The organism is Pseudomonas sp. Pseusp18, from assembly GCF_059506005.1.
In genome coordinates, this window is sequence record NZ_CP169240.1 from 5,503,653 (window position 1) to 5,561,323 (window position 57,671).

Genomic DNA, 57,671 nt, shown 5'->3' on the forward strand with positions numbered 1-57,671 from the left:
GCTACTTCAAGTACGCCAACTTCGGCGTGGAGAGCATCAACGCGATGATGACCTCGGTCGGTCTGTCGCCGTTCATCCTGACCCACGTGCTGTTGCCGATCGGGATCTCGTTCTACATCTTCGAGTCCATCAGCTACATCATCGACGTCTACCGCGGCGATACCCCGGCCACCCGCAACCTGATCGACTTTGCCGCATTCGTAGCGATCTTCCCGCACTTGATCGCGGGCCCCGTGCTGCGTTTCCGCGACCTGGCCGACCAGTTCAACAACCGCACCCACACCCTCGACAAGTTCTCCGAAGGTGCCACGCGGTTCATGCAGGGTTTCATCAAGAAGGTGTTCATCGCCGACACCCTGGCTGTGGTCGCCGACCATTGCTTCGCCTTGCAGAACCCGACCACGGGCGATGCCTGGCTCGGCGCCCTGGCCTACACCGCACAGCTGTACTTCGACTTCTCCGGCTACAGCGACATGGCGATTGGCCTGGGCTTGATGATGGGTTTCCGCTTCATGGAAAACTTCAAACAGCCGTACGTCAGCCAGTCGATCACCGAGTTCTGGCGGCGCTGGCACATCAGCCTCTCCACCTGGCTGCGTGACTACCTGTACATCACCCTCGGCGGTAACCGTAAAGGCACGCTGATGACCTATCGCAACCTGTTCCTGACCATGCTGCTCGGTGGTCTGTGGCACGGCGCGAACATCACCTACATCGTCTGGGGCGCCTGGCACGGCATGTGGCTGGCAATCGAAAAAGCCATCGGCCTGAACACCTCGCCGCGCAGCTTCAACCCGATCCGCTGGGTCCTGACCTTCCTGCTGGTGGTGATGGGCTGGGTGATCTTCCGCGCCGAGAACCTGCACGTCGCCGGTCGCATGTACGGCGCAATGTTCAGCTTCGGCGAATGGTCGCTGTCGGAACTCAACCAGGCCAGCCTCACCGGTCTGCAAGTGGCAACCCTGGTGGTGGCTTACGTGACCCTGGCGTTCTTCGGCCTGCGTGATTTCTACACCAACCAGCCGCCAGTCAAGACCAAGCCTGCGGTGAACATCGAAACCGACGGCCCGGCCGCGGCGACACCTGGAATGATCAAAGCCGTACCGGGTGACAACCCGGCCAGCATCCACGAGCCGGGTTACACCGTCGGCGTTGAAGCGACTGTGCAACCGGCCTATTGGACCGCCGACTGGTCCCGTTACGTGATGCGCGCCCTGGTACTGCTGCTGTTCATTGCCTCGATTCTCAAACTCTCGGCGCAAAGCTTTTCGCCGTTCCTTTACTTCCAGTTCTGAGGGATCTGACCATGACCCGCTCATTACGCATCTTCTACATCGCGCTGTTCCTGGTGACCTTGCTGGTCCTGGGCGTGTGGTCGGTACGCAGCTTCTTCGGCTTCAGTACCAACGCCGATGCCACCGTGCTCAACGGGCGCTGGACCAAAGCCGTCGAGACGCACTATGACGACGAGTTCCCGATCAAGCGCCTGGGCACCAACCTTTGGGCCGCGCTGGATTTCAAACTGTTCAACGAAGGTCGTCCGGGCGTGGTGCTCGGTCGCGATCAGTGGCTCTACAGCGATGAAGAGTTCCACCCGATCGTCAACGAAGAGTTGAACCTGCAAGGCAACTACGCGCTGGTCGAAGGCGTGCGCCAGGAACTGAAAAAGCGAGGCGTGCAACTGGTGATGGCGATTGTTCCGGCCAAGACGCGTCTGTACCCGGAACACCTGGGTGAAGTGAAGCCGGCGAGTATCCACGCCAATCTGTACAAGGACTTCCACGCTCGCGTGGCGGCCGACAAGATCCTCGCCCCTGACCTGCTCGGCCCGCTGCAACAAGCCAAGCACGACGGTCAGCAAGTGTTCCTGCGCACCGACACCCACTGGACCCCGGAAGGCGCACAAGTCGCTGCCCAGACCCTGGCCAAAACCATTGCCGACAAGGCTCCGCTCAGCGGCGAACCGCAAAACTTCGTCACTGAACCGGCGGAGAAGGTGACGCACAAGGGCGACCTGCGGTTGTTCCTGCCGCTGGACCCGCTGTTCGAGAACATGATGCCGGCGCCAGAACCTTTGCAGAAGCGCAACACCGTGGCAGCCCAGGATCAACCTGCCGGTGATGATGCGTTGTTTGCCAACACGGAAGTGCCGGTGGCCCTGATCGGCACCAGCTACAGCGCCAACCCAAACTGGAACTTCGTCGGTGCGCTGAAAGAAGCGCTGCACAGCGACGTGGTCAATTACGCCGAAGACGGCCACGGCCCGATTCTGCCGATGCTCAGCTACCTGAAAAGCGATGCCTTCAAGAACAGCCCGCCACAAGTGCTGATCTGGGAATTCCCTGAACGATATCTGCCTGTGAACAACGAAATCGGTGACGCCGACCCGCAGTGGGTCGCAGAGCTTAAACAAGCCGGCGCGCGCCAACAAAACGTAGCTGTAAACACCAAATCCGAGACGCCCGACCGGGCGCAAAACTGAAAGAGAGGTACACCCATGACTTTCACTACTACTCCTCGCCGTCTCGCCGCTCGCTCCTTAAAAGCAGTCGCCCTCGTCGCCGGCATGAGCGTGCTCTCGATGCAGGCCTTCGCCGCGGGTGACGCCGCCCTCTACGGCCCTGTCGCGCCAAAAGGCTCCAGCTTCGTGCGGGTCTACAACGCCGGTAACGCTGAAGTCAGCGCCACAGTCGGCACCACCAACCTGAACGAAGTCGCGCCGCTGTCCAGCACTGACTTCAGCTTCATGCCGGGCGGCGACTACAGCGCCAAGATCGGCAGCCAGACCCTGCCGGTGAAACTGGCCGGTGATCACTATTACACCCTGGTCAACAACGCCAGCGGCGCACCGCAACTGATCGAAGAGCCGCCGTTCAAGAACAAGCAGAAATCCCTGGTGCGCGTGCAGAACCTCAGCGACAAGGCCCTGACCCTGAAAACCGCCGACGGCAAGACCGATGTGGTGCCGAACGTGGCCGCCAAGGGCCGTGGCGAGCGTGAAATCAACCCGGTGAAAGTCAGCCTGGCGCTGTACGAAGGCGACAAGAAAGTCGGCGACGTGAAGCCGGTTGCCCTGGAGCGCGGTGAAGCGGCGGTGCTGTACGTCACCGGCAACGGCAGCAACCTGTCGCCAGTCTGGGTCAAGCGCCCGGTGTCGACGCGCTGATTAATTCATCAGGACGGTGATCACCCTGTAGCAGCTGGCGAAGCCTGCGTCCGACTGCGAAGCAGTCGCAATCCAAGCAACTCGGTCTTTCTGAATGACCGCATTGACGGGATTCACGACGACTACGTCGCCGAACGCAGCCTCGCAGGCTCGGCAGCTGCTACAGAATCGGTGAGCCGATCTGATTACGGAACAAAAACAAGAGTGAAACGACAGAACGTTCGTGGCTCTAACCAATCGATTTTAAAGGAGTAACAACATGATTCCGGTGATCTTGTCAGGTGGTAGCGGCTCACGTCTTTGGCCGCTTTCGCGTAAGCAATTCCCCAAGCAATTCCTCGCCCTGACCGGCGAACACACGCTGTTCCAGCAAACCCTGGAACGCCTGGTGTTCGAAGGCATGGACACTCCGATCGTGGTCTGCAACAAGGAACACCGTTTCATCGTCAACGAGCAGTTGAACGCCCGCAACCTGGATGTGCAGCGCGTGCTGATGGAGCCCTTCGGCCGCAACACCTCGCCAGCCGTGGCCCTGACCGCGATGATGCTGGTCAATGAAGGTCGCGACGAGTTGATGCTGGTGCTGCCGGCCGACCACGTGCTGGAAGACCAGAAAGCCCTGCAACGCGCCCTGGCCCTGGCCACCGTGGCGGCCGAGCGTGGCGAGATGGTGCTGTTCGGCGTGCCGGCGACCAAACCGGAAACCGGTTACGGCTACATCAAGTCCACCAACGATGCCCTGCTGCCGGAAGGCGTCAGCCGTGTCTCGCACTTCGTCGAAAAACCCGACGTGAAACGCGCCACCGAGTTCGTCCAGTCCGGCGGTTATTTCTGGAACAGCGGTATGTTCCTGTTCCGCGCCAGCCGCTTCCTTGAAGAGCTTAAAAAACATGATCCGGACATCTACGACACCTGCGTACTGACGCTGGAACGTAGCGCGCAGGATGCCGACACCGTCGATATCGACCCTGCTACCTTCGCCTGCTGCCCGGACAATTCCATCGACTATTCGGTGATGGAGAAGACCCAGCGCGCCTGCGTCGTGCCTCTGACCGCGGGCTGGAGCGATGTCGGTTGCTGGTCGTCGCTGTGGGAAGTCAATGAAAAAGACGCCAACGGCAACGTCACCAAAGGCGACGTGGTCATCCAGGACAGCAAAAACTGCATGATCCATGGCAACGGCAAACTGGTGTCGGTGATCGGCCTGGAAAACATCGTGGTGGTCGAAACCAAGGACGCCATGATGATTGTCCACAAGGACAAGGTCCAAGGCGTCAAACAGATGGTCAACACCCTTAACGAACAGGGCCGCAGCGAAACCCAGACCCACTGCGAAGTCTATCGTCCGTGGGGCTCCTACGACTCGGTGGACATGGGCGGTCGTTTCCAGGTCAAGCGCATCTCGGTCAAACCGGGTGCGTGCCTGTCGTTGCAGATGCACCACCACCGCGCCGAACACTGGATCGTGGTCAGCGGCACCGCTGAAGTGACCTGCGACGAAAACGTGTTCCTGCTCACTGAAAACCAGTCGACCTACATCCCGATCGCCTCGGTTCACCGTCTGCGCAACCCAGGCAAGATTCCACTCGAGATCATCGAAGTGCAATCGGGCAGCTACCTGGGCGAAGACGATATCGAGCGGTTTGAAGATATCTACGGTCGCTCCACCCCGATCGAGCGCGGCGTGTCGGTGAAAACCATCGCGCAGTGATTGACCGGTAAAACAAAAAGCCCCCGTCCAGCCCGCTGCGTTCCCTATCCGCAGTGGGTTGGGTGGGGGCTTTTCTTTTGTGTCAGTGGAATGCTCCTTGCCGAGCGGGAGCTGACCTGGACGTCCCATTGAGTGATTGTCGTCTTCCGGCGTAAGGCTTGGGCGCGACAAGTTCAATGAAGTCCTGGTTTCGGTTCAGCACCTGAACCACTTCCTGCGTCTGCATCGAGAGCTCAGCGATTGTTTCGAAGGTTTGCGGATCCGAACTACCGGAGTCCGCGAATTCATTTTTGATCGCCTGCATCCTGAACTCCAGCATATCGATCACTGCCGGCGTCACCTCATAAGTCTCACTCAACGATGACGCGTTCACCCCCTTCGATGCCTGGTAAAACTCCTCGCCTGTCTTGATCAGCCCTGGGGCTTGCGATCCCAGCTTCTCACCGACCATTTCGACAATCTTGTCTGTCACCGCGGTGCGAATTTTTTTCCCCAGTCGCGCTCGTCCTTCACTCGTACGCGGATCATTTGCCGCCAGCTCAAGCTTTACCATTGCAAGGCTGAGTTGTTTTTTCGGCTCAACGCTCTCAATCAGCGCCTTGGGGTTCATTTCATTGCCCTTGAAGTTGATCGGGCGATCCAGCTCAAAGGTGTCCACCATTTTGGAAATCAACGCATCCGCAGCCTTCGCGCCGGCTTTCGCTCCTAGCTGGCCTCCCAACGCTGAACCTCCCGGCCCAAGCAACCCACCCAAGGCGGAGCCCCCCGCAGCGCCCACTGCCTGTGCGCCAGCGCTGACAGCATTGCTGCCAAGCTGAGTGACTACCCGCCTGCCCAGGGCTTGAAACCGATGCCGCGCATAAACGTGGTTAAGCATCGAATTTCTGAGATCGGAAGTCGTCGTCGCCACCGATGTCAATAAGGCTCGTTGTTTTTCCAGGCTGCTGTTCAACCCTGCCGCTTCAGTCTTGCCTCCTCCGTCATTGTCGACATATGTCATGGGTGAGTTACCGACCATGCAGTACAGATTCGGTCCGTCGATGAAGCCCTTGGGATCCGGATTCAACCAACGTTGTAACCACGGGATGTAATAGCGATAACCGAAGTAACACAGTCCGGTCGCATCCCGTTCCTTGCCCGAGTAACGAATGGTTTTATAACTGACCTCGATCACATCATCCCCAGCCAGGCAGGCCGTCTCGCCGAACGGGTAAAAGGTTTCCCGGCTGATGATGCGTGCATCAGCAGCCAGCTCCAGGCTGGTCGAGCCCAAATGATCGGTAAAGCCATATCGATACTGGTTGTTTGTTCCCGAAGGCGGGGGGCTCTCCCAGTGCAATACCCGAACGCTGTTGAGTCCGGCCTGGGCAATGATGACCTGCAAGATCTCTCCCGTGCCGTTATCGGTGCGCAGCTCCAGCCCCCGCAAGTAACGCACTTGCGCGACAACGGTCCGCACGCTGGTCTGCAACGAGCGGACTTTACGTACGCGCTGGCCACCGCCATCGCAGTGATACGACTCCCGGTCATGGCGTCCGGAGACGCGCGCCACCGGGCTGACCGATTGCAGCTGGTTGCGCAGATCCCACGTCAGAAAGCGCCCCTGATCCAGTTCCAGCAAATTGCCGCTGGCATCAAATGCAGCGGCGATTTCTCCTTCGGTCGGCGGCACGTCGTTGCGCCAGGGCAAGCAGCGATTGCTGTACCGCGCGGCTTTCAGCTCGCGTCCGTGGTTTTGCGCGCCGACGTGGGTCAGCGTCAGTAGATTGCCGCCCGCGTCATGGCAATAGCTCTGATGGTAATTGCTGACCGCTGCCGGATCAGTACGACCGACTGAATCCGGCCCCTGAGTAGGGCCGCCCGCCTCCCAGCCAAAGGCTTCGATCAACTGGTACAGGCTGTCGTAGATGAAGCGATTGATCGGGTCGATGCGTTGATTGGCGAAGTAGCGCACCGGCAGGGCCTTGTCTTCGATACTCAGCACATTGCCCATTCGGTCATAGATATAGAGCAGGTGTTGCAGCAAACCGACTCGCTCACTGTACGCCCGTCGCTCCATCAGCCGACCATCCTCGGGGCAATACGTGAGCGTTGTTTGCACTGCGTTACCCGCCACTTCTCGTACGGTCTGACCCTCGGCGTTGTAATCGATTTCGCCGACCAGCGTTTGCCATGAGGATTGCCCCGCCAGCTTAAGGGCACTGTGGCGTAACCGGCCATCAAGCGTGAGACTAAAGCTCTGGCAGTTCTGCCTGGCATCGACCGTTTCCAGCACATCCCCCAGCGCCCCGTAACGCCCCGTCGAAACGGCGCCCTCGCCCGGTTCGAGCAGTTTTTGTCGATCGGCTATCGGCTCAGGCCAATTCGGTGCAACGGCTTCCAGCGTGAACTGCTGAACGTGCCTTGTGCAGTGGCCCGTGATTGCAAACGCCGCAAACAACACTGTGCCTCCGGGGCTATCCTGGCGAATCAACCGCCCGCATTGGTTGCGATCCCGATTGCCGTGATCGGCACGACCATATTCCATACGCTCGGCACAATGTGGTGGCTGCGTGGCGAGATGCTCAAACACCGCCACGGGACGAAGCAGGTCGTCGTAATCAACCTCGCGTCGTACAGCGCGACTGTCCCAGCCTTGCAGCATTTCATTGGCCAGACCAAGAAGACTGATCTGTGAGCCGGCATCGACACTGACCGTAAATACCGGATTACCGGACAGAGAATGTACCGCCGTGAGATTGGCAGGGGTCGAAGAGTCGTCCTTTTGCAACGCCCATAGCCGCGGGTCCCACTGTTCTACCGCAAAACCCGCGGCATCGTGGAAGGTGCGATTGATGCGCGCCAGCGCAGTGGCGCTTTCGTCTGTGCGCCAATAATCAACCGAACAAATCGGCAGCCCCCGCGGGTCAATGACGGACAATCGTGGGGTTTTATAGTGCCGTCCCATTGTCGAAGCCTGCATCCGGTTCGTCCCTGTTCGCCTGTGGTTATCTAACCGCTCGTGGTCAGGGCTGGCTACTGTCAGAAATTACAGTACCGACCAGCGGTACAACCCCTTGCTCACCGAATATCCATTCTCGTGTCCCTTCGGTAGGATGGTGGTTATCCGTTCAAGGAGCGTTCAAACATGTTCATCGGCGTCCTGCTGGTCATCACCTGGCTGATCCTGCTGCTGCGCTACCCGGCCAAGGCCGTGCCGGTTTCCGTGGCGGCCGCTGTCGGATTGGGTCTGGTGGCGACATGGGTGTTCTGGATGGACAATCGCGAGATCAAGCAACTGGCACGCCTTGAGCTACGCATCACTTACGCACCCGAGCACTGTCCCGCAGACCGGCCGTTGAAGTTGACGATGAACAACGGTAACGACGTGCCACTGACCGAGTTGCGCTGGCGCATCGCGGCGTATGCGCCGGGCGATACGGTGAACCTGGCCGACAATCAATACGCCGCACCACGTTATCGCGGCCCCGGTGAATTGCAGGCCGGCGGCAATTGGGAAGACTGCTTGCCACTACCGCCCCTGCGCCCCGGTTACCGCCCGCAAACCCTGGAGTTTCGCGCCGAACGGTTGCAGGGTAGTTTCTCCGACTGATCCCCCTTTTTCTTTTGCACAAGGACCGCGCCATGCCTGTTGCGTTGATTACCGGTTGTTCCAGCGGCATTGGCCGTGCCCTCGCCGATGCCTTCAAAAGTGCCGGTTACAAAGTCTGGGCCAGCGCTCGCAAGGCTGAAGACGTGGCGGCGCTGACAGCCGCCGGTTTCACCGCCGTGCAACTGGATGTCAACGATGGCCCGGCACTCGAACAGTTGAGCGAACGAATCAACCAGCAGCATGGCGGCCTCGATGTGCTGATCAACAATGCCGGTTACGGCGCCATGGGGCCACTGCTCGATGGCGGCGTGCCGGCCATGCAGCGCCAGTTCGAAACCAACGTGTTTGCGATTGTCGGCGTCACTCGCGCGATGTTCCCGGTACTGCGTCGCGCCCGGGGGCTGGTGGTAAATATCGGCAGCGTTTCCGGGGTTCTGGTCACGCCGTTTGCCGGTGCCTACTGCGCCTCGAAAGCCGCCGTGCATGCCTTGAGCGATGCGTTACGCATGGAGCTGGCGCCGTTTGGTGTACGAGTCATGGAAGTCCAACCGGGCGCCATCCAATCCAGCTTCGCGAAGAATGCCGGCCACGAAGCCGAGCAACTGATCACCGAACAATCACCGTGGTTTCCACTGCGTGAAGGTATTCGTGCACGGGCCAAGGCCTCTCAAGACAAGCCGACACCGGCCAGTGAATTTGCCGCCGGTTTGCTCAAGGCTGTGCAGCAAAGCAAACCACCGCGTCTGGTGCGTTTGGGTAACGGCAGCCGGGCGTTGCCGTTGATGGCGGGGTTGTTGCCCAAGGGATTGCTGGAGTCGGGGTTGATGAAGCGGTTCGGGTTACGCGGGCAGCTCTGAGACCGCGAAGGCGTCAGAACATACTTTTCAGACTTTCAGGAAACAGCATGACCGACTACACCGAATACTTTGACGAAGTGATCCAGGCCCACGTAGCCATCGAGCAATGGTTGGCCGAGGAGCGAGACGAGGCCGAGCTTGAACAATTGCTGACGCGTTTTTCACCGCAGTTTTCCATGGTCTCGCCGTTGGGCCGGGTACTGGATTTCGAGGCGTTGAATGAATTGTTTCTACTCGCGGGCGGGAAGAAGCTCGGGTTCAGGATTGAGCTCAGCGAGTTGCGAGGTGTCGCGCTGTATGACGGTGGCGCAGTGGTCAGTTACCGCGAACAGCAGACCGATGCGACGGGGCTGCATTCTGATCGACGGTCCTCGGTGGTGTTTGAAAAACAGGCCGACGGCAAGGTGATTTGGCGGCATTTGCATGAGACGTTTTGCCAGGGCTGAAACCGTTCCCTTGTGGCGAGGGGGCTTGCCCCCGTTCGGCGGCGCAGCCGTCGCAAGGCTGATTCCGCGGTGTGTCTGACCGTACCGGTTTGCAGATTTTTGGGGGCTGCTGCGCAGCCCAACGGGGCGGTGCGGCGTTCCGACAAGCCCCCTCGCCACAGGTCATTTGCCAGCCGGGGGGTTCACCACCACCGTACACGTAATCCCCGCCGCCAACAGCACACCCTCCGGCACTTCATCAATGTGAATCCTTACTGGCACCCGCTGCGCCAGACGCACCCAGTTAAAGGTCGGATTCACATCAGCGATCAGCTCGCGGCTTTCCGGGTTATCGCGGTCGTAGATGCCGCGAGAAATACTTTCCACATGGCCCTTGAGCACTTCGCCACTCATCAATTGCATGTCGGCTTTATCGCCCACGCGAACATGCGGCAGTTTGGTTTCTTCGAAGAAGCCATACACCCAGAACGAATTCATGTCGACCACCGCCATTTTCGCTTCGCCGATGCGCGCATAGTCACCGCGATGGACGTTGAGGTTGGTGACGTAGCCGTCCACCGCCGCACGCACTTCGGTGCGTTGGAGGTTCAGTTCGGCGGCTTCCAGTTGCGCTTGTGCGTTCTGGTAATCGGCCAGGGCCGAGTCGGCGATGTTGCTGGCGTCGTCGCGGTTTTCCCTGGAGATCACCAGGTTGTCGAGGTCGGCGCGGCGATGGGCGTTGACCTTGCGCATCTCCCACGTGGCCTTGCGCGAGGCCACCAGGCTCTGCGCCTGTTTCACCGCGAGGCGGTAGTGCTCGGGGTCGATACGCATCAGCAGGTCGCCCTTTTTCACCAACTGGTTGTCGCGCACCGGCACCTCCACCACCTCACCGGTCACGTCGGCGGCGACGTTGATGATGTCGGCGCGCACCCGGCCGTCACGGGTCCAGGGCGTGTTCATGTAATGCACCCACAAGGTCCGGCCGATCCACAGGGCAAGGGCCAGCACCAGCAGGGTCGCGAGCAGGCTGAAAAGCTTTTTCATCAAGGCCTTCTTCAGTGATAGAGAGTCAACGGTAGACAGTCAGCGCCAGGGCGCCGAACAGACAGGTAAACAGGCTCAGGCGCAGCAGCGCCGGGTGCCAGAAGAAACGGTACAGATCGAACCCGGACAAGAATCGGTCAAGGGCCCAGGCCAGCGCCGCCGCAATGAAAAACATCAGGGTCATGGTCGGCACGTACACGCCGTGGAAGGCGATTTCACGAGGCATGTTCAAGTCCTTGGGGCTTGGCAGTGGTGTATGAGGCCAGCGGCGATTGCGGGTCGAGCAACGAGGTGCGGATGAAGTGCAGGTAGCTCTTCACCCGGCGCAAGGCAGAGGTATCGAAGTGTGGCGCGAAGGGTTCGTCGGTGGCCTGCACGCGTCCGATCGCGTGGTCGACGGCGACCAGCGCCCGCTCCAGATTGCTCTGGCCCGGTTGCAGAAACAGCCGCACCAGCGAACGGCCCATCACCCGGATGGACTGGCGCCACGGCTGGGATTCGGCATATGCCGGGTGCACCGGCAGAATCGCTTGTTCCTTACGCAGTTCGATAATCGCGTGGCCGACTTCCAGCACCACCAGCATCCAGCGCAACAAGTCCCGCTGCACCTGCGGCTGCCCTGCGGCGAGGCCATAAGCCTGATGCAGCAAGTCCCGCGTGCGACTTTCAAAACTCGACGCCAGGCCTTTGAGTTTGCCGCTGATGGCGTACACCACTTGCCCGCGCAAGTCCTGCTCCAGCCGCCGCCACAGCCAGCGGCTGTTGGGCGGCAGAATGATTGCCCCGGCCGCCGCGCACACCAGCATGCCCATGACCATGGCGATGTAGTCGTTGATGAAGGCGTAAGGGTTGTAGACCGTAAGGTTGTCCGGCACGGAACCTGTGCTGAAGAAGATCAGCAACCCCAGGCCGACACCGGCGTATTGCGGCCGAGAAGTGAGGAACGAGCCGAGCACGATCACCGGCGCGAGCATCACGCAGAGCAACGGAAAGCCGTCGATCCAGGGGAAGATGAAAAACATCTCGACGAAGCCGATCAGCGCCCCGAGCAAGGTCCCGCAGGCCATCTGAAAGGCCATTCGCTTGGGGTTCGGCGTCGCCGCTGAAAGGCCGACGGTGGCGGCGGCGATCAGGGTCATGGTCGCCCCGCTCGGCCACGCGGTGGCCACCCAATAGCTGCCGAGCACCACAAGGATGAACGCTGCGCGAATCCCCGATGCCGCCGAGGCCAGCCAGTTGGTTTGCGGGGTGAAGGGCTCGTCCCAACGCTCCCGTTCGTGGCTGTGATCGGCCAGGGACGCGTGGGTCTGTGCATAACTGTGCAAGTCGTCGACGAAGCGATAAAGCAGTTCGTAGGCGGTGTGAAAATCCAACTGCTCGGCGTCGCTCGGATCGCTCTCCTGAAAGCTCGCCCGCAGCTTGCGCACCCGCGCCGGCAAGTTGTCCTTATAGGTCGCCAAGGCGCTGGCCAGGCGAGCGGCATCAGGGCTGGTCAACGCACGGCCGCTGAAACCGTCGAGCACTTCGGCCAGGTCCTGCAACCCTGGTTTGATCGCCGCGACAACATGATCGGCGCCGCTGCCGCGCAAGCGTTCGAGCAACTGATGCAGGGCATTGAAGCGTGTGGTGACGCCCATGAACTCGCTGTTCAAACGACTGAGCCGCCCGTTGCGTCGACGCATGTGCGGGTCTTCGAACACCGTGACGCTGCGCAGTCCTTCCAGGCCCACCGCCTCGGCGATGAACCGAACGTTGCTTGCTTCAAACGCTTCGCGCCGACTGCGACCGCGCAAGCCATCAGTGACGAACAACGCGAACACACCGAAGCGCTGATACAACGCATTGCGCATCGCCGCACTGGCGGTTTGCGGCAGGATCGCGGCGCTGACCAGCGTCGAGCAGAGAATCCCCAGGGAGATTTCCAGCACTCGCCAGACCGCAGCCATGAATGCGCCGTCCGGGTGAGCCAGAGCGGGCAGCCCAACCATCGCCGCCGTGTAACCGGCGAGCACAAATCCATAGGCGCGGAAGTTGCGACAACGCGCTGCGCCAGCCGTGCACAGGCCGACCCAGATCGCCAGCGAGCCGAGGAACAGTTCGGTGTTCTGCGCGAACAAGGCAATCAGCGCGACCATCACCGCCGACCCGGCCAACGTGCCGAGGAAGCGATAGAAACTCTTGGCGAACACCTGGCCGCTTTGCGGCTGCATGACGATGAACACGGTAATCATCGCGGTGCGCGGTTGCGGCAATTCAAGACGCATGGCCAGCCACAGCGTGAGGAACGCGGCGATCAGCACCTTGAAAATGTAGACCCAGGTCACGCCGTCGCTGCGCGCCCAGTCGAAGAAACCCCGGCGCCATTCAAGGGAATACAGCCAGCGCAAGGGTGCGGGCAAGGGAGTCATGAAATTTTGCTCAATGGTCTAGGGCTTGAGGAACTGTGGCGAGGGGGCTTGCCCCCGTTGGGCTGCGCAGCAGCCCCAAAACCTGCCATCGCATTTTCTCAGACACACCGCATTCACAGACTTGGCGACTGCTGCGCAGCCGAACGGGGGCAAGCCCCCTCGCCACAGAGCTCCCTCGCCACAAATGTGGGAGTGCCTGAAATGTCGGGCTCACTTCAAAAGGCTCGGGGTTTTCGGGGGCTGGGTTTTCTCGGCACTCGGGACGTCGTCGCCCGCATCGAGTCCGCCGCCGAGCGCCGTCACCAACTCCGCATGAGCACTCAACCGCGCAGCCTGAACCTGCTGCTGCACTTGCTGTTGCTTGAACAGCAAGGTCTGCGCATTGAGTACGTTGAGGTAATCGGTGAGCCCACGTTGATAGGCGATCATCGCGATGTCGTAAGTCTTCTGCGCCGTGGCCACCGATTCGGCGGCGAACGTTTGCTGCTTGTCCATCGACTCGCGGCGGATCAACTGATCGGAGATGTTCTTCAGCGCATTGACCAGCGTCTGGTTGTACTTGGCCACGGCGATGTCATACCCGGCCGAGGCTTCACCCAACTCCGCACGCAAGCGGCCGCCGTCGAAAATCGGCAGCGAGATCGCAGGTCCCACGCTGTAGTTGAGCTTCTTGCCGGTCAGGAACTCCAACGCACCGCCACCGGTGGCCATGTAGCCGAGGCTACCGACCAGATCGACGTTGGGATAGAAGCCTGCGTGAGCGACATCGATGCCCCGCGCCTGGGCCGCCACTTGCCAGCGACTGGCAACCACGTCCGGGCGTTGCCCGAGCAATTGCGCCGGCAACGATGACGGTAACTTCAGCGCCGCCCCCAGCGACAGCGTCGGCCGTTGCAACTGTGCGCCCTCCCCCGGGCCCTTACCGGCCAAGGCCGCGAGCTGGTTACGGCTGAGGGCGATTTCTTCGTCCAGCGCATCGAGTTGGCGATGGGTTTCCGGTAACGGCGTTTCAGCCTGGCTGACTTCGAAATGTGTGCCGATGCCACCGTCCAGACGCTTTTGCGCCAGGTCGAGGATTTGCTGTTGTTGCTTCAAGGTCGCGGCAACGATGTCTCTCTGCGCGTAATGCAACGAGAGTTCGATGTAGGCGCGCACGATGTTGTTCTGCAGTTCGAGCTGGGCCTGCCGTGCTTCGGCGGCGCTCATGTGAGCCATGTCCACCGCTTGCTCGGTGGCGTTGCTTTCGCGGCCCCAGAGGTCGAGGGCATAGCTGAAGCCCAGCGCGGCGTTGTTGTCCCAAGTGGTGGTGTTGGCCAACTCACCGGGGCCGTAGAACTGATCGGTGGGCCAGTTGTGGCGCTTGAGAGTCGATTGGCCATTAATCTGCAACGACTCGGCGGACTCGGCAATACCCGCCATGGACCGGGCCTGACGCACCCGTGCGGCGGCCATGGCCATGTTCGGACTGTCTTGCAGGGCAAGGGAGATCCAGCGGTTCAGTTGCGGGTCGCCGTAGGCTTGCCACCATTGGGCGGTGGGCCAGTGAGCGTCCCGGGCGGCGCTCTGGATGGCTTCGTCGGTGGCCAATGAATTGGCCTCCAGTGCCTTGCCTTGTGGGGCAATACCCGCGGTTGCGATGCAGCCGCTGATTGCCAGGGTTAAAGCCAAAACACTGAGCGTCTTGAGCGCTCTGTTGATGCGACGCGGCACTGCTGCGATTTCCTGAAAGGGAGAAATACAAGATCTGGTAGGAGCGAGGCTTATGTGGCGAGGGGGCTTGCCCCCGTTCGGCTGCAAAGCAGTCGTAAATCGGTCACCCGCATTCTGATTGAAGAACGCGGTGACTGGTTTTAGGGGCGCTTCGCGACCCAACGGGGGCAAGCCCCCTCGCCACACAGACCCGCTCCAACAATGGCGCAATTCTAGGGGGCGGTCTGAATGGCGATAAGTCGGGATTCCTGTGAATCTTTGTTACCGTTAACGAGATAATCCCTTGGTCGGGGTCTCAGTCCCTGAAACTTCGTGTCACAATTTGCCATCCGCCAAGAGAGCACCCCATGGACACTTTGCAAAACATGCGCGCCTTCAGTTACGTGGCCGAGGCCGGCAGCTTCACCGCCGCCGCCGTACAACTGGACACCACCACGGCCAATGTCTCGCGCGCGGTCTCCAACCTGGAAGCCCACCTGCAAACCCGCCTGCTCAACCGCACCACCCGGCGCATTGCCCTGACCGAAGCGGGCAAGCGCTATCTGTTGCGCTGCGAGCAGATCCTGGCCTATGTCGAAGAAGCCGAAGCCGAGGCCAGCGACGCCCACGCGCGCCCGGCCGGGCAACTCAAGGTGCACACCATGACCGGCATCGGTCAGCACTTCGTGATCGACGCCATCGCTCGCTACCGCAAGACCCACCCGGACGTGACCTTTGACCTGACCATGGCCAACCGTGTGCCGGACTTGCTCGACGAGGGCTACGACGTGTCCATCGTGCTCGCCAGCGAACTGCCCGACTCGGGCTTCGTCTCCCAGCGTTTGGGCATCACCTACAGCATCGTTTGCGCATCGCCCGCCTATGTAAAAGCCAACGGCTGCGCGCAGAAGCCCAGCGATTTGCTCAATCACATGTGCTTGCGCCTGGTGAGCCCGGTGATCCCACTGGAAAAGTGGGCTTTCGATGGCCCCGAAGGCCAGGAAATGGTCACCATCAACAGCTCACCGTTCTTGGTGAACTCCGCTGACGCGATGAAGACAGCGATCACCAGTGGCATGGGGGTTGGTGTGTTGCCGGTGTATGCGGCGATTGAAGGCTTGCGCAACGGTACGCTGGTGCGGGTGATGCCAAAGTACCGCTCGCAGGAATTGAACCTGTATGCGATTTACCCGTCGCGGCAGTATCTGGACGCGAAGATCAAGACGTGGGTCGAGTATTTGCGCGGGTCGTTGCCGGAGATTTTGGCGGCGCATCAGGCGGAGTTGGCGGCGTATGAATTGAGCGGCAGCTTGGGTGGGGCTCGGCTGGCGAACTGATTTCACGGTCCTACAGACGCGGTGGTTTTTGGGGAGGTTTCCGACAAGTTCTGGCGGTTGTTGCGTCGGAAGCGAAGTGGGTAGGCTTTGTGGGTCGCTGCAAAATCAGCGATCAGGTCTGGAAAACCTGGCGAACACTGACCACACCCCATGGCATACTGCGGCGCTTTTTACTGCACGCAATCCTTGTTATGGCGGCTGTGCGCGGGAGACCTTCGGGTCTGCCGGGTTTTGGTGGGTGTTCCGGTTTTTCCAGTCCGCGCACAGCTGCCACCCTTTCGTCTGGAAAACGAAAGATGGCAGTTCCACTTCATCTGCCAATGAGTAACTTCCGCATGATTAAAGAAACACCGAACCCTCCGGAAACCGACGACGTTTCCCCCTACGAATCTCTCGATTCGAAAAAACTCCACGACGCCGCCGAGCGCGCGCTCGACCACTACCTCAAGCCACCACCCAAACAACCCGAAGGCCGCAAGCCCAGCAGGATGTTCATGGTCGCGCCGGACATGGATAACGAAAGCCTGCTCCTCGGCCAGCGTCATGACCAGCGACATCGCCGCCTATGTCGACGCCCCGCAGCGGCATACGCTCCTGGCGATCCAGCAAGTCATCATGCTGGCCGAACTGGCGGTGAACCGAGTGCTGGATAACGTCGACGTACCGAAACCTGCACCACACAGCTGATCCATTGTGGGAGCAAGACTGTGGCGAGGGGGCTTGCCCCCGTTGGGCTGCGTAGCAGCCCCAAAATCTCTGATGTACCAAAGATCTTGTGAGTGCTACGCACTCAAACGGGGGCAAGCCCCCTCGCCACAGGTCGCTCCCACAATTTTGAATGGGGTACCCCCCGGGCAATCCGAGCACTCGCATAATGTCCGCGAAGAATGTTAGCTTGCTTGGCAATCTCCACGCCCGACGAGCCCCTCTCCAATGAAAAAAACCGTCCTCGCCTTCAGCCGCATCACCCCGCCCATGATCGAACGCCTGCAACAGGATTTCGATGTGATCGTGCCGAACCCGAAAAACGGCGACATCGCCGCCCAGTTCAACGAAGCCCTGCCCCACGCCCATGGCCTGATCGGCGTTGGTCGCAAACTCGGCCGGGCGCAACTGGAAAACGCCAGCAAACTGGAAGTGGTGTCCAGCGTCTCCGTCGGCTACGACAACTACGACCTCGCCTACTTCAACGAACGCGGGATCATGCTCACCAACACCCCCGACGTGCTCACCGAAAGCACCGCCGACCTGGCCTTCGCCCTGCTCATGAGCAGCGCCCGCCGCGTCGCAGAGCTGGACGCCTGGACCAAGGCCGGGCAATGGCAAGCCACCGTCGGCGCGCCGTTGTTTGGTAGCGATGTGCATGGCAAAACCTTGGGCATCGTCGGCATGGGCAACATCGGCGCGGCCATCGCCCGTCGTGGTCGACTGGGCTTCAACATGCCGGTTATCTACAGCGGCAACAGCCGCAAGACCGCACTGGAACAGGAACTCGGCGCACAGTTCCGCAGCCTGGATCAATTGCTGGCCGAAGCTGATTTCGTCTGCCTGGTGGTGCCACTCAGCGAAAAAACCAAACATCTGATCAGCCATCGCGAACTGGCGTTGATGAAGCCGAGCGCCATTCTGGTGAACATCGCCCGCGGCCCGGTGGTGGACGAACCGGCGCTGATCGAAGCGCTGCAAAACAACCGGATTCGTGGCGCCGGGCTGGATGTTTACGAGAAAGAACCACTGGCTGAATCACCGCTGTTCCAACTGAAAAACGCCGTGACCTTGCCGCATATCGGCTCGGCCACGCACGAAACCCGTGAAGCCATGGCTAACCGTGCATTGGCCAACTTGCGCAGTGCCTTGTTGGGTGAACGACCGCAGGATCTGGTGAATCCACAGGTCTGGCGCAAATAATTAAATCGGGCAAGTGTTGTACAACACTTGCCCGTTAATAGCGGTTCAATACATACCTTGTAAATGAACCTGACACAAAATAAAAAACACTCGCTATAAACTCTCCAAACTTATCGAATCCACGATGAACGCTTTGGAGAACAATCAAATTGAACAGACTGACCACCGACAAACTTATTCGCTACAGCAAAGTCATTCTCATGGCTTACATCAGCTTCTTCGGCTTGCTTGTGATGTTTCACAACTTCACCGACTACTCATCAAATTATGAATATGTCGCCCATATTCTGAGCATGGACACAACGCAGGTAAACGACAACATCCGCTACAGAGCGATCGATTCGCCCATGCTGCACCACCGGATTTACTGGTTCGTTATTACGATGGAAGTAATTTACACGGCGTGCTGCCTGGTTGGGACTTATCACCTGTACCGAAAAATCAACGAATCGGCTGACGTATTCCACGAAGCCAAGAAGCTCTCGATCATCGGACTATTGACCGCCATATTTATCTACTACGTTTGCCTGCAAGTCATCGGTGTTGAATGGTTCGACATGGACACATCGCAGACCTGGAACGCCAAAGACTGGGCTCGGCATATTGTCGACTTCATATTGCCGCTGATGATTTATATCGCGTTAAAAGTCGAGCACTGATGCTCAGCACTCGACATTTTTCCTGCTCAAGCCAACTTGCCGTGGTTTGGCGACAGCACTGCACGCGGCTTACGAAACACCAGCACATTGCCCAACATCACCAGCACCAACCCCACCAATGCCGGCGCCGTCCATTGATACCCCTCGGCAAACGCTGACACGTTCAGCGCCACCACCGGGAACAATACGGTGCAATACGCCGCCCGCTCCGGCCCCATGCGGCCGACCAGCGTCAGGTAGGCGGTGAAGCCGATCACCGAGCCCGGAATCACCAGGTACAGCAACGAGCCGATGTAACGGGCATTCCATTCCATGTCGAACGGGATGCCTTTGACCAGGCACCACACCGACAACATCGCTGCGCCATAAGCCATGCCCCAGGCATTAGTGGTCAGGGGTTTCAGGCCGGCCCTCTGCTGCAGACTCGACAGCATGTTGCCCGCCGAGAAGCACAAGGTTCCGAGCAACGCCAGAGCCAGCCCGAGCAATGTTTCCGGGCTGGCGGTATGACCGGCCAGCTCCGGCCAGAACAACAGACCAAGACCGAGCAAGCCCAACGCGCCGCCCATCAGCACATTGCGGGCGATTTTCTGGCCGAAGAACACCCGCGCATTGAAGGCGTTCCACAACGTTGCGGTGGAAAACACCACGGCGACCAGACCGCTGGGAATCCACTGGCTGGCGGTGAGGAAACACATGAAATTGATACAGAACAGGCACAGCCCCTGCGCCAGGCAAATCAGATGCCCGCGACGGTTCATCACTTGCAGGCGCCGGCTAAGCAACAACATCACGAACAGCACCAGCGCGGCGAGGCCGAAGCGATAGACGATCGACACTGGAATCGCCACCACGCCCAGTTGCCATTTCAAGGCAATCCAGGTGGTGCCCCAGATCAACACGGTCAGCAGGTATAACGAGAGGTTCATGGTGAAGACTCCTGAATAGGCCTTCAGTGTCCGGCGCGCCCCCCTTTTGCACTTGCATAAACTTGCGCTTTTGTCGGTCGGCAGGCTGGCAGGCCAGCGTCTACGGAGTAGGATGCAAGGCGTTGGAGAGAACCGATCATGGCCGCACTGGAAACGTTGCAAGTCTTTCAAGCCCTCAACCGCTCGCCCAATGCTCGCCTGGAGCACAGCGCCGAGCTCGGTGACGGCATGGCTGCGGCTTTGTGGAGCAACCACCATGACGCCCAGGACTACGAAGCGCCGAGCCATCACACTTTGTCGTGCTACATCGCCGGTGGCACCGGCACCTTTCGCCGCGACCAGCCCGGCACCAAGGGCGGCCCGGACAAGCTGTGCATTCTGCCCGCCGACCATCAGTCAGGCTGGGTGATCAACGGCGACATTCGCCTGGCCCACCTGTATTTCAGCCCCGAACAATTTGCCCTTGGCTGCGTCACGCTGCTGGATCGCGAGCCGCGAGAGTTGCAGCTGCGCGAGCGCACGTTCCTCGAAGACCCGCAGCAAGCCCGGCACTTTCGGCAGTTGATCGCCCTCAACTGGGACGAACCCGGCGAACGCCTGCTCACCAGCAGCCTGGCCCACGAGATGCTCAGCCATGCCTTGCTCAGTCAGGTTGGTGTGCGTCAGGGCTTGCGCCTCAAGGGTGGATTGGCGGCGCATCAGCGACGGCAGTTGGTGGAGTTCATCGACAGTCAGTTGGCGGAGGCGATCAGCCTTGGGCAATTGGCGAGCTTATGCGCGCTGTCGGAATATCATTTTGCGCGGATGTTTCGTGTGAGCTTCGGCTTGCCGCCGCATCAGTATGTGTTGGCCCGAAGATTGAGCCGCGCGCGGGAGTTGTTGCGCGCATCGTCGCAGCCGTTGGGGGAGATTGCGCTGGCGTGCGGGTTTGCCAGTGCGAGCCATTTCACCAACCGGTTTCGACAGGCGTTGGGTGGCACGCCCGGCGAGTATCGGCAGGCGTTTTTGCGGTAAAGCAAGATCAAAGGATCGTCCGAACGCGGCCCGAGCCTTCGGCAGCTCCTACGCCGAAGGCTGCGATCTTTTGCGGGTTGACTCAGAACTCCAGGGTGCTGGATAACGAAATCTGCCGCGAATCCCCCATCGACACAAAGAACCGGCTCGCCGCCGAGGTGTAATAGGTGCGGTCAAACAGGTTCTTCACGTTGAGCTGGAACTTGACCTTCTGCCCTTCGACCTTGGTGTCATAGGTGGCGAACGCATCGGCCACGGTGTAGCTCGGCAGGTCGAAATCGTTCACCGCGTTACCCGCTCGCTCACCGACATAACGCGCCCCCGCGCCAACCCGCAACTGATCGCCACCGACGATGGTGCCGAAGTCGTAGACCGCCGACAGCGAGCCGGTGTTCCGGGCGACGTTTTGCAGGCGCTTGCCTTTGTAGTCCGGGTCTTCGGTGACTTCGGCATCGGTGTAGGCATAGCTGCCGATCATGCTCCAGCGGTCACTGAGCTGCCCGGTCATGTCCACTTCCAGACCACGGGAACGCACTTCACCGGCGGCGCTATAGATCGTGGTCGGGCCTTCAGAGTTGGCGACCAGTACGTTGCGCTTCTTGATGTCGAACAGTGCAACGTTGCCGGTGATACGACCCGGCATGTCGAGCTTGGCGCCGATCTCCCAGGACTTGGCTTCTTCCGGTGCCACGCTGCCATCAAGCACGGTGCTGCTGCCGCTGAGCGGCGCGATGGTCGAGTTGGGTTTGAAGGATTCGGTGTAGCTGCCGTAAAACGACAACTCGTCGGTGTAACGGTACACCAGGCCGGCGCGCGGTACCCATTTCTGGCCGTTGCTGTCGGTGTTGGCCTTGAACGGCACGCCTTTGCCGGCGTACTGGTCGTATTCCTGGAAACGCCCGCCGGCCACCAGAATCCACTGGTCGTTGAGGTGGATCGAGTCCTGCAGGAATATCGAATCGCTGCGCAGCTCATCGGTCTGGGCGCTGTCGGGCGCGCTGACGGTGGTGCCCGCCACTTCGCGGCCATACACCGGGTTGACGTAGCTGAAGGTGGTCAGGCTTTTCTGGCGGATCAGGTCTTCGCGGTAGATTTTGCGGTACTCGTCATCGACGCCGAACACCAGGTCATGTTGCATGCCCAGCACATTGACTTTGCCTTCGAGGCTGGCGGTGGTGAAGCGGTCGGTGCTGATGGCGTTCTGCGTGCCGTCCATGCTGCGGGTCAACGTGCCTTTCTTGGTGTCGATGGCGGTGATGCGCACCTGGCTGGCGTCGTAGGTTTCGCGGTTCCAGCTGTAGCCGAAGTGGGCTTTCCAGTTGTCGTTGAGTTCGTGATCGGCCTCGAAGTGATACAGGTCCGAGCGGCCTTCCATGTTGTTGAACGGCTCGTCGAGACGTTCATTGCGCGAGATGTCCAACGGGTGGTTGGTGCGCGGATCGATCACCGTCCCACGGTCGAACGGGGTCAGGAATTCCCGGTGCTCGTAGGAGAACAGCAGCTTGGTGCTTTCACCGAACCAGGCCAGCGACGGCGCTACCAACGTCTCACGATGGGTGCCGAAGTTGCGCCAGTAATCTTCGTCTTCGTGGTCCAGCACCATGCGGTACGCCAGCCCGGAATCGCCGAGGGCGCCGGTACTGTCGAGGCTGCCGCCGCTGCCGTTCTTGCCATCGCCATAGGTCGAGCCGCGCAGGGTCAGTGCGTTGTACTGCTCAAGCTCGGGCTTCTTGCTGACCATGTTGACCACGCCGCCCGGGTCCTGAATGCCGTAGAGCAAGGACGCCGGGCCTTTGAGCACTTCGACCCGGTCGACCGTGGCATTCAGGCCACGGCCCTGGATCACTGGCATGCCGTCGCGCATGATCGAGCCGTTGCGGTTGTCACCGAAACCGCGGGTCATTACCGAATCCTGGGTGCTCGCCAGTGTGTTGCCCTGGGTGATGCCGCTGACGTTGGCCAGCGCATCATCCAGATTGCGCGGCGCCTGATCGCGAATGACCTGGGCCGGGATCACGTTGACGGTCTGCGGGATTTCCTGGAGCAAGGCCGACGAACGCATCACCGAACTGGTGGGTGGCGGTTGATAACTCATGGGTTGTTGCGCCACCGAGGTGATGGTGGTGGCGCCCAGGTTCAATGTCCCTTCGCTGGGCACAGGCTCCAGCGCCAGGGTCTGGGCATCAGTGCGGCGGAAGGTGAAACCCGAACCGCTGAGCAAACGCTGCATCGCCTGTTCGGCGCTCATCTGCCCGCTGACCGCCGGAGCGGTAATGCCGTAAGGCGCTTCGTCGGTATAGACCACGCTGATGCCGGTGATCCGGCTGAAGTCGCTCAGGGCCTGGGGCAGCGGTTTGGCGGCCATTGCAAAGCTGAACGGCGCGCGTTGCTGGGTACTGCTGGCTTCAGCCGCCCATGCCACGCTCAACGGCAGCAACGCCAACGCTGAAAAGCTTAATGCAGATACACCGAACCATTGTTTGACCGAACCCGATTTTGCCCTGGACTTCATTGCTCATGACCTGTGTAGAACGACTACGGATGCGAATGACTCGCAGTTTCAGTCACTACACGGATGGCGATCGGGTTTACCTCATCAGAAAGTTGAAAATATTTTCAGAAGCTCAAAAGATCGCAGCCTTCGGCGGCGCCCACAGGCACGTAGGAGCTGCCGAAGGCTGCAATCTTTTGATCTTCATCTTCAACGCAAAATAATCAAATTCCCCAAAACGTGATGCTGCTCAAACCCCATCACGCCCTGCAACGAACTCAACACCGCCTGCGGATCCTGGCTCGGAAAACTGCCGCTGACCCGCCGCGCCGCCAGTTGCTCATTGAGCAACACAATGCGCCCGGGGTAATAACGCCGCAGGTCTTGCACCACATCGGCCAGTGTCGCCTTGTAGTAATTGAGCCAGCCCTGACGCCAGGCCAACTGCGCTTCGCTGTCGACGGCGTGGAGTTTGTCCGACGAGCCGTCGGCATAAGCCACTTGCTGGCCGGCGCTCAGAATTTGCTGCGCGGCGTTCTTGTCGGCCGTCACTGCAACCCGCCCGGATAACACCGTGACCTGCGCGCCATGGGGTTGCAGGCGCACTTCGAACTGCGTGCCCAAGACCCGCGCCTCGCCCTTTTCCGCCCCCACCACAAAGGGCTCGCCGGTGTGCGTCACGCTGAAAAATCCGGCACCGCGACGCAGCTGGACGTGCCGCTCACCGCGACTGAAATCCACCGCGATTGCGCTGTCGGCATCCAGCGTCACTTGCGACTGATCCGCCAGCGTCACGGTACGAATCTGCCCCGGCGCCGACACGTAGTCCGCACCCAGATCATCAACCCAGCGCGACGGCTGCCAACCAGCGCCGACGCCGATCATCAACACCAGACACGCCGCTATGGCCAACGCACCAGACCAACGCCGGACGCGCCCCCCGCGCGCGCGATTCATCGCATTGAGGTAGCCCTGCAAGGCAAAAGCCTCTTCATCAGCCAAGGTCCGCGCCGGTACTTCGCTCAACTCCCACACCACTTGCGCTTGGGCATAGGCCTCGGCGTGGGCGGGATCAGCCTGCAACCAGCGACTGAACGTGAGTTGATCGCTGCTGCCGGGCTGGTCATGCAATAGACTGAGCCAGGCGAAAGCGTCCCGCTCCTGAGCAGGCGTCGGCGTGGCGCGTTCGGTGTGGTTCACGGTGCGTTCCCTGGCGTGCGCGGTTCGGGTTCCCGCAGGCTGGCCTTGCAAGCCTCGAGGGCGCGCATCATATGTTTTTCCACGGCGCTTTGGGACAGGCCCATGGCCTTGGCGATTTCGGCGTACTTGCGGCCATGGATGCGGTTGAGCAGAAAGATCTGCCGCGTGCGCTCGGGCAATGCGCGCAAGGCCGCTTCGACATGACGCAAATCGTTGCCCGCCTCCAGGGCTGCTTGCGGCTCGCAGCCCTGGCTGTCCGGTTGCTCCGGCATCCAGCCTTCGTTGACCCGCACCCGCGCGCCTTCACTGCGCAAATGGTCGATGGCGATGTTGCCGGCGCAACGCAGCAGATACGTGCTGAGCTCTTCAACCTGCACCAGCGGCCGACGCCAGAAGCGCAGGAACAAATCCTGCACCAGATCCGCCGCCGTCGCCCGACAGCCGACACGACGGCTCACCAGCGCCTCCATTTGCGAACGCTGGGACAAAAACACCTGAAGGAAATGCGCACGGGCGCCGCGATGTTCATCGTGCTCGGCGTCATGGGTTTCGGGAGGGCGGGTGATCATCGGGTCAGAACAAACCGGGTACGGCCTCGTGAATGCCACAAGACCCACAAGCCGGCGATATTAATGATAAATATTCTCATACGCAAAGGAGACGATGAGATAACGGCCAAGCGCCGATTGCCGGATGCAGGCCCGCGCCACTACAATGCGAACAATTCTTGTTCTCTAACGTATCAAAATGCGTCCGGAGCGGTTCCGTTGTCGTCAGCCACTACCGTCGAAGTCCTTTATCACGTCCATCACAACTGGCTCACCGGTTGGCTGCGGCGCAAACTCGGCTGCCCTGACAGCGCCGCGGATCTGGCCCAAGACACCTTCATGCGAGTGCTGACGGCACGGGAAACACCGCAAATCATCGAACCACGGGCGTTCCTCACCACCATCGCCAAGCGCGTGCTGTTCAATCATTACCGCCGCCAGGACCTGGAGCGCGCCTACCTCGATGCGCTGGCGCAGATGCCGGAAATCGTCGCACCGTCGGAGGAAGACCGGGCGATCATCCTGCAAACCCTGTTGGAACTCGACCAGTTGCTCGACGGTTTGCCGCGCCTGGTCAAACGCGCCTTTTTGCTGGCTCAGATTGATGGTTTGACGTACCCGCAGATTGCCGTCGAACTGGGCATTTCCATCGCCACGGTCAAACGGCACCTGAACAAAGCGGCGATGCGCTGCTACTTCGCGCTATGAACAGCCCTGGGGATTTTTCCTCTCAAGTCGCCGAACAGGCCGTGTACTGGTTGATGGAAATCCAGCAAGGTCCGTTGAGCCCGCGCCAGCAAATCGCCTGGCAACAATGGCTCGACGCCCATGGCGAACATCGACGGGCCTGGGAGCACATTCAGCGGGTCAATCAACGCTTGCGCGGCTTGTCTTCACCGCTGGCCCACGCCGCCGTTAACGCACCGAAATCCGCCGGCCGTCGTCAGGCGTTGAAGCTGTTGCTGATTCTCGGCGCGGGGTCGGCAGTCACTTGGGGCCTGCGTGAGCACAATCCGTTGACGCCGTTGCTGGCCGACTTCCGCAGCCCCATTGGCCAGCGACGCAAAGTACCGCTCGGCGATGGCAGTCAATTGCAACTCAACACCGCCAGTGCTGCCGATGTGCGAGTCGAAGGCCAGCAACGGCTGATCCGCCTGCTCGAAGGCGAGATACTGCTGACCGCCACCCAGGCGTTTCAGATACAGACCGCGCAAGGCCTGTTGAAAACCCAGGGTGGGCGACTGAACGTTCGGCAGTTTGCCGAACGCACTCACGTGGCGGTGTTCGAAGGCAGCGTCGAATTGAAGCCCGATGACGGCGCCCCGCTGCTGCTACAAACCGCCCGGCAGTTGAGCTTCGCCGCACGCGGTATCGGCACTCCCCTGCCACTGGACGCCAACAGCGGCGCCTGGGCCGATGGCATGTTGGTGGCCGCACACATGCGCCTGGGGGACTTCCTCGACGAACTCGGCCGCTATCGCCGCGGGCAACTCAATTGCGCCGCAAATGTTGCCGATCTACTGATCTCCGGGACTTATCCACTGGACGACAGCGAGCGGGTTCTTGATCTGCTGGAAATCAGTTTGCCGGTGAAGGTGAAGCGGTTTACGCGGTATTGGGTGACGGTTGAGGCGAGGGTCTGAATCTTGATCAACATACATAACCTGTGGCGAGGGAGCTTGCTCCCGTTGGGTTGCAAAGCAGCCCCAAAATTTGCCACCGGAGTTTTCCAGAAAGAATGCCTGCTTAGTTTACGACTGCTTCGCAGCCGAGCGGGAGCAAGCTCCCTCGCCACAAAAAGCAAAACGGTAAATCTGTAAAAATATTCGCCCAACGTGAGCCGTTTTTCAGATCTGGCGTGACAGAGAAGGAAAGCCCCCTTGATTCAACCTTCTCAGGATCACCCTCCATGCAACCCACCCGTCTCATTCCTCTGGCCCGCACCTTGCGCCAACTCTTGCTGGGCGCCAGCCTGGGCTTGGGCGCTCTGCCCCTGGTGCATGCCGCTGACGCCAAGCCGTACCACATCGCACCGTCTTCGCTGGAAAACGCACTCAACCAGTTTGGCCGTGAAGCCGGCGTGCTGATCTCCTTTGGCTCGCAAGTCACCAGCGGTGTGCAGAGTCGCGGCCTGGAAGGCAACTACACCGCCGAACAAGGCTTGAACGCCTTGCTCGAAGGCACCGGCCTGCAAGCCCGCGCCGAGGGCAACAATGCCTTCAGCCTGCAACCGGTGGGCAATGCGGCGCTGGAGCTGGACACCTCGAAAGTGGTCGGCGACTGGCTCGGCGATGCAGCGCAGACCAACGTCTTCGAACACCCCGGCGCTCGCGACGTGATCCGCCGCGAAGAGTTTGAACGCCAAGGCGCGACTCAAGCCCGGGACGTGCTCAACCGTATCCCGGGGATGAATGCGCCGGACAACAACGGCACCGGCAGCCATGACATGGCCCTGAACTTCGGCATTCGCGGGCTCAACCCACGACTGGCCTCCCGTTCGACGGTATTGATGGATGGCATTCCGGTGCCTTTCGCGCCTTATGGCCAGCCGCAGTTGTCGTTTGCGCCGATCAGCATGGGCAACATGGACGCAGTCGACGTGGTGCGCGGCGGCGGTGCGGTGCGCTACGGCCCGCAAAACGTCGGCGGCGTGGTCAACTTCGTGACCCGCGCCATTCCCGATGAGCCGACGGTCAAGGGCGGTTTCCAGAGCGAAACCAGTCCGTCGTCCAGCCACGATGGCTTCAAGACCACCGGCAACCTGCTGGCCGGCGGCACGGCCGACAACGGCCTGGGCGGCGCGATTCTGTACTCGGGCACCCGCGGTGGCGACTGGCGCGAACACAGCGACACCGAAATCGACGACCTGATCCTCAAAGGCAAATACCAGCTCGATGAGGCCAACAGCTTCAACGCCATGGCCCAGTACTACGAAGGCAAGGCGGACATGCCCGGCGGGCTGAACGTCGCCGATTACGACGCCAACCCTTACCAGTCGACCCGCCCGAAAGACCAGTTCTGGGGTCGCCGCACAATGTTCAACTTCGGCTATCGCTATCAGGAAGATCGCCGCGAGTTCACCGCCAATACGTTCTTCACCAAAACCCTGCGTAGCGGTTATCTGGACCAGGGCACGTTTCTCTCGCTGTCGCCACGCGAGTACTGGGTGCGCGGCCTGGAAACCCGTTTCGCCCAAGGCTTCGATCTCGGCCAAACCAGTCACGAAGTCGGCGTCGGCTATCGCTACATCAACGAGGCCGGCCACGAACTGCGCTACCGCACGCCGATCGCCAGCAACGAGCTCCCGACCACCAACAGCCGCAACGACCGCGACACACGGGGCGGTACCGAAGCCAATGCGTTCTTCGTCGACGACCGGATCGACATCGGCAAGTGGACGATCACACCGGGCATCCGCTACGAAATGATCGAGTCGCAGCAGACCAACAATCTGACCAATGTGAAATACAAGGGCGACTACAACACCGCCCTGCCCGCATTGAACGTGCTCTATCACCTGACCGACAGCTGGAACCTCTACGCCAACACCGAAGGCTCGTTCGGCAGCGTGCAATACAGTCAGATGCCCAACCGGGTGACCAGCGGTGAAGTCAAACCGGAGAAGGCCCGCACCTGGGAGCTGGGTACCCGTTACGACAACGGCGCGTTGCGTGCCGAGATTGGCGCGTTCCTGATCAACTTCGATAACCAGTATGAAAGCAATCAAACCAACGACTCGGTGATCGCCCGTGGCGAAACCCGTCATCAAGGTATCGAGACCAGCGTCAACTATGCCCTCGACGACTTGAGCCCGGCGCTGGCTGGTTTCGATGTGTACGCGACTTACGCCTATGTTGACGCGACCATCCGCGAAGACGGGCCGAACAAGGGCAATCGCGTGCCGTTCTCCTCGAAACACAAAGGCACGATCGGCGTCGGCTATACCGAAGGCGCCTGGAAACTGAATCTGGACAGTAGCTACCAGAGTGACCAGTTCGCCGACAACGCCAACACCTCTACAGAGAGCGCTGATGGCAGCACCGGCAGGATTCCGGGCTACATGTTGTTCAGCAGCCGCGCGGCGTATGACTTCGGGCCGAAACTGTCGGATTTGAATGTGGCGGTGGGGGTGAAGAACATCTTCAATCACCAGTACTTCACCCGCTCGTTCGATGACAACAACAAGGGCAAGTACGTGGGAGAACCGCGGACGGTGTATGTGCAGACGTCGGTGGCGTTTTGATTACTGAGGCCTGAGGTCGGACATTTTTGTGGCGAGGGGGCTTGCCCCCGTTCGGCTGCGCAGCAGTCGCAATATCTGCTATCCGGTTTTGCCTGACACGACTCTTGGGAATGGTTTTGGGACTGCTTCGCAGTCCAACGGGGGCAAGCCCCCTCGCCACAGAAAGCCCCTTCACCACAGCAAGTTCCTTTGCCGCAGGGGACCGGTGGACACTGAAACAAAAACGGGCCTGCAATCGCAGGCCCGTTTTAATCAGGAAGGTAAAAGGTGAATCAGGCCTCAGCCGTTGAGCGCAGCCTGTTCGTTCTCGAGAAACTCATCTTCAAGCAGTGCATCGGCATGGGCGCCCCTATCGAACGGAACCACCGCGGCGCGTGGTTTGCCGCGCAATTTGCCAAACATATGCTCCAGCGCATGTTCAAGTTTTTCGGCTGCCCCGTCGATCGCCAGTTCCAGGGAGGCGGCTTTATGGGTAACGGAAATCGGTTGGTGGCCTTTTGGCCGCGCTTCCAGCTGGCAGCGCATGTCATGGGGACCAGGCTTGTCGCCGTTCTCGTCCCGCAGATGGACCTCGACGCGGGTCAGGTCCTCTTCATAACGTTCGAGCGTGCTCTCAATGGTAGTACGTACCCACTCCTCCAGTCGTTTACTGCTTTGAATATGGTTATCGCTATTGACTTGGATTTGCATAGTTCTTCCCTTATTTCAGCTAGCTCGCAAGAGGCGCATCGGCTGGCCCTTGGGCGTCATCACCGCAACCTCTTGGTTACACAATCGGTGTGTGCGCGGAACATTTCAACCCCTAAAAAAAGATAAATATTCATACGCAAAAAAAGCCGGACAACGAGCAAAAGCACTGTTAATGTCGGGAGTTGGGTTGCCCCTCTCTTCACTCATAATTGCCCACATCTGCCCGTTCCCCCAGTGGGTGCTGGCTGCGAAAAACCCCTGCCTCTTCCACCAGCCAGTCATGCACCGCACGTACGCCCGGATGACTCAGCGCACCCGGCGCATAGAGCAGCACGTAGCGCTTGTGATTGGGCACCGCCAGGCCAAACGGCACGATCAGCGTGCCCCGTTCCAGCTCATCGTTAAGCAGCGTTCGCCGCGCAATCGCCACACCCATCCCGGCAATCGCCGCTTCGATGGTCAGGTGATTGCGGTTGAAGGTGTGCCCGCGCCGCACGTCCGCGCCTTCGAAGCCGATGGCATTGAGGTAAAACTCCCATTCCGCGTATTCGTAACTGCCGCGCCAGGCGGTAATGTCGTGCAACAACGGAAAGTGCATCAAGTCTGCCGGACCGTGCAGCGGCGGCCGCCCTCGCAACAGGCTCGGGGCGCACACCGGGAATATCTGTTCGTCGAGCAAGGTTGTGGATAACAACCCGGGATAGCTGCCGTCATTCAGATCGATCGCCAGGTCGAAATCACCCTCGTGCAGCGGCACGCTGCTGTCCTCCGCCACCAGGCGCAATTGAATGTCCGGGAAGCGCTGCTGCAAACGCGGCAAACGCGGGGTCAGCCATTTGCTCAGGAACGAGGGAATCGAACGCACCCGCAAAATCCCGCTGATCATTCCTGCATCCAGTCGTCGCAATTCTGCGTCGATGCTGCCGTAAGCCTCGTTGACGGTAATGGCCAGGCGCTGGCCTTGCGCACTCAACTCCACCCCACGGGCGCGACGGTGAAACAGGCGAAACCCCAGCCGCTCTTCCAGTTGCCGAATTTGCTGACTGACCGCACCCGGCGTGATGTGCAGTTCTTCGGCGCAACGGGTGAACGACAGGTGCCGCGCGGCACAGGAAAACACGTGCAGCCAGACGTAAGTCTGGGCGTGCAATTGACGACTCATCGTTTAGTCCTGCTAAAGGCTATCTTAGGAAGTTTCGTTGGTCACGTAGGACCGAGATAGGCAGTATCGCCGACATTGCGCTTGGCCTACAAAAATGGCGGCGATTTCTCTTCCATTGCTTGTATAGGCTTTAGCATGGCTATCAGTGTTTTCGATCTCTTCAAAGTCGGCATCGGTCCGTCCAGTTCCCACACAGTCGGCCCGATGCGCGCCGCAGCGACCTTTGCCCAAGCACTGATTGACCAGAATTTGCTGGTCGCCGTACGTCGGGTAGAAATCCGCCTTTATGGCTCGCTTTCCGCCACCGGCGTCGGCCATGCCACCGACCGCGCCTGTGTCATGGGCCTGATGGGCGAATGGCCGGACAGCATCGATCCGACCAGTATCGATTCGCGCATCCAGCACCTGCGGGAAACCGGCAAGCTGTCCCTGGCCGGCAAAGCGACCATCGCCTTCAACTGGCAGCACGATCTCCTGCTGCTCGACGAGAGCCTGCCCTACCACCCTAACGCCATGTCCCTGACAGCCTTCGGCGAAACCGGTGAGCTGTTCGAGCAGACGTACTACTCGGTGGGCGGCGGTTTCATCATCGAAGCGGCCGAAGCCGAGTCCGGCATTGCGCCGGCCAGCGACGTCGTGCTGCCGTACGATTTTTCCAGCGCCGCCGAATTGCTCAAGCTCTGCAAACAGCACGGTCTGCGGGTGTCCGAATTGATGATGGCCAATGAATTGGCCTGGCGCAGCGAAGCCGAAGTCCGTCAGGGCCTGTTGCACATCTGGTCGGTGATGCGCGAGTGCGTCGAGCAAGGCTTACGTCACGAAGGCATCCTGCCCGGCGGACTGAATGTTCCGCGCCGCGCCGCGAAATTGCATCGCAGCCTGTTGGAAATCGGCAAACCGAACGTCATCAGCTCCACCCTGTCGGCCATGGAGTGGGTGAACCTGTTCGCCCTCGCCGTGAACGAAGAAAACGCCGCGGGCGGACGGATGGTCACCGCGCCTACAAACGGGGCGGCGGGGATCATTCCGGCCGTGCTGCACTACTACATGAAATTCAACCCGGACGCGTCGGACGATGACGTCGTGGCGTTCTTTTTGGGTGCCGCCGCCGTAGGCATTCTCTGTAAGAAAAACGCCTCGATCTCCGGCGCCGAAGTCGGCTGCCAGGGTGAAGTCGGCTCGGCCTGTGCCATGGCCGCCGCCGGCTTGGCCGACGTGCTCGGCGCCACCCCGGAACAACTGGAAAACGCCGCTGAAATCGGCCTGGAACACAACCTCGGCCTGACCTGCGACCCGGTCGGCGGCCTGGTGCAAGTACCGTGCATCGAGCGCAACGCGATTGCCGCGGTGAAGGCGATCAACGCCACGCAAATGGCCCTGCGCGGCGACGGCAAACACTTCATTTCCCTGGACCGGGTGATCCGCACCATGCGCGATACCGGCGCCGATATGCACGACAAATACAAAGAAACTTCACGGGGCGGCCTGGCTGTTAGCTGGGTGGAGTGCTGAGGAGCATTTCCTGACCGTCCCGGCAGGCCGTTTGAAACGTAGCGAGCGAAGACAAGACAAGGCAAAAACAGGCGAGGAAGCGGAGTTTACTGGCTGTAAATGAGCATTCCGAGCCTGTTTTTAACGCAGGATTGTCGAGCGCAGTAGTTTCAAACGGTCTGCCCGCCGTGAGCCCGAGCAAAAACAATAACGAGGCGAAAACGATGACCGATGTACGTACACCTGCTGCCGATAATCCCGCTGTAGACCTCACACGCAGTAGCGAAATAACTCACAAAGGCTGGAGTAAACACGACACCACCTGGATGCTTGGCCTCTATGGCACAGCGATTGGCGCCGGCACGCTGTTTTTGCCGATCAACGCCGGTGTGGGTGGTTTCTGGCCGCTGCTGATCCTGGCAGTGCTGGCGTTTCCGATGACATTCTTTGCACACCGCGGTCTGACTCGTTTCGTGTTGTCCGGCCGTTCCGGGGACATCACCGAAGTGGTGGAAGAACACTTCGGCATCGGTGCCGGCAAACTGATCACGCTGCTGTATTTCTTTGCGATTTTCCCGATTCTGCTGGTGTACAGCGTGGCGCTGACCAATACCCTGAGCAGCCTCATGGAGCACCAGTTGCACATGACGCCACCGCCCCGGGCGATCCTGTCACTGGGGCTGATTCTCGGCCTGATGGCCATCGTCCGTTGTGGTCAGGGCGTCATCGTCAAATGCATGAGCGTGCTGGTTTACCCGTTCGTCGCAGCCTTGCTGCTGCTCGGTGTCAGCCTGATCCCGAACTGGAACGGCGCGTTCTTCGCCACCGCCAGCGAGGGCATGCCGCTGCCGCTGTTCTTCAAGACCTTGTGGCTGGCGATCCCGGTGATGGTGTTCTCGTTCAACCATTCGCCAATCATTTCCGCCTTCGCCGTCGATCAGAAGCAGCGTTACGGCAAGCAAGCCGAACGCAAAAGCAGCGGCATTCTGGCGATCGCTCACGCCATGATGGTCGTCACGGTTATGTTCTTTTGCTTCAGCTGCGTGCTGGCGTTGTCCCCGGCTGATTTGGCCGCGGCGAAGGCGCAGAACATTTCGATCCTGTCGTACCTGGCCAACCACTTCCAGACACCGGTCATCGCTTACGCCGCGCCGCTGATTGCGCTGGTGGCAATCACCAAATCCTTCCTGGGCCATTACATCGGCGCCAGCGAAGGCTTTCAGGGCCTGATCGTGAAAAGCCTGCGTGGCCGTGGTCGAGTCGTCTCTGCTGGTTGGCTGAACCGCCTCACTGCGCTGTTCATGATCCTCAGTTGCTGGGCCGTGGCGACCTTCAACCCGAGCATCCTGGGCATGATCGAAACCCTCGGCGGGCCGATCATCGCCTGCCTGTTGTTCCTGATGCCGATGTACGCCATCCGCCGTGTGCCGGCCTTGCGCCAGTACTCGGGCCAGGCCTCGAACGTGTTCGTGGTGTTGGTCGGTCTGATTGCACTGTCTGCGATCATCTATTCATTTATGCCCTGAAACGGGCAGGCAAAAAGAAGGCGGGCCAGAGTGCCCGCCGTTTTTTTGCCGTAAACATTGTCCGACAGTTTTTCCGGCATGCCCCTTGCTATCTCCCTTGTGCGGCACGGAAGAAAGCGCATGAACATGGAAGGCCGGTGGTCTGGTATTGCGAACTAATCCCGATCATGGCCGTCAACAACTGCACGTTCAATCAGGCGGTGACGCATTATGGACAACCCTTTTCAGCTCATTACCGATGCCTTTGCAGCGGATTATCAAATCAACCTGAGCATCCAGGGCCTGGACGGCAGCATCATGCTGACCCTCTCCAACGCTGGCCGCGTGGTGGCCAAACGGATGATCAGCGCCGAACAACGCAATGACCCCAAGCGCCTCAAACGCCTGGTACAAAGCATTCAGTTCGGCATCGCCATCGAACAGGGTGAATGTGCCGTGGCCATCCTCGAAGCCATGACCGACGGCGACAACCGTAAGCTGCCGCCGCCACAGGCCAAAGCCCGGCCCCGACCTGAAATCGGGTTTTAAAGCTCGCCCTTCTCCACTTCAGGATGCTCACCGGAACCCGCACCGATCTTGCGCTGCGGGTGTTCGATCTTCACCGAAGGAAATTGCGACGAAGCGTAACGCACCACCAGAATCGAAAACGCCAGCAGCAGGATCCCGCCGCACAGGTAGATGATCCCCAGATCCGGTGGATTGTGGTGCGAGACGTTGGAGATCAGCAGCCGTGTCAGCGCGGTGATCGCCACGTAGATCAGGAACCGCACCGGCATGTGGTTGGTCTTGAAGTAAATCCCGACCATCGCCCCCAGTTCCAGGTAGATGAACAGCAACAGGATGTCATCGATCTTGATATGCCCCTGTTCCAGCATCCCGATGAACTCCATGACCGCCGCCCAGGCAGTCACCGCACCGATGGCGAACAGCGCCAGGTAGTGGAAGGTCTCGACGAACAGGTTGCCCAGGGACTCGGCCAGTTGGTGCACGTTCTGCCGCAGGTTCTCGGCCCAGTTGATTTTCACGATGATTGTTCCTTAGCTCGGTTCGAGCGGATGATGCGGGTTGGACGTGACGGTTGTTCTGCATGCAGAAAAAAGGCCAGGGGTTGCCTGCCACATGATGGCGAGGTGCTTTAAAACACGCTCCGTGGCGTTTGGTCGCACCCGTCCCGTTCACCTGACAAACCCCGAATCCGGTCTACATTAAAAAGCCACTACCCAAAGCGCAGGGATTCGCTTATCCTTTTCGCTGTATATAGATACAGTAGTCGCAAAGACAACTAAATGTGAAGGCATGTGAGGTGGTGAATGGCCGTCGAAGTGGTATACCGCAGCAGCCGAGATCTGGAGCGCTTGTTCATGGATAAAGCCGAAGCTGACCGTCATGACAAAATGCTCGAACTGGCCGAATTGCTGGCTGAAGTGTTGCAAAAAGCCGTTCCGTCCCTGACCGAGCAGCAAGTGGAAGAAGCCGGGATCTACATGGCGAAAAATCGCGATGTGTTCGCCAAGGCGTTCAAGAGCCAGCCGGACGCACTGTCCGAACTGCTGAATGCGCCAGCTGAAGTCGCTGAAAAAGCTGCACCTGTTGAAGTCGCTGCACCTGTTGAAGTAGCGCCCGCTGAGCCGACCAAGCCAGCCAAAGCCGCCAAGACGCCGAAGTAAGCAATGCCCGAATTGAATAGGCCCTGAGTCCAATGGCTCAGGGCCTTTTTCATGCCCGCAAAACGTCAGGCCTCGGGTTGTTCCAGCGCCGTCACCAGCGCCTTGAAGAACCGCGCCGCCTCGCCGCCCGTCACTACGCGGTGATCGAAGGTCAGGGACAGCGGCAGGATCGGATGCACCGCCACTGCGCCCTCGACCGCCACCGGTTCATCGCGGATCGCCCCGGCGGCAAGGATCGCCACTTGCGGTGGCACCACCACCGGGTTGGCGTAGCGGCCGAACAAGGTGCCGAAATTCGACAGGGTCAGGGTCGCGCCCATCATCTCCTTGGGCGGAATCGAGCGCGCCTGCACATCGGCGCGCAGGCGCATCACACCTTCTTTCAAGTCCGCCGACGAGCGATTGCCGACATCGCGCAGCACCGGCACGAACAAGCCGTCCGGTGTATCCACGGCAATGCCCAGGTCGAGCCGTTCGTGTTGTTTGAGCGACAGGGTTTTACCGTCGAAGGCGCTGTTGAGTACCGGCTCCACCACGCAGGCCGCCGCCATGGCCTTGGCCAGACGAATCAGTGGTTCTCGCGCCTGCCCCCAGCGATGCAGATCGGCATCGCCGAAAATCGTCACCGGCACCACTTCGGCATGGGACCTGGCCATGTTCAACGCCATGCTGCGTCGCACACCGCGCAGCTTCTCACCGCCGAAACGTTCACGTTCCATCTGGGCTGCGCTTTCCACATCGCTGCGGGTGATCTGGCCGTCCTGGCCGGTGCCGACCAAGGCGCTCAGTTCAACGCCCAGTTGCCGCGCCAATTGACGCACCGCCGGCGTGGCGCGGTTCGCCAGGTATTCGCGGGTCGAAGGTGCGGTGCCGATAAAAAACGCATCCTCCTGATTCGTGCCGCCGCCCTCAAGCCATCCGACCACGGTGCCCGCGTCCGCTTCGCCTTCGTAACCGAGCAACGGCTCACCCACATGCAGGATGTCGCCTTCGCCGCCGAAGGTTTTCGCCACCACGCCGTCGTAGGGCGCGGGAATGTCCACCAGCGCCTTGGCGGTTTCCACCGACACCAGCAATTGGTCAGCCTTGACGGTATCGCCGACCTTCACATGCCAACGGACGATTTCCGCTTCCTGCAAGCCTTCGCCCAGATCCGGCAGTTTGAAGTATTTCATCGCAACCTCCTCGGCCTCTGGCGTTTCTTCAAGGGCTTCTTCAGGCGTGGCGCAGCACGGTGTTACAGGCGTGAAGAATGTCCTCGACGCCAGGCATATACAGCGATTCCAGTCGATACAGCGGTGGCGGGATGTCCGGCGCGGTGACTCGCTGGATCGGTGCCTGCAACTCCAGCAACACCCGTTCGTAGAGACTGGCGGCGATTTCCGCGCCGACCCCGCAGGAGCGCGGCGCCTCATGCACGATCACGCAGCGACCGGTCTTGCGCACCGAGGCCTCCATTGTGTCGAGGTCCAACGGTTTGATACTGGCGACATCGATTACTTCCGCCGAGATGCCCTGCTCGGCCAGTTGCGTGGCGGCTTGCAGGGTTTCCATCACACTGGCGCCCCAACTGATCAAGGTGATGTCGCTGCCTTCGCGCAGGGTGAAACAGCTGTCCAGCGGCAGGCGTTTACCGTCGTCCAGCAACGGTTGCGGGTTCATGCGATAGAGTCGGGTCGGTTCGAGAAAGATCACCGGGTCTGGGTCGTCGATGGCCGCGAGCAACAAACCATAGGCCCGGGCCGGCGAGGACGGGATCACCACCCGCAACCCCGGAATGTGCGCGAACAGGGCTTCGGTGCTTTCGCTGTGATGTTCCGGCGCGCGAATCCCTGCGCCCATCGGCGAGCGCAGCACTATCGGGCAAGTGAGCCGCCCGCGCGTGCGATTGCGCATGCGGCTGGCGTGGGACACCAGGTGCTCCATGGTGGCGTAGATAAACCCCATGAACTGGATTTCCACCACCGGTTTCAAGCCTTGGGCCGCCATGCCCACTACCAGCCCGCCGAGCATGGTTTCGGCCAGCGGTGAGTCGATCACCCGCTTGAAACCAAAGCTGTCGCGCAGGCCCAGCGTGGCGCGAAACACACCACCGTTCACCCCGACGTCTTCACCGAGGACGATAACGTTCTCGTCTTCGCGCATGGCCCGATGCAACGCCAGATTCACCGCCTCCAGCAGCGTTACCTTACCGTTACTCATGGCCCGAACCTCCCGTCCGGCGCGCCACCCGTTCGAGGAAGTCTTCACGCTGCTCGGCCAGGGCTTGTGGCCACTGGGCGTAGACATGATCGATCACTGATGCCGGCGCCTGCAGGCCCGCCGCTTCGAAGTTATCCACAGCAACCTGCACCAACCCCTGGCATTCTCTGATCAGCGCCTGCTCGCGGCTTTCATCCCACACGCCCTGCCCGACCATGAAACGCTGCAGACGTTTGATCGGTTCTTCGAGCCAGGCTTGCTTGACCTCGTCCGCCGAGCGGTAGCGTGTGGCATCGTCGGCCGTGGTGTGATCGCCGAGGCGATAGCTCAGGCATTCGAGCAACACCGGGCCTTTGCCGTGGCGCGCCCGTTCGAGGGCCGCTTGCACGCGGTCATACACGGCGAGGATGTCGTTGCCATCGACTTGCTCACCGTGGAACCCGGCGCCAATGGCTTTCTGCGCCAACGTAGGAGCGCCGCACTGAATTCGTCGCGGTACCGAGATCGCCCATTGGTTGTTGTTGACCATGAACACCACCGGCAACTGCCAGGCGCCAGCGACATTGAGGGCCTCGAGAAAATCACCTTTGCTGGTGCCGCCATCGCCGCAAGTGGTGACGGCGACCCGATGCTCGCCACGGATCTTGAATGCGCTGGCGACGCCGCAGGCATGCAGGGCCTGGGTGGCGATCGGCACACAGATCGGGAAATCCTGCGCCACCGCCGGGTCGACAAAGTCGCTGCCACGCTCATCGCCACCCCAATACAACAGGATTTCTTCCATGCGCACGCCACGCATCAGCTGCACGGCGGTGTCGCGGTAATACGGGATCAGCACGTCTTCGGCGTGCATCAGGCTGCCGACCGCAACGCCAATGGCTTCCTGGCCCAGGGTCGGCGCGTAGGTACCGATGCGCCCGGTGCGTTGCAGGGCGACGGCTTTCTGGTCGAAAAGGCGGGTCAGAACCATCTGCCGATACAGGCGCGTCAACAGATTGAAGTCGTCGGCCCAGGCAGGAAGATCGCAGAGCACCTGGCCGTCAGGGGATAAAAAACGGGTGTAGGGCAGCTCAACCTTGTGAAGCATCACAGGGCTCCTGGCACGCGGGGTCGGCGTGCGATTGTCAGGCCCGGCGTTTGTGGCGCAGGGCTTGGGGAGCAAGTTGGCCGGATAAGCACTCACTCCTTTATCGATTCAAACTTTTATCGGTACAGCACTTTCTCCGCCAACTCATCCGCGACCCTGGCCGGAGAGCGTTTTTCCGCCTGGGCATGGGCGAAGACTTCGGTCAGCCGTGAACTGATTTTCGACAGGTGCGCGGTGATGGTCGTCAGCTCTTCCCCACGGTGTTTGAGCGACACGTAGATCAGTCCGCCGGCGTTGATCACGTAATCCGGCGCATACAGAATGCCCCGGCGTTCCAGCTGATCGGCGACTTCCAGATGGGTCAGTTGGTTGTTTGCCGAACCTGCGACCGCCGAGCAGCGCAACTGCGTCACGCTGGTCCTGTTAAGCACACCGCCCAAGCCACAAGGCGCGAGAATGTCGCAAGGGGTGCTGAGCAGCGCTTCGTTGGCGATCGGATGAGCGCCCAACTGCTCCATGGCCAGTTGTACTTTGCCGTGATCGATGTCGCTGACCAGCAGCTCGGCGCCAGCCGCGTGCAGCTGTTCGGCCAGGGCATAACCAACATTGCCCAGGCCTTGAACGGCAATGCGCAGCCCTTCCAGATTATCGCTGCCCAAACGGGCCATGGCGGTGCTGCGAATGCCGGCGAATACGCCCATGGCGGCATGCGGTGCTGGGTCACCCGCAGCGGTGGTGCTGGTGACGAATTGCGTATGTTGGGCGATGCAGTCCATGTCCGCCACCGAGGTGCCGGCGTCGATGGCGGTGATGTAGCGACCGTCGAGCTGATTGATCCAGCGCCCGAACGCTTCGAATACAGCGGCGCGGTTTTCCACATGGGCCGGGCGAATAATCACCGCAACGCCACCACCCTGAGCCAGGCCAGCCAGGGCCGCCTTGTAACTCATGCCTTGGGCGAGGCGCACAGCATCCTCGATCGCGGATTCATCGCTGGGGTAGGCAAGGTAACGACACCCGCCCAAGGCAGGTCCCAGGCGGCTGTTATGGATGGCAATCACCGCCTTCAACCCGGTGACCGGATCGACGCTCAGGTGCAGCGATTCAAGGCGAGTGCTTTGCATGAGAGCGAACATCGTAGGGCTCCCGAATCACTTCTTGTAGTCGCCAGTATAGGCTTGCGCACAAAAATTGCAGAAGCGCACAGGAATAAGCAGCGCCGCTTTAAAGGTTTTCGGACATAACCTGCTACAGCCTGTGTTCAGCACTGGACGAAAGCCTGCGACGGGGCTAAAACGAGGCATTGCCCGGAGATTTTGATGACCCCGCGCCAACGCTTTTTCGACTGTCTGCAACGATCACCGCCCGCGCTGTTCGAGGCGGCGTTGTGGATCGCCGCCGAACACGATAAAGAGCTGAATCCCGAAGCTGTGCTGGCGGACTTCAAGGACTTGCAACAGCGGGTCAGCTACGGATTACCGATGCTGCCGGTAAATGAGTTGGCGCAACCGTTGTTGCGGCGCATGAATGACCTGGGGTTCGCCCAGGACGACTTCACGCCCTTGCGCCCGCAAGTGGCATTGCTCCATAAAGTACTGGAACGCCGGCGCGGTCAGCCGCTGGCGCTGGGCCTGATTGCGCTGGAACTGGCCAGAAGGCTGGAGATTCCCATGGTCGGGGTCAACTTCCCCGGGCATTTCCTGCTGCGGGTGCAAGGCGCCGATCACCTGCTCGACCCGTGCGGCGGGCGCCGGCTGTACCCCAACGATTGCCGTGAACTGCTGCAACGCCAGTACGGCCCGAACATGCAGCTCAGCGCCGAGCATTTGCAGACCGCCGAACCTGCGCAGATGCTGCAACGGCTGTCACGCAACCTGCGCCAGTTGTACCTCACGAACGATGACTACATCGACGCCCTGATCGACGCCGAGCGCGTGCTGGAGCTGGGCAACGCCAACGCCTCCGACTACCTGGCCCGGGCCAGCCTCTATCAACGGCTGGATTGCCCGAATGCCGAGCGTTTTGACCTGGAACACGCGCTGCTGCTCTGCGACGACCCGATCCAGCGGATTCGCCTGACTGAACGGTTGGGGCATTTGCCGCCCAATTCGGTTGTGCATTAAAAGCAAAAGATCAAAAGATCGTCCGAAGGCTCGGGCCGCGTTCGGACGATCTTTTGATCTTGCCTTACGGGGTGTCCGGCTGATTCGCCGGGTGCGCCTTGACGAATGCCGGATGCTGCGCCGCCAACGCTGCCACTCGACGAATTCGCGGGTAAGCGTCCAGAGCAATATTGAAGCGCTCGGCCGCATACAGCTGCGGGATCAAATAAACATCCGCCAGCCCTGGCTGATCGCCGAAGCAATAACCGGCGTCACCGATCAACTGCTCCACCGTCGCCAACCCTTGGCTGATCCAGTGACCGATCCACTCGACCACTTGCGCCTCATCGTGCCCCAACTGCCGCAGCTTATTGAGCACGCTGACGTTATGCAGCGGGTGAACATCGCAGCCGATCACCGCCGCCACGCCACGCTCGTGGGCGCGGGCGGCGAGGTCTTTGGACAGCAGCGGCACCTGTGGATAACGTTCCTCCAGGTACTCGATGATCGCCGGTGACTGAATCAGCAATTCACCTTCGTCGGTGCGCAAGGCCGGCACCCGGCCTTGCGGGTTGATGCCCAGATACGCCGGCTGGCGATGTTCGCCCCCCTGCGGCGCGATCAGGTTGATCGGCAATGCCTGGTAATCCAGCCCCTTCAACGCCAGCGCAATGCGCACCCGGAAAGACGAGGTCGAACGGTAATAGGTATAGAGTTCCATGGGCCGATCCTCTTAGCGCGCCGGCAGCACTTTGCCGCGGCATTCGCCGAAACCGATGGAAGCAAAACCCTCACGGCTGCAACGTGCCCGCAGGATGATTTCGTCGCCATCCTCGAGGAATTTACGCACCTCACCCGAGGCCAGTTCGATCGGTTTTTTACCGCCCTCGGTGATTTCCAGCAGGCTGCCGAACTGACCGCTTTCAGGGCCGGACAGCGTGCCCGAACCGAACAGGTCGCCGGCCTGCAACTGGCAGCCGTTGACGCTGTGATGCGCCACCATCTGCGCAACGGTCCAGTACATGTGTTGGGTATTGCTGAGGGTCAGGCGATGGGCCGGCAGATTCTGTTCTCGCATCGATTCGGTCAGCAGCAGCACTTCGAGTTCGATGTCGAAGGCACCGGCCGCCTGATCGCGTTTGTCGAACAGGTAAGGCAGCGGCTGCGGGTCGCCTTCAGGGCGCGCCGGCTGCGCACGACGGAACGGTTCCAGCGCTTCGGCCGTCACCACCCACGGCGAAATGCTGGTGATGAAACTCTTGGACAGGAACGGCCCCAGCGGCTGGTATTCCCAGGCCTGGATATCCCGCGCCGACCAATCGTTGAGCAGGCAGAAACCGGCGATGTGATCGGCGGCGTCACCGATAGCAATCGAGTCGCCCATTGCGTTGCCCTGGCCGATCCAGATGCCCAATTCCAGCTCGTAGTCCAGACGGGCGCACGGGCCAAACGTCGGCTCGGTCTGGCCGGCCGGCAGGGTCTGGCCTTTCGGTCGACGCACGTCGGTGCCGGACGGACGAATGGTCGAGGCGCGGCCGTGGTAACCGATCGGCACGTACTTGTAGTTCGGCAGCAACGGGTTGTCCGGGCGGAACAGTTTGCCGACATTCTGCGCGTGCTCGATGCCGACGTAGAAGTCGGTGTAGTCGTTGATCTTCGCCGGCAGGTGCATCTGGCAATCCGCCGCCAGTGGCAGCAGTTTTGCGCCTTGGGCTTCGATCTTGCCATGCAGGGTGCTGCCTTCTTTAAACAACTCGATCAAGCGTTCACGCAGGGCGACGCGTGCCTCGCGACCCAGCTCGAAAAACGCATTCAGCTGGCCGCCACGGGTGGCTTCGACGGCGGTCCGCGCGGCACCGTCGTCGAACAGCCCGGCATCGAGTGCCGCGCCCAGATCAAAGATATGGTCGCCGATCGCCACGCCACTGCGCGGCGCGCCGCCCTTCACGCTGAACACGCCCAGCGGCAGGTTTTGCAACGGGAAATCCGCGTGGCCGTTGGCGGAGGCAACCCAGCTACGAGTGATGGAAGTCTGAGTCATGGGTTATCTCCGGGTCGGGTCGAAAGTGGCGGGCAGCGAGGCCCAGCAGGCGTCGTAATTGTTTTGCAGTTGCGGGCAATCCAGGGCGAATCGGCTCGGGCGCAGCACCTGGCTGGTCTCGAACATGAAAGCCATGGTGTTGTCGATTTTAGCCGGCGCCAGTTCAGCGTTGATTGCCTTGGTGCAGGTCTCGCCATCGGGGCCGTGGGCGCTCATGCAGCTGTGCAACGAGGCGCCGCCCGGCACGAAACCTTCGGCCTTGGCGTCGTACTCACCCTTGATCAGGCCCATGTATTCGTTCATCAGGTTGCGGTGGAACCACGGGGGACGGAAGGTTTTCTCGGCCACCATCCAGCGTGGCGGGAAGATCACGAAGTCGAGGTTGGCCAGACCGTGCACGCTGGTCGGGGAGGTCAGGACGGTGAAAATCGACGGATCCGGATGATCGAAGCTCACCGTGCCGATGGTGTTGAAGCGACGCAGGTCATATTTGTACGGCACGTTATTGCCGTGCCAGGCGACCACGTTCAGCGGCGAATGATCAAGCTCGCAGCCCCACAACTGGCCGAGGAATTTCTGCACCAGGGTGGTCGGTTGCTTGAGGTTTTCGTAATGCGCCACCGGGGTCAGGAAATCGCGGGGGTTGGCCAGGCCGTTGCTGCCGATCGGCCCCAGATCCGGCAGGCGCAGTGGAGCGCCATGGTTTTCGGCCACGTAGCCCCGCGCTTGCGGGTCGAGCAGTTCGATGCGGAATTTCAGCCCGCGCGGCAGCACGGCGATTTCCAGCGGTTCCAGCTCCAGCACGCCCAGTTCGGTGGCGATGCGCAGGCGGCCCAGTTCCGGTACCAGCAGCAGTTCGCCGTCGGCGTTGAAGAACACCCGCTCCATGGAACGGTTGGCGCGGTAGTTATAAATGCTGATCCCGGCCGGTTTATCCGCGCCCGAATTGGCGGCCATGCTCACCAGCCCGTCGATGAAATCGGTGGGCTCGGTCGGGATGTCCAAGGGGTTCCAGCGCAGGCGATTGGGGGTCACTTCACCCAACGGACCACCGGCCAGTTGCCGATCCAGTTTGACGAATGCCGGGTGATTGGCCGACGGCTGAATGCGGTACATCCAGGTCCGGCGTGCTTCGCTGCGGGCCATGGTGAACGCGGTGCCGGAGAACAGTTCGGTGTACAGGCCGTAAGGAGCTTTTTGCGGGGAGTTCTGGCCGACAGGCAGTGCGCCGGGCAACGCTTCGCTGCTGAATTCGTTGCCAAAGCCTGACTGATAAGCCAGCGCTGGCGCCGTTGAATCGAGGTTCATGGAGCCTCCTGAACGGGAGTAGGCAATGGCCAATTGCTCTGCGATGAGGTATTGGCACGCCCGGGTTATTTTTATCGTAATCCAATTACGCATAACGTAATTTGATTGGTATTGACCGTCAAGCTATAAAGACGCCCATTCGTCCCGGGATCAGACCGCCTTCATGGAAACGCCGCGCAACAACGATAAACAGAAAGTCCGCTCGGCCGAGGTCGGTACTGACATCCTCAAGGCCCTCGCCGAGCTGTCGCCCTCGACCTCTTTGTCGCGCCTGGCCGAACACGTGCAGATGCCGGCGAGCAAGGTTCACCGTTATCTCCAGGCGCTGATCGCCAGCGGTTTTGCCGAGCAGAACACCGCCACCAACCATTACGGCCTCGGTCGTGAAGCGCTTAGGGTCGGCCTGGCTGCTCTGAACAGTATGGACGTGCTGAAAGTCGCCGCCCTGCCCTTGGCCGAACTGCGCGATGATCTGAACGAAACCTGTTTTTTGGCGGTGTGGGGTAATCAGGGCGCGACGGTCGTGCACATCGAGCCGGCGGTGCGGTCGGTGACGGTGGTCACGCAATTGGGCTCGGTATTGCCGTTGCTCAGTTCATCCACTGGCCTGGTATTTGGCGCTTACCTACCAAAGCGGGAAACCGTGGACTTGCGCGATCAGGAACTTCACGACGCCACTGGACACGTCTTGGCGGACGATCAGACCTATGCGGCCTTATGCGAACAGATCCGCGTACGCGGCCTGCATCATGTGCATGGGTTGCTAATGCCGGGTGTGGATGCGTTGTCGGCACCGGTATTCAACGCAGCAGGGAACGTAGCGGCGGTCATGACCATCGTCGGTCCGACCTCACTGTTTCACGCTGACGAAAACGGTCCGGCGGCGCAGCGATTGCTGGCAGCGACGCGGGCCGTGAGTTGGCGGATGGGGTATCAGCCCGCCGATGTCAGTCGCTGAATCAGACGCGATACCTGTGCTCAGCCATTGTCCTTACCCGATCGTGGTTTTGCTCGTGATGCTCTCTGGGTCGTCGAGAACCTCCTGAATGACCTCCAGCGCCCGCTCATGCAATCGAGGCTGCCCGGATATTTCGGCAAACATTTTTTCCACGGTATACACATCACCCAGCAGACCGATCAGGTCTTTCTGCAACTTGGTAACCTGCGACAGTCCTCGAACTCCCTTAGCCAGGGAGGCCAACTCAATCACCGCCTTGACGTAATGCTTCAGGGCCTTGGTCCGATTGCCCTCGGTATAGGCATGAACACCTTGCACCAGATTCTGAGTAAACAAGGCGACGCTCAATGCGATACCGACGGGGGCATAGACAATAGAGATGACACTCACTGCCGAAACGACGGCGCTGTTCACCAGGCTGATGATGATCTCTTCAAGACTTTGCGTTTTCTCGTCGACGTCAGAGATGACCTTGGTCAACACGTCGTAATAGCACCAATACAAATCCGTGACCCGACTGTTCTTCTCCAATATTGGCGCCTCGGTGAAGTTGGCGACCTGCTCGAGATCCGTCAGGTAAGTACCGACCTGCGGCTGGTATTTCCCAAATGCCCGATTATAGAAGTAATCACCGAGGCCACGGGTTTTCACCGCACTCACGAAATCCTTGAACGGCCGCAGCTCACGTCCATCCGGTGCATCCGGGGTATACAGATATTCCTCGATCTTCCCGGCAACGTGCAGCCTGAAAACGAACGCACCGACAATCAGGTGCCCCTTGAGATGGAGTTTGAACAAAGCACTGTGTCGCACGTTGGCAGGCGATTCGCCCACAGGCCAGTCCGGTTGCGGAGAGTCAAACGCCGTGACAACTTTCATCAACTCATCGAAGTGCTCCCGAACCAGACGGCCTGTGAATAGCGCCTGCAGGATTGCCACACTCATCTGGCGCTGCATGATCCCCGTGTATAACCGCTGCTTGAAAAAGCCTTTGGGACGGTCGATGTGCGTTGCACGCAACATGTCGATGTACTTTTCACCCGGGCGCAACGTTCGCGACCAAGCGGCAATGTCGTGAATGGAGAGTTTGGTGAGGGGTGGATGGTCAGTGGCCTCCGTGAAACGCGGGACGCCATCCCGGGCCGCGTTGTCAGAATAAAAATGTACCTCGTCGGCGATCAGTCGGGTCAGGGTTATCTGTTGACCCCGTTCGTATTCCACGAAAATCCGGTCAGGGTTGATAGCGACTTTTTCACCTCTGGACAGCAGAACTTCTTCAATCTGCTGTTTGATCAGTTGATGGCAAAAACGCTCATAACTGATGAACCCGCCTTCACGCACTTCAATGGTTTTCATTGCCCGCAGTTCACAGTTCATCCGGGTGAGGTGCTGGCGCTGCTGCTGTGTAGCGGTCCGATAACCATAGGGGGTGTGGCTTTCTTCCTGGGCCACGAGCCAGGCCCGATGATTGAAAACAACGGAGTTCAGCACTTCGGCCCCAGTGTAAGGGGTAGGCGCAAGAGCCACGCCACGCCACAGATTGGGCAGTTTGGAAATCTGGTTCATGTAACCGCTGATGGCCTCACGATCCAGCGCGTGGGAATGCCATAGCAGATAGTCGCTCCCCTCGGACGTTGCCGTCCAACCACCGATTTCAAAGCTCAATTGCCTAAGGGAGGGCAATTGATACCAATCCTGACCGCCAGGCGAATCGGGAGCATACAGCAGCCAGTCGTCCAGGCTGGGGCTGCGGCTGCCAATGGCAACCAGTTCCAGGAGTGGGCGAGTATCGTCACGCAGCTGTAAGGGCGCGATCACCAGGTTCGCATTCCCGTCCACCGCCTGTTGCACCCGTTGGAGACTGGTGTCGTCGAGATGCCCCTGTAGCTTCGCGCCAAAGGCACTCAGCAACAATTGATCCCGGGTGATACGGACCATGGTGGTGACCACCTCACTGCGCTGGAACACAGACCGGTATGCAGCACCGTAGGCGGCACGCACGTCTTCGTTCATCACTTCCTCCAACCATTGCTGGTTTAATCCGGAAGGAAGACTTTCACCTTCAAACGTGATCGATCCCCGCCGCCCCTCCTCGTGCAGGCCACACAGCAGCAAATCCGTCAGAGAACGCCTGTCTTCTTGCGTGATTCGCTTCCCGGCCACATCGAAGACGTAACGGCTGATGGTCATCAGGTTGTCGGGGTCCAGCGTGCTGCCAAGCTCCAACTGCAACAGTTGGCTGGCCACATTTTTTGCGTAAGCCTGCACACTGGCATGACTTCCCAGTTGTTTGTCCAGATCGGCTTGACTTGCGATTAACTGTTGTTCCAGCTCGCCAAAGTGCAGTTGTTCATTAACGCTGGCACGCTCAAGCCATTGCGGACGACTGCCGACATCAATAGGCAGATATTTATTCATCATATTCATTTTGTTGCCCTTGGTGTTTTGAATAACGTAGAAAAATTTACGTCAGCAAAAGTAGTCCAAGACAACAACACACCAAAGCAGTTAAGCAATACCAACTATTTACAACTTAAACCCAATGTAACACCGAAACTTCCATAGCAATTTTACTGACCACCTTATTTTCAGATTCAATCCCACAACCCTAACAGCTTGGCCTTAGCCACCGCCTGCGTCCTGCGTTCGACCCGCAATTTTCCGTGTATGCGCCGAGTGTGGGTTTTAACGGTATGTAATGAAATAAACAATGAGTCGGCAATTTCTTGATTGGAATGACCGAGTGCAATCAGCTTCAGCACTTGCAGTTCACGCTGGCTTAATATTTCTGTTGCATCCGCACGATTGCAAAGTTGATCACAAGACAAGAGGGAAGCCTGCGCGTCGTGTAACAATGACGGCTGACGCTGGCGCAACTCACTTAGCACTTGAAGTGCCTCATACCGCGCAACGTTGCGAAGGCCCTCCTGCAACACATCAATGGCCTTCGTAGTGTGACCCTCACACCACAGCACTTCGGCCAGGGCCAGTTGTAATTCGGTGGCGAGCGCGAACATTCCGCGCGCCTGCACCTGTTTTATCAACGACTCAAGTTGTGGTGCAGCATCGATGGCATCCGGCTCTGCCCGGTGCCTGGCAATGATCAACAAATATTCAATGCGCGGAATCAGCTCCAGAGTGGCCGGGGGGGCCTGTCGCGCTTGCGGCCCGCGATAGTGATTGAGCACTCGGCTCAAGGCCTCGCATGCCAGTTCGGCACGCCCCTGTTGCAACCAGAAATGACTGCTGACTTGTAACAGTACGCCACGGTAAACAGTGTCTGGAATCTGCCGCTGTTGCATCAATCGCTCGGCATCGCGCAGCCGGACAAAGGCTTGCCCATAGTCCCCCTGATTGGCCGCCAGTTGTGCTTGACCGAGAAACCCGTAAAGCACACGTTTGTCATGGCTGCGCAGGCAATCCTCCAGCCCGGCCTGGAAGAATTCGGCGGCACGCTCATCTTGCCCCCGGCAAAGGGCCAGCCGACCCCGACGCAACGCGATTCGCCCCAGCAACGGGACCGGCCGCTCAGAACGCTGACACAGCAGCTCATGGATATTGGCGAGCAGGCTTTCCGCGCGCAGGGGAGCTCCGCGCTGCTCCAGCAATTGCGCATGATCAAGCTCCAGCAGCCCTTCTAGCACCAGCGAGCCTTGTGCTCGCGCCAGACACAGCGCCTCACGGTTCAGCGACTGCGCGACATCAAGCTCGCCCCGGAGCAGTGCCTGTTGAGTCAAACCCGACAGGCACATCAAGCGTACGGTCCAGAAGTCAGGACCGAGCTCGCTCAGGGCGTCGAGAAAATGCGCGCGCGAGCTCTCCATACGCCCTTGCAAGTGCAGTAACCAGCCTTGCTGAGCCTGCCAGCGGGCAATCAGTTGCCGCTGCAAGAACGCCGACGGTTGAGGGGTAAAGCGCGACAGGTGTTCGATGCAATCGGCCGCTTGCTCAAACCGCCCCGCAAACAACGATGCCGCCGTGATCAACCCGATCAATTGCGGCGAGCCGAGCATCAGCTCCTCGCCTTGTTGCTCATGCAGACGCAACAACAGCACCACTGTCTGCTCCTCGAACAGATGCTCGAAACTGAAGTGCTGCAACAGGCTGACCGCCACTTCGTATTCCTCGGCAAGCAATGCCTGTTCGAAGGCTGACTTCCAGTCCTGCTCGGCGCAGAACCACTGGCAGGCCCGCCGATGCCAGGAGCGTCCGGCCGGCCATTGCTCATCGCGCAGCAATTGGGTGAACGGGGTGAACACCTGCAGCCAGTCGGTGGAGTCGCGCCAGGGTTCGATAAAACAACCCAGTACTTGCAAGGTCTTCAGGTACTGCGCGCCCTCCCCGGCCCCAAACAGGTGATCACACAGTCGGGCATTGAAACGTGGCAAGTGGGCCAGCACGCGCCAGGCCTCACTCAACTCAGGCGTCAGCGAGCTGAACAACTCGTGCTCCAGATAATCGAGCAAGGTGTCCGCCCGTCCCTGGAGGTTGTCCTGACGCGACCAGTCGCACTTCTGCAACAGCGCGATCCGCACACCGGCACACCAGCCGCCGGTGCGCTGGATGACCCGACTGGCCACCTTGTTGGCCTGATCCGGCACCCAGGGACGCAACAGCTGCTCCACTTCACCTGTAGTAAAAGCCAGCGAAGCGCTCTCGCACTCATACAACTCATCATCGAGCAGCAACCTTGGCCAGTTGCATTGCGGCCGGCGGCGAGTGCCGAGCCACCAGGTCAGCATCGGGCTGCCGATCGCCAACATGCGATCCAGCAACGAGTCCAGCTCCGGGCTCGGCAGACGGCAGTAGTCATCGAGGAACAGCCAGGTCGGCGTCTGCAATCGCGCCAGATTGCTCAGCAATTCGGTTTCGCCCGACGAGGCCAACCCCAGCGCCTCAGCCAGACGATGACGAAAATCGGCCACGCTCGACACCCCACCAGACAAGGGCAGCCAATGCACCCGGCACTGGGATGGCGCCCGCAACAGGCACTCGGCGAGCAGCGCACTCTTGCCGCTGCCGGCGGGGGCGCAGAGTAATTTCACCCGGGCCGTTGAGGTCAGTAGCGGCTCGGTCAAGCGAGCCCGCGACAGGTGATGAGAGGACAGGCGGGGCAGGAATCCAGAACGGTCCAGACACAGGGTCATGGCGGTCATTGCAGCGTGCCTTTTTATAATTGTCCGACAACCCTAACCCTCTCCAACCCGCTTGTTGAGAGGTATTCAGCGCGCTGATTGGCGCCCATAAAAAAGGCGACCCACCGGTCGCCTTTTGTGATGCCAATGTATCAAAACCCTTACCGAACGCCCTCGGCGCGCAGAGCCGACGGTGTGTAGTCGGCAGCCTTGGCGTCAAAGCCAAATATGAAACTGTGCTTCTCTTCGTTCTTCATTCCCAGGGCAATGTATCGGCCAGCAATGATGTCGTAGAGCGCCTCGAGGGTGTAGGCCGGAGTCTGGTGATCGTAGTAGTACTGGGCGTGACCTTCGGCCACTCGCCACAGTTGGCCGCGACCGTCGTAGTGGTCCACCAGCGCCACTTGCCAGCTGTCTTCGTCGAGATACATGTGGCGTTTGGCGTAGATGTGCCGCTCACTTGGCTTGACCGTACCGACCACTTCCCAGACCCGGTGCAACTCGTAGCGGGTCAGGTCCTGGTTGATGTGCCCGGCTTTCACCACGTCATCGTACTTGAGGCTCGGCGAGTCGAGTTTGTAGCTGTTGTAGGGAATGTACATTTCCTTTTTGCCGATCAGTTTCCAGTCGTAGCGATCTGGCGCACCGGAGAACATGTCGAAGTTATCCGAAGTCCGCAGGCCGTCAGCGGCGGTGCCCGGTCCGTCGTAGGCCACTTGCGGTGCACGGCGCACGCGACGTTGACCGGCGTTGTAGATCCACGCCAGTCGCGGCTCTTTCACCTGGTCGAGGGTTTCATGCACCAGCAGCACGTTACCCGCCAGCCGTGCCGGCGCGGTCACCGACTGCTTGAAGAACGTCAGCACGTTAGCGGCTTTTTCCGGGTCCAGGTCCTTCATCAATTGCGGTACGGCGATCTCTTCCTCAAAGCGGATCGGTGTGTAGCTGCCGTTGGTCTGCGGCGTCACCTGGGTGATGATCCGTCGCAGATTTCCGCCGTGGTAACGGGTGATGTGGTTCCACAGCACCTCGACGCCATTCTTCGGAATCGGGAACGCGTAGTAGCGATTGCCGGTGAAATTGGCCAGACCGTTACCGTCGTTGATGCTGGTTACGTTCAGCGCGCTGCGCTTGGCCGACTCGTAGATTTCCGGCGGCACGGCCACAGTACGGTGGGTTGGGTAGACCGGAATCTTGTAGGTTTCCGGGTAGCGCTTGAACATCGCCACCTGCCCGTCCGAAAGCTTGTCCTTGTACTTGTCGACCGTTGCAGCGGTGATGGTGAACAGCGGCTTTTCACTGGCGAACGGGTCAGCCAGGAAGCCTTTGCTGTCGACCGCGCCAGCGTTTTTCGGGATGCCACCGGTCCAGGCCGGGATCGAACCATCGGCGTTGCCGGCCTTCTCGGCGCCCAGCGGCGTGAGGGTGGTGCCGAGCTTATTGGCCTCTTCCGGCGAGACCGCAGCCATCACGTTGGCGGCCAACAGACTCAGTGCCAGGGCGCCGCATTGCAGAATCATCTTGCGCATTAACATCATCCTTCTCAGCCAGATCAGAAGTTCACGCCGAAGCTCAGCGCCAGGAAGTCGCGGTCGGTCAGGGTGTTGTAATTCCCGCCGAAAAAGTCGGTGTAACTCAAGCTTGCGGTATAGGTGTTGCGGTAGTCGGCATCGACACCGACGCTAATCGCCTTGGCGCCTTCGTTGAACAGCCCGTTGGGGCCGTAGCCGGCGACATCATGGGACCAGGACAGGTTGGGCTTGAGGTTGATCCCGCCGATCACGTTGGCGTAATCGAGGATCGCCCGGGCACGGTAGCCCCAGGAGGTCGAGGTGACGAAGCCGTCGGTATCGCCACCGAAACCGTACTGGCCGTAGACCGAATCACGGCCGTAACGCAGCTTGCTCCGCGGCTCCAGACCACCGACATGGACCATCGCCGCTTCACCGACCAGGGTCAGCCGTTGGGCGCCCAGCACTTGATCGAAGAAATGCGTCAGGGTGCTTTGCACCTGGGTCACTTCCTTGCGGCGGTAACCGGTATTGTCGGCGCCAGGCCGGGTCGCTACAGGCGATGCCGCGCCGCCGGCGATCGGGTTGAGCAACGCCAGGGTCAGGTCGTTGGTGTTGACCTGCACCGGAGCGTTAGGCCGATAGCTGATTTCGCCAGTCCAGGCAGTACCGGTGGGCAACGTGGTGGAGAAACTCGCACCGTACAGGCGAATGTCTTCCGGGTATTCGAGGTAATACTGGCCGCGCCCGAGCATCACGCTTTGGGCCAGGCCCGCACCGCTGCCCGGAGCCAGACGGTTGGCGGCGCTGACCATGCCCGGCAGTCTGGCCAGTGTCGACAGCCCGGCGGTGGTGGTGCCGACGGTCGGTGTGCGACTGTGGTAGTTCATGAAGTAGAGGCCGTATTCGGTGTCGTCACCGAGCCAGCGCAAAGCCGCGCCCCACTGCCCCGAATCCCGTGCGTCACGGTCACCGCCACGGGGCACGATCACGCCCTCACGGGTGACCTGGATAGGTTGGCCAAAGGCTGCCGCCAGCGGTGCCAACGGAGCAATCGCCGGGCTGCCGACGGTGTAGTTGTTGTTGCAACCGTCCGCCACCACGTCGTTACCGAAGAAGGTGCCACAGTTGTCGAGAACCGTCTGATCCCACTCCAGTTGGTAGAAACCTTCCACCGTGAGTTGATCGGTCAAGCCCTGGGAAGCGAACAGCATGTTGACCGGAATCAGGCCTTCCTTGATCTCCGCGCCGGGACGCCGGAACGCCGAAACGTCGACCGGGTTGATGCTGTTGATCGAATTGCCGATGAAAGTGCTTTCACCCCAGCTGACCACCTGTTTACCGGCACGTACGGTGCCCGGCAGATCGGCGATGGAATAGTTGTGATAAACGAAGGCATCGAGAAGCTCCGCCCCGGAAGACTTGGCGCCTTCCTTGCGACCGCTGTCGCTGATCTGCTTGAACTCGCGGTCTTCATCCTTCAGCTCGAAGTCGTACCAGTACTTGCCACGGACGAACACGCCGGTGTCGCCGTACTTCAATTCGAGGTCGTGGATGCCCTTGAAGATCTTGGAGAAGGTTTCACCTTTCTTGAAGTTCAGGCGTCCGTCATCACCGGTCGAGGATTGGCCTGTCCCACCATTGACGGTACCCACCAGCGACTTGTCGGCATCGCGCATGCCCCAGCTCGCGCCGACGGACAACGAGGAATCGAACTGCCCCTCGATTTCGCCGATGTTGAATGAAACGGCCTGCGCCTGGGCACAGCAGCCCAAGGCCACCGCAGCGGCCAGCGCTTGCGGCTTGAAGATGGCGCGCATTGTTGTTTTTGTCATGCGTCTTCCCCGGTGAGTGACAGAAGGCCCCACCCTACTGCCGCTCGCCGGGAGCGATAAGCGCACCAAGGAGGTATTCGCGATGTACCTCCAAAGGATGAAGCCCCGCATGGGGCGGGGTTTTGCGCGGGGTATGGATGGGCTGGATGGAGGGTTATCAGTGCAGTGCATGGGACATGATTGAAGTTGGATGTGTAACAGCTGGCGCAGCTAACGGCAGCTGTTACAAAAGGTCAGCCGAAGACTGTTGCCAAGACTGTAACAGTGCATGTCTGAAATCGCTATTTTTCCTTTGTGATCAATATCTTATTCTTGTCCGGCTTTCACGGAAAACGGCCCGAAAGCACAAAGAACGGGGATGATAGACCACCCCGTTGGCGACAGAATCCAGATGATTTGAAGCGTATTTTTTCGACTCATCGCCCTGTGTTCACTGACGTTGATTTGTAGCTCCTGGATCCACGTCTTACTTTGGCCGCTGCGTTTGCAGCGGCCTTTTTTATGGGCGAAAGGTTTTCAGGCAGGAAGCAATCGGGGGGAGATGACGGGACTCAGGCAAGCCCCGCCAGATGTCGCGCAATCAGAGGGAATGCTTCTGCAAGTTCTCCATCATTTCCTTCAGCGCCTCAATGTTGTCCTTCGGATGCGCCGCGCCTTCGAAATCGCAGATCTGCTGCCAATGCGCCGCCACATCCTCCGGCGAGAAACCGACCCGCGGATCGAACCCGGCCCCCAGGCTGCGCTCCCAGCGCACCTTGCCCATCCAGCCGCCACCGACCTCGAACAGCCCCGACGTTTCCTGGCATTGCTCGCTGGCCAGGTACACCACCAATGGGCTGACCAGTTCCGGTTTGAGTTGCTCGAATACTTGCGGCGGGATCAGGCCTTCAGTCATGCGGGTGCCGCCGGTAGGGGCGATGGCGTTGACCAGGATGTTGTTCTTGCGGCCCTCGATAGCCAGTGTGCGGGTCAGGCCGTAGAGGCCGAGTTTGGCCATGCCATAGTTGGACTGGCCGAAGTTGCCATAGATGCCCGAGGTCGACGCGGTGAAGATCACGCGGCCATAGTTTTGCTCACGCATGTGTGGCCAGGCGGCGCGAGTGACCTTGTAGGCGCCTTCGACGTGAACGCGGTAAACCAGGTCCCAATCGCTGTCGTCCATTTTGTGAAAGGTCTTGTCGCGCAGGATGCCGGCGTTGTTCACCACGACATCGATACGACCGAACGTATCGAGGGCGTGCTGGACGATTTTGTCACCGTCGGTGACGGAGTCATGGTTTGCCTCGGCAATGCCGCCCGCTTCACGAATTTCCGCCACCACCCGATCGGCCGCCGATGCATTGGCGCCTTCACCCTGAGCCGAGCCGCCGAGATCATTGACCAGCACTTTGGCGCCCTGCTTTGCGAACAGCAATGCATGCGCTCGCCCCAAGCCGCCGCCCGCACCGGTGACGATCACGACTTTATCTTCGAAGCGCACAGACTCATTCATGGGGAACTCCAGCAGGCCAGGGACTATTAGTGTGAGTGTCAGGCACAGAGCTGCCGGTCACAATGAACACGGGGGCGGCTGAATGGTGCGCGATAAGGCAGCGGGATAGTCAGGAACACGCCAACTTGAGCGGCGGTGAAATCAACTGATCGCGAAATTCCAGATAGTGCTTGAGCACCTGCGCCGGCGCTTCGATCTGTGGGTAATGGCCGATCTCGGACAGCAGGACAGTGTCCGGGGCGGGAATCAGTTGCCGATAGCGCGCCACCATGTGCGCGCCGGAAACCGGGTCGACCTCGCCATTGATAAATCGCAGCGGTATCTCGCCACGCTGCATGGCGCTGACCCAACGCTCACGCTGGACCCGTCGCTGCGGGATATAACCGATCAGTTTATGCATGATCCGCTGCCCGTGATTGCTGTCGACCAGGCTCCAGAAATCATCCAGCTCACTTTCGGTGGGCCGGGTCTGCGGACCGAAAATCTGCTTGAAACTCTTCACCAGAGCGTCACGGGTAAAAGCTAGCCCGATCATCCAGCCCAAGGGGCTTAGCAGGAGTTTTTGCATCAACACCGGGCGATGGGTTTCGGGAAACAATCCACCATTGAGGAACACGCAACTGGCGATATGAGCGCGTGCTTCGTAGTGCCGGGCCAAGAGCTCCTGGGCAACGCTGTCGCCATAATCGTGTGCCAACACGTGAACAGGTTGCTCGACGTTCAAGTGCGCCAGTAACGCCTGTTGCAGATCGGCCTGTTCCAGCAGGCTGTAATGGTGGTTCACCGGTTTGGCCGAATCGCCGAAGCCGAGCATGTCGCAGGCAATCACCCGATAGCGCTGCGCCAGCGGCTGCCACAGGTAATGCCAGTCCCAGCTGGCGGTCGGGAAGCCATGGATCAGCAACAGCGGCTCGCCCTGTCCCGCTGCCCAATAGCGGATAGTCTGACCGCGGAAGACGAACGTCTGGCCGCGTTTACGCCAGACACACAGAGGAATTTCGGCGAGTGCCATTTAGAGTTTATAACCCGGGTCTTGTTTATCGAGTTTGCGCAGCAGCGCCGGCCAGGCCAGCGCGCCACCCATCCCTTGAGCACTTTTGGTGACGCCGGCGATCATCGCCTTGGCGCCCGCCAGAATCTGCGGTTCGATGGCGATCAGCTCCGCGCCACCGTTCTGCGCCAGCACCTGAATCTCGCAGGCGCGCTGAAAGGTAAACATCATCAGGAACGTGTCGGCGATGGTGCCGCCACAGGTCAGCAGACCGTGGTTGTGCAGCATCAGAAAATTGTTTTCACCCAGGTCGGCTTGCAGCCGCGCCTTCTCCTCATGGTTCAGTGCCACGCCTTCGTAGGCGTGATAAGCCAGGCTGGACAGGACGAACAATGACTGCTGACTGATCGGCAAAATGCCCTGTTTCTGAGCCGATACCGCCACGCCCGCCGCCGTGTGGGTATGCAGTACACTCACGACGTCATGCCGGACTTCATGCACCGCGCTGTGGATGGTGTAACCCGCCGGGTTGATCTCGTAGGGGCTGTCCATCAATTTGTTGCCGGCCTGATCGACCTTGACCAGGCTCGACGCGGTGATTTCATGGAACATCATCCCGAACGGGTTGATCAGGAAGTCTTCAGTGCCTGGCACCTTGGCTGAAATGTGCGTGAAGATCAGATCGTCCCAGCCGTGGAGGGCGACCAGACGATAACAGGCCGCCAGGTCGACGCGGGTCTGCCACTCGGCGGCACTGACTTTATCCTGGAGACTGTGTAGCGACTGGAAGGGAGTTACGCTCACGGCAAGGATCTCTTTTTATTGTTCTGGGTTCTTAATGTTCACTGACGTTACAGCAGTCTAGTCAGCCCCCGGAGATCGGCTAGTTGCATTGGCAGCCAGCTTGGTGGCCGAGCGAGTCAGTGCGCGGGGGAGCCTGGATCCATGTCAGAACACTGCCGCCAATAAAAGCCGGTCAGCCCCGCAGAGCGCTGACCAGGTCCGCCAGCCAAGGCTCGGCGTCGGTTTCCGGCGTTACCGTTTCACTGGCGTCCAGACGCAACATCGGCAGCACTTCATGCACGCCCAGTTCGCCGAACAACTCACGCATTTGCTCACCGCCACCGCAGAACGTATCGCCGTAACTCGAGTCGCCCAACCCGATAACGGCACCCGGCAAGCCACGCCAGGCGGCGGGCAATTGATCGCGAATCGTCGAATACAACGGTTGCAGGTTGTCCGGCAACTC

46 protein-coding genes and 2 pseudogenes (2 of these 48 cut by a window edge) are annotated in these 57,671 nt (G+C 60.1%); 21 read left to right on the plus strand and 27 right to left on the minus strand.

Translation table 11 applies throughout. The features are described 5' to 3' along the window. The 4 genes from ACEN9A_RS24715 to ACEN9A_RS24730 form a co-directional block, all read left to right on the plus strand. A protein-coding gene (locus ACEN9A_RS24715) for an MBOAT family O-acyltransferase (protein ID WP_258671115.1) crosses the window boundary here: on the plus strand, positions 1 to 1,295 show its 3' portion. Its footprint begins 271 nt before the window's first position; only the last 1,295 of its 1,566 coding nucleotides appear in the window; its start codon lies off the left edge, out of view; its stop codon occupies positions 1,293 to 1,295. Positions 1,296 to 1,306: 11 nt separating this feature from the next. Next, positions 1,307 to 2,482: an alginate O-acetyltransferase gene (locus tag ACEN9A_RS24720; protein ID WP_258671116.1), complete on the plus strand. Its 1,176-nt coding sequence runs from the start codon at positions 1,307 to 1,309 to the stop codon at positions 2,480 to 2,482. A 15-nt stretch (positions 2,483 to 2,497) separates the two neighbouring features. Next, positions 2,498 to 3,166, plus strand: a complete 669-nt coding sequence (locus ACEN9A_RS24725) for an alginate O-acetyltransferase AlgF (protein WP_258671117.1) — start codon at positions 2,498 to 2,500, stop codon at positions 3,164 to 3,166. A gap of 259 nt (positions 3,167 to 3,425) precedes the next feature. Next, positions 3,426 to 4,877, plus strand: a complete 1,452-nt coding sequence (locus tag ACEN9A_RS24730; RefSeq protein WP_019647715.1) for a mannose-1-phosphate guanylyltransferase/mannose-6-phosphate isomerase — start codon at positions 3,426 to 3,428, stop codon at positions 4,875 to 4,877. Positions 4,878 to 4,959: 82 nt separating this feature from the next. Here the strand turns inward: ACEN9A_RS24730 and ACEN9A_RS24735 are convergent, their stop codons facing one another. Continuing rightward, positions 4,960 to 7,824, minus strand: coding sequence for an RHS repeat domain-containing protein (locus tag ACEN9A_RS24735; protein WP_258674214.1), 2,865 nt, complete (start codon positions 7,822 to 7,824; stop codon positions 4,960 to 4,962). Between the two features lie 180 nt (positions 7,825 to 8,004). On the opposite strand from ACEN9A_RS24735, the gene ACEN9A_RS24740 reads away from it, so the two are divergent. Genes ACEN9A_RS24740 through ACEN9A_RS24750 form a run of 3 tightly spaced genes read left to right on the plus strand, consistent with a single transcriptional unit; the run spans position 8,005 to position 9,772 of the window. Further along, positions 8,005 to 8,469, plus strand: coding sequence for a hypothetical protein (locus ACEN9A_RS24740; RefSeq protein WP_007936330.1), 465 nt, complete (start codon positions 8,005 to 8,007; stop codon positions 8,467 to 8,469). Positions 8,470 to 8,501: 32 nt separating this feature from the next. Then, on the plus strand, positions 8,502 to 9,326 hold the full coding sequence (locus tag ACEN9A_RS24745; RefSeq protein WP_258671118.1) for an SDR family oxidoreductase: 825 nt from the start codon (positions 8,502 to 8,504) through the stop codon (positions 9,324 to 9,326). 47 nt (positions 9,327 to 9,373) lie between these two features. Next, complete coding sequence (locus tag ACEN9A_RS24750; RefSeq protein WP_258671119.1) at positions 9,374 to 9,772, plus strand: DUF4440 domain-containing protein; 399 nt, start codon at positions 9,374 to 9,376, stop codon at positions 9,770 to 9,772. A gap of 162 nt (positions 9,773 to 9,934) precedes the next feature. Here the strand turns inward: ACEN9A_RS24750 and ACEN9A_RS24755 are convergent, their stop codons facing one another. The 4 genes from ACEN9A_RS24755 to ACEN9A_RS24770 form a co-directional block, all read right to left on the minus strand. Next, entirely contained in the window at positions 9,935 to 10,798 is an 864-nt protein-coding gene (locus ACEN9A_RS24755; protein WP_019647710.1) for an efflux RND transporter periplasmic adaptor subunit, read from the minus strand. Between the two features lie 25 nt (positions 10,799 to 10,823). After that, complete coding sequence (locus ACEN9A_RS24760) at positions 10,824 to 11,024, minus strand: DUF1656 domain-containing protein (RefSeq protein WP_258671120.1); 201 nt, start codon at positions 11,022 to 11,024, stop codon at positions 10,824 to 10,826. Next, positions 11,014 to 13,206: an FUSC family protein gene (locus ACEN9A_RS24765; protein WP_019647709.1), complete on the minus strand. Its 2,193-nt coding sequence runs from the start codon at positions 13,204 to 13,206 to the stop codon at positions 11,014 to 11,016. The genes ACEN9A_RS24760 and ACEN9A_RS24765 overlap by 11 nt, the downstream gene beginning before the upstream one ends. 210 nt (positions 13,207 to 13,416) lie before the next feature. Beyond that, positions 13,417 to 14,916 (minus strand): efflux transporter outer membrane subunit, encoded by a 1,500-nt coding sequence (locus tag ACEN9A_RS24770; protein ID WP_019647708.1) that lies wholly within the window; start codon positions 14,914 to 14,916, stop codon positions 13,417 to 13,419. A gap of 347 nt (positions 14,917 to 15,263) precedes the next feature. On the opposite strand from ACEN9A_RS24770, the gene ACEN9A_RS24775 reads away from it, so the two are divergent. The 4 genes and pseudogenes from ACEN9A_RS24775 to ACEN9A_RS24790 all read left to right on the plus strand — a co-directional run bounded on the left by ACEN9A_RS24775 (position 15,264) and on the right by ACEN9A_RS24790 (position 18,799). Continuing rightward, positions 15,264 to 16,232: a LysR family transcriptional regulator gene (locus tag ACEN9A_RS24775; protein ID WP_018927142.1), complete on the plus strand. Its 969-nt coding sequence runs from the start codon at positions 15,264 to 15,266 to the stop codon at positions 16,230 to 16,232. A 335-nt stretch (positions 16,233 to 16,567) separates the two neighbouring features. Next, positions 16,568 to 16,919, plus strand: a pseudogene (locus tag ACEN9A_RS24780) (DUF6124 family protein). A 246-nt stretch (positions 16,920 to 17,165) separates the two neighbouring features. Continuing rightward, positions 17,166 to 18,140, plus strand: a complete 975-nt coding sequence (locus tag ACEN9A_RS24785) for a 2-hydroxyacid dehydrogenase (protein WP_258671121.1) — start codon at positions 17,166 to 17,168, stop codon at positions 18,138 to 18,140. A gap of 149 nt (positions 18,141 to 18,289) precedes the next feature. Beyond that, the gene (locus ACEN9A_RS24790; protein ID WP_258671122.1) at positions 18,290 to 18,799 is read left to right on the plus strand and encodes a DUF2165 family protein; all 510 of its coding nucleotides are present in this window, start codon (positions 18,290 to 18,292) and stop codon (positions 18,797 to 18,799) included. Positions 18,800 to 18,825: 26 nt separating this feature from the next. Here ACEN9A_RS24790 and ACEN9A_RS24795 read toward each other — a convergent pair whose 3' ends face one another. Then, positions 18,826 to 19,728, minus strand: coding sequence for a DMT family transporter (locus ACEN9A_RS24795; RefSeq protein WP_258671123.1), 903 nt, complete (start codon positions 19,726 to 19,728; stop codon positions 18,826 to 18,828). Between the two features lie 138 nt (positions 19,729 to 19,866). On the opposite strand from ACEN9A_RS24795, the gene ACEN9A_RS24800 reads away from it, so the two are divergent. After that, a complete protein-coding gene (locus ACEN9A_RS24800; RefSeq protein WP_019647703.1) occupies positions 19,867 to 20,742 on the plus strand; it encodes a helix-turn-helix domain-containing protein in 876 nt (291 codons plus the stop codon). A gap of 82 nt (positions 20,743 to 20,824) precedes the next feature. Here ACEN9A_RS24800 and ACEN9A_RS24805 read toward each other — a convergent pair whose 3' ends face one another. The 3 genes from ACEN9A_RS24805 to ACEN9A_RS24815 form a co-directional block, all read right to left on the minus strand. Then, positions 20,825 to 23,254 carry a TonB-dependent siderophore receptor gene (locus ACEN9A_RS24805; protein WP_258671124.1) on the minus strand — a complete coding sequence of 810 codons (2,430 nt, stop codon included), beginning with the start codon at positions 23,252 to 23,254 and terminating at the stop codon, positions 20,825 to 20,827. Between the two features lie 189 nt (positions 23,255 to 23,443). Beyond that, entirely contained in the window at positions 23,444 to 24,433 is a 990-nt protein-coding gene (locus tag ACEN9A_RS24810; RefSeq protein ID WP_258671125.1) for a FecR family protein, read from the minus strand. After that, complete coding sequence (locus ACEN9A_RS24815) at positions 24,430 to 25,002, minus strand: RNA polymerase sigma factor (protein WP_007936356.1); 573 nt, start codon at positions 25,000 to 25,002, stop codon at positions 24,430 to 24,432. Before ACEN9A_RS24815 ends, ACEN9A_RS24810 begins: the two co-directional genes overlap by 4 nt. 198 nt (positions 25,003 to 25,200) lie before the next feature. Between ACEN9A_RS24815 and ACEN9A_RS24820 the strand changes: the two genes are divergently transcribed. The 3 genes from ACEN9A_RS24820 to fecA all read left to right on the plus strand — a co-directional run bounded on the left by ACEN9A_RS24820 (position 25,201) and on the right by fecA (position 29,224). Beyond that, the gene (locus ACEN9A_RS24820) at positions 25,201 to 25,689 is read left to right on the plus strand and encodes a sigma-70 family RNA polymerase sigma factor (RefSeq protein WP_258671126.1); all 489 of its coding nucleotides are present in this window, start codon (positions 25,201 to 25,203) and stop codon (positions 25,687 to 25,689) included. Beyond that, a complete protein-coding gene (locus ACEN9A_RS24825; RefSeq protein WP_258671127.1) occupies positions 25,686 to 26,624 on the plus strand; it encodes a FecR domain-containing protein in 939 nt (312 codons plus the stop codon). Before ACEN9A_RS24820 ends, ACEN9A_RS24825 begins: the two co-directional genes overlap by 4 nt. Positions 26,625 to 26,890: 266 nt before the next feature. Further along, the gene (fecA, locus tag ACEN9A_RS24830) at positions 26,891 to 29,224 is read left to right on the plus strand and encodes a TonB-dependent Fe(3+) dicitrate receptor FecA (RefSeq protein ID WP_258671128.1); all 2,334 of its coding nucleotides are present in this window, start codon (positions 26,891 to 26,893) and stop codon (positions 29,222 to 29,224) included. Positions 29,225 to 29,503: 279 nt separating this feature from the next. On the opposite strand, the gene ACEN9A_RS24835 is transcribed toward fecA, so the two are convergent. Together ACEN9A_RS24835 and ACEN9A_RS24840 are read right to left on the minus strand one after the other, a co-directional pair. Next, on the minus strand, positions 29,504 to 29,914 hold the full coding sequence (locus tag ACEN9A_RS24835; RefSeq protein WP_007936360.1) for an HPF/RaiA family ribosome-associated protein: 411 nt from the start codon (positions 29,912 to 29,914) through the stop codon (positions 29,504 to 29,506). A 199-nt stretch (positions 29,915 to 30,113) separates the two neighbouring features. Continuing rightward, entirely contained in the window at positions 30,114 to 31,076 is a 963-nt protein-coding gene (locus ACEN9A_RS24840) for a LysR substrate-binding domain-containing protein (protein ID WP_258671129.1), read from the minus strand. Between the two features lie 135 nt (positions 31,077 to 31,211). On the opposite strand from ACEN9A_RS24840, the gene ACEN9A_RS24845 reads away from it, so the two are divergent. The 3 genes from ACEN9A_RS24845 to ACEN9A_RS24855 all read left to right on the plus strand — a co-directional run bounded on the left by ACEN9A_RS24845 (position 31,212) and on the right by ACEN9A_RS24855 (position 34,621). Beyond that, positions 31,212 to 32,588, plus strand: a complete 1,377-nt coding sequence (locus tag ACEN9A_RS24845; RefSeq protein ID WP_258671130.1) for an L-serine ammonia-lyase — start codon at positions 31,212 to 31,214, stop codon at positions 32,586 to 32,588. A gap of 203 nt (positions 32,589 to 32,791) precedes the next feature. Then, positions 32,792 to 34,093: a serine/threonine transporter gene (locus tag ACEN9A_RS24850; protein ID WP_258671131.1), complete on the plus strand. Its 1,302-nt coding sequence runs from the start codon at positions 32,792 to 32,794 to the stop codon at positions 34,091 to 34,093. Between the two features lie 210 nt (positions 34,094 to 34,303). Beyond that, on the plus strand, positions 34,304 to 34,621 hold the full coding sequence (locus ACEN9A_RS24855) for a DUF3509 domain-containing protein (RefSeq protein WP_019581133.1): 318 nt from the start codon (positions 34,304 to 34,306) through the stop codon (positions 34,619 to 34,621). On the opposite strand, the gene ACEN9A_RS24860 is transcribed toward ACEN9A_RS24855, so the two are convergent. Next, a complete protein-coding gene (locus tag ACEN9A_RS24860) occupies positions 34,618 to 35,118 on the minus strand; it encodes a phosphate-starvation-inducible protein PsiE (RefSeq protein WP_018927152.1) in 501 nt (166 codons plus the stop codon). The genes ACEN9A_RS24855 and ACEN9A_RS24860 overlap by 4 nt on opposite strands. A 285-nt stretch (positions 35,119 to 35,403) precedes the next feature. On the opposite strand from ACEN9A_RS24860, the pseudogene ACEN9A_RS24865 reads away from it, so the two are divergent. Further along, positions 35,404 to 35,658, plus strand: a pseudogene (locus tag ACEN9A_RS24865) (YebG family protein); the annotation flags it as partial. Positions 35,659 to 35,825: 167 nt separating this feature from the next. Here the strand turns inward: ACEN9A_RS24865 and ACEN9A_RS24870 are convergent. The 4 genes from ACEN9A_RS24870 to ACEN9A_RS24885 all read right to left on the minus strand — a co-directional run bounded on the left by ACEN9A_RS24870 (position 35,826) and on the right by ACEN9A_RS24885 (position 40,185). Then, positions 35,826 to 36,935 (minus strand): dihydrolipoamide acetyltransferase family protein, encoded by a 1,110-nt coding sequence (locus ACEN9A_RS24870; RefSeq protein ID WP_258671132.1) that lies wholly within the window; start codon positions 36,933 to 36,935, stop codon positions 35,826 to 35,828. A 40-nt stretch (positions 36,936 to 36,975) separates the two neighbouring features. Then, positions 36,976 to 37,962 carry an alpha-ketoacid dehydrogenase subunit beta gene (locus ACEN9A_RS24875; protein ID WP_258671133.1) on the minus strand — a complete coding sequence of 329 codons (987 nt, stop codon included), beginning with the start codon at positions 37,960 to 37,962 and terminating at the stop codon, positions 36,976 to 36,978. Beyond that, positions 37,955 to 39,049, minus strand: a complete 1,095-nt coding sequence (gene pdhA, locus ACEN9A_RS24880; RefSeq protein ID WP_258671134.1) for a pyruvate dehydrogenase (acetyl-transferring) E1 component subunit alpha — start codon at positions 39,047 to 39,049, stop codon at positions 37,955 to 37,957. Before pdhA ends, ACEN9A_RS24875 begins: the two co-directional genes overlap by 8 nt. A gap of 116 nt (positions 39,050 to 39,165) precedes the next feature. Continuing rightward, positions 39,166 to 40,185, minus strand: a complete 1,020-nt coding sequence (locus ACEN9A_RS24885; protein WP_018927157.1) for a Glu/Leu/Phe/Val dehydrogenase family protein — start codon at positions 40,183 to 40,185, stop codon at positions 39,166 to 39,168. A 183-nt stretch (positions 40,186 to 40,368) separates the two neighbouring features. Here ACEN9A_RS24885 and ACEN9A_RS24890 point away from each other — a divergent pair, with 183 nt between their 5' ends. Continuing rightward, the gene (locus ACEN9A_RS24890; protein ID WP_258671135.1) at positions 40,369 to 41,172 is read left to right on the plus strand and encodes a SirB1 family protein; all 804 of its coding nucleotides are present in this window, start codon (positions 40,369 to 40,371) and stop codon (positions 41,170 to 41,172) included. A gap of 64 nt (positions 41,173 to 41,236) precedes the next feature. Here the strand turns inward: ACEN9A_RS24890 and maiA are convergent, their stop codons facing one another. The 3 genes from maiA to hmgA are packed head-to-tail and all read right to left on the minus strand — an operon-like array spanning position 41,237 to position 44,500. Then, positions 41,237 to 41,872, minus strand: a complete 636-nt coding sequence (maiA, locus tag ACEN9A_RS24895) for a maleylacetoacetate isomerase (protein WP_258671136.1) — start codon at positions 41,870 to 41,872, stop codon at positions 41,237 to 41,239. Between the two features lie 12 nt (positions 41,873 to 41,884). Beyond that, on the minus strand, positions 41,885 to 43,192 hold the full coding sequence (gene fahA, locus ACEN9A_RS24900; RefSeq protein WP_007936384.1) for a fumarylacetoacetase: 1,308 nt from the start codon (positions 43,190 to 43,192) through the stop codon (positions 41,885 to 41,887). A gap of 3 nt (positions 43,193 to 43,195) precedes the next feature. Then, on the minus strand, positions 43,196 to 44,500 hold the full coding sequence (hmgA, locus tag ACEN9A_RS24905; protein ID WP_258671137.1) for a homogentisate 1,2-dioxygenase: 1,305 nt from the start codon (positions 44,498 to 44,500) through the stop codon (positions 43,196 to 43,198). 163 nt (positions 44,501 to 44,663) lie between these two features. On the opposite strand from hmgA, the gene ACEN9A_RS24910 reads away from it, so the two are divergent. Beyond that, positions 44,664 to 45,458 (plus strand): IclR family transcriptional regulator, encoded by a 795-nt coding sequence (locus ACEN9A_RS24910; RefSeq protein ID WP_258671138.1) that lies wholly within the window; start codon positions 44,664 to 44,666, stop codon positions 45,456 to 45,458. 33 nt (positions 45,459 to 45,491) lie between these two features. Here ACEN9A_RS24910 and ACEN9A_RS24915 read toward each other — a convergent pair whose 3' ends face one another. From ACEN9A_RS24915 to ACEN9A_RS24950, 8 genes are all read right to left on the minus strand, one after another. After that, a complete protein-coding gene (locus ACEN9A_RS24915; RefSeq protein WP_258671139.1) occupies positions 45,492 to 47,885 on the minus strand; it encodes a dermonecrotic toxin domain-containing protein in 2,394 nt (797 codons plus the stop codon). Positions 47,886 to 48,052: 167 nt separating this feature from the next. Further along, positions 48,053 to 50,614, minus strand: coding sequence for a LuxR C-terminal-related transcriptional regulator (locus tag ACEN9A_RS24920; RefSeq protein ID WP_258671140.1), 2,562 nt, complete (start codon positions 50,612 to 50,614; stop codon positions 48,053 to 48,055). A 140-nt stretch (positions 50,615 to 50,754) separates the two neighbouring features. After that, positions 50,755 to 52,122, minus strand: a complete 1,368-nt coding sequence (locus ACEN9A_RS24925; RefSeq protein WP_019647684.1) for a DUF1329 domain-containing protein — start codon at positions 52,120 to 52,122, stop codon at positions 50,755 to 50,757. Between the two features lie 23 nt (positions 52,123 to 52,145). Further along, complete coding sequence (locus ACEN9A_RS24930; RefSeq protein WP_258671141.1) at positions 52,146 to 53,939, minus strand: DUF1302 domain-containing protein; 1,794 nt, start codon at positions 53,937 to 53,939, stop codon at positions 52,146 to 52,148. 580 nt (positions 53,940 to 54,519) lie between these two features. Further along, positions 54,520 to 55,431 carry an SDR family oxidoreductase gene (locus ACEN9A_RS24935; RefSeq protein WP_258671142.1) on the minus strand — a complete coding sequence of 304 codons (912 nt, stop codon included), beginning with the start codon at positions 55,429 to 55,431 and terminating at the stop codon, positions 54,520 to 54,522. 109 nt (positions 55,432 to 55,540) lie between these two features. Continuing rightward, positions 55,541 to 56,443: an alpha/beta fold hydrolase gene (locus tag ACEN9A_RS24940; RefSeq protein WP_019647680.1), complete on the minus strand. Its 903-nt coding sequence runs from the start codon at positions 56,441 to 56,443 to the stop codon at positions 55,541 to 55,543. Next, complete coding sequence (locus tag ACEN9A_RS24945) at positions 56,444 to 57,226, minus strand: class II aldolase/adducin family protein (protein ID WP_258671143.1); 783 nt, start codon at positions 57,224 to 57,226, stop codon at positions 56,444 to 56,446. It abuts the gene before it with no gap. 172 nt (positions 57,227 to 57,398) lie between these two features. Beyond that, positions 57,399 to 57,671 carry the 3' portion of a flavodoxin gene (locus ACEN9A_RS24950; protein ID WP_258671144.1) on the minus strand. 183 nt of this gene lie beyond the right edge of the window, so the window shows 273 of its 456 coding nt (coding positions 184-456); its start codon lies off the right edge, out of view; its stop codon occupies positions 57,399 to 57,401.

Excerpts from the sequence above, each read along its gene's own strand:
- ACEN9A_RS24720 (WP_258671116.1), top strand. The coding sequence starts at position 1,307 with ATGACCCGCTCATTACGCATCTTCTACATCGCGCTGTTCCTGGTGACC.
- ACEN9A_RS24725 (WP_258671117.1), top strand. The coding sequence starts at position 2,498 with ATGACTTTCACTACTACTCCTCGCCGTCTCGCCGCTCGCTCCTTAAAA.
- ACEN9A_RS24730 (WP_019647715.1), top strand. The coding sequence starts at position 3,426 with ATGATTCCGGTGATCTTGTCAGGTGGTAGCGGCTCACGTCTTTGGCCG.
- ACEN9A_RS24735 (WP_258674214.1), bottom strand. The coding sequence starts at position 7,824 with ATGGGACGGCACTATAAAACCCCACGATTGTCCGTCATTGACCCGCGG.
- ACEN9A_RS24740 (WP_007936330.1), top strand. The coding sequence starts at position 8,005 with ATGTTCATCGGCGTCCTGCTGGTCATCACCTGGCTGATCCTGCTGCTG.
- ACEN9A_RS24745 (WP_258671118.1), top strand. The coding sequence starts at position 8,502 with ATGCCTGTTGCGTTGATTACCGGTTGTTCCAGCGGCATTGGCCGTGCC.
- ACEN9A_RS24750 (WP_258671119.1), top strand. The coding sequence starts at position 9,374 with ATGACCGACTACACCGAATACTTTGACGAAGTGATCCAGGCCCACGTA.
- ACEN9A_RS24755 (WP_019647710.1), bottom strand. The coding sequence starts at position 10,798 with ATGAAAAAGCTTTTCAGCCTGCTCGCGACCCTGCTGGTGCTGGCCCTT.
- ACEN9A_RS24760 (WP_258671120.1), bottom strand. The coding sequence starts at position 11,024 with ATGCCTCGTGAAATCGCCTTCCACGGCGTGTACGTGCCGACCATGACC.
- ACEN9A_RS24765 (WP_019647709.1), bottom strand. The coding sequence starts at position 13,206 with ATGACTCCCTTGCCCGCACCCTTGCGCTGGCTGTATTCCCTTGAATGG.
- ACEN9A_RS24775 (WP_018927142.1), top strand. The coding sequence starts at position 15,264 with ATGGACACTTTGCAAAACATGCGCGCCTTCAGTTACGTGGCCGAGGCC.
- ACEN9A_RS24785 (WP_258671121.1), top strand. The coding sequence starts at position 17,166 with ATGAAAAAAACCGTCCTCGCCTTCAGCCGCATCACCCCGCCCATGATC.
- ACEN9A_RS24795 (WP_258671123.1), bottom strand. The coding sequence starts at position 19,728 with ATGAACCTCTCGTTATACCTGCTGACCGTGTTGATCTGGGGCACCACC.
- ACEN9A_RS24800 (WP_019647703.1), top strand. The coding sequence starts at position 19,867 with ATGGCCGCACTGGAAACGTTGCAAGTCTTTCAAGCCCTCAACCGCTCG.
- ACEN9A_RS24805 (WP_258671124.1), bottom strand. The coding sequence starts at position 23,254 with ATGAAGTCCAGGGCAAAATCGGGTTCGGTCAAACAATGGTTCGGTGTA.
- ACEN9A_RS24815 (WP_007936356.1), bottom strand. The coding sequence starts at position 25,002 with ATGATCACCCGCCCTCCCGAAACCCATGACGCCGAGCACGATGAACAT.
- ACEN9A_RS24825 (WP_258671127.1), top strand. The coding sequence starts at position 25,686 with ATGAACAGCCCTGGGGATTTTTCCTCTCAAGTCGCCGAACAGGCCGTG.
- fecA (WP_258671128.1), top strand. The coding sequence starts at position 26,891 with ATGCAACCCACCCGTCTCATTCCTCTGGCCCGCACCTTGCGCCAACTC.
- ACEN9A_RS24835 (WP_007936360.1), bottom strand. The coding sequence starts at position 29,914 with ATGCAAATCCAAGTCAATAGCGATAACCATATTCAAAGCAGTAAACGA.
- ACEN9A_RS24840 (WP_258671129.1), bottom strand. The coding sequence starts at position 31,076 with ATGAGTCGTCAATTGCACGCCCAGACTTACGTCTGGCTGCACGTGTTT.
- ACEN9A_RS24845 (WP_258671130.1), top strand. The coding sequence starts at position 31,212 with ATGGCTATCAGTGTTTTCGATCTCTTCAAAGTCGGCATCGGTCCGTCC.
- ACEN9A_RS24850 (WP_258671131.1), top strand. The coding sequence starts at position 32,792 with ATGACCGATGTACGTACACCTGCTGCCGATAATCCCGCTGTAGACCTC.
- ACEN9A_RS24855 (WP_019581133.1), top strand. The coding sequence starts at position 34,304 with ATGGACAACCCTTTTCAGCTCATTACCGATGCCTTTGCAGCGGATTAT.
- ACEN9A_RS24870 (WP_258671132.1), bottom strand. The coding sequence starts at position 36,935 with ATGAAATACTTCAAACTGCCGGATCTGGGCGAAGGCTTGCAGGAAGCG.
- ACEN9A_RS24875 (WP_258671133.1), bottom strand. The coding sequence starts at position 37,962 with ATGAGTAACGGTAAGGTAACGCTGCTGGAGGCGGTGAATCTGGCGTTG.
- pdhA (WP_258671134.1), bottom strand. The coding sequence starts at position 39,049 with ATGCTTCACAAGGTTGAGCTGCCCTACACCCGTTTTTTATCCCCTGAC.
- ACEN9A_RS24885 (WP_018927157.1), bottom strand. The coding sequence starts at position 40,185 with ATGTTCGCTCTCATGCAAAGCACTCGCCTTGAATCGCTGCACCTGAGC.
- ACEN9A_RS24890 (WP_258671135.1), top strand. The coding sequence starts at position 40,369 with ATGACCCCGCGCCAACGCTTTTTCGACTGTCTGCAACGATCACCGCCC.
- maiA (WP_258671136.1), bottom strand. The coding sequence starts at position 41,872 with ATGGAACTCTATACCTATTACCGTTCGACCTCGTCTTTCCGGGTGCGC.
- fahA (WP_007936384.1), bottom strand. The coding sequence starts at position 43,192 with ATGACTCAGACTTCCATCACTCGTAGCTGGGTTGCCTCCGCCAACGGC.
- hmgA (WP_258671137.1), bottom strand. The coding sequence starts at position 44,500 with ATGAACCTCGATTCAACGGCGCCAGCGCTGGCTTATCAGTCAGGCTTT.
- ACEN9A_RS24910 (WP_258671138.1), top strand. The coding sequence starts at position 44,664 with ATGGAAACGCCGCGCAACAACGATAAACAGAAAGTCCGCTCGGCCGAG.
- ACEN9A_RS24915 (WP_258671139.1), bottom strand. The coding sequence starts at position 47,885 with ATGAATATGATGAATAAATATCTGCCTATTGATGTCGGCAGTCGTCCG.
- ACEN9A_RS24920 (WP_258671140.1), bottom strand. The coding sequence starts at position 50,614 with ATGACCGCCATGACCCTGTGTCTGGACCGTTCTGGATTCCTGCCCCGC.
- ACEN9A_RS24925 (WP_019647684.1), bottom strand. The coding sequence starts at position 52,122 with ATGCGCAAGATGATTCTGCAATGCGGCGCCCTGGCACTGAGTCTGTTG.
- ACEN9A_RS24930 (WP_258671141.1), bottom strand. The coding sequence starts at position 53,939 with ATGACAAAAACAACAATGCGCGCCATCTTCAAGCCGCAAGCGCTGGCC.
- ACEN9A_RS24935 (WP_258671142.1), bottom strand. The coding sequence starts at position 55,431 with ATGAATGAGTCTGTGCGCTTCGAAGATAAAGTCGTGATCGTCACCGGT.
- ACEN9A_RS24940 (WP_019647680.1), bottom strand. The coding sequence starts at position 56,443 with ATGGCACTCGCCGAAATTCCTCTGTGTGTCTGGCGTAAACGCGGCCAG.